Below are 57,671 nucleotides of genomic sequence, written 5' to 3'. Positions count from 1 at the left end.
CTCCTTCACCAGTGGCGCGATGTAACGGGGAGGAAGAGAATTTTCTGCTGCTTTTATCTTGACTGGTTCGGGTAGCAACTCCGAAGACATTGCTGTCCATTCGTCGTTGATTTGACGTACTTCCCGTCTGGTGATGCGATCGCCTTTTTGGGCTGCTTCACCAACCATCTGTTGAACTTCTGGCGCTGCTTTGGCAGTTTCGATAAACGCCCGTTTGCTAAAGTTATTGATGGCTGAGGGTTCTAATCTTCCTTCTTCTAAAAGGGTATCAGCGCTGTTCGCCAGTTGAATCAGAGCATATGCTTGACTTTTGCCAATTTCTCGTTCTTTGAGCCATTTGAGAAAACCAGCACCTCGTCCCTCACCGCCTATTTTCTCCCTGTCGCGAACAGCGCGTAAAATTCGTCCTCGCCAAATGTCGGTTTGCAAATCAAAGCGATCGCACACCTGCCAAGCCACATCTAGCTGCTTTTGAAATTCAGGTTCAGGAATTTCCTCATCTTCGGGATCAGGTAGTTCAAATTCAAAATCAGCCGGCTGTTGCAGAAGTGCAGCCAACTCATCAATAGATTCGTTATATTGCACGATTTTATAGTTTGTTAGTTGTATGACTGTATGCGCGGTTTATTATCACACATTCCGCGTAAGCTAGATTGTATGCCTGAGTGATTTGTTCCTAGCTATGTTTATTCTGGCTTGAGTAGAGCCAAGAGGCTATATTTTGTCACTAACACGCTCCGATCTCGAATTCAACCGCTTATAGGAAACCATATTATGTTAGATGTGATCATCGCGGGGTTAGTAGTAACAGCTTTTACGTTATGAATAATAAAAAGTGAGACAAATCTTACATTTGAAAAAAGCCGGGAAAAGCAAAAATGGCTCGCACGCCCACACTAACTTTTGATCGTGGCACATTAATTTTGCATCCACCACCACGCGGCAGGGCTTGGATGGATTTTGCTACATGGGATGACAGAGTAGAAAAATTCCGCATTCCGGCTATTCAATACCGTGCTTTGGTGGAAGCAATGCAAGCCCAAGAAATTAATTTTATCGATGAAGCTAAGGCGTTTTATCCGATAGAGTTGGTTCCGAGTCTGGAAATGGAACCTTATCCCCACCAAAGTGAGGCGTTAGCTGCTTGGAAACTCGCGGGAAGACAAGGAGTCGTCGTGCTTCCCACCGCAGCGGGAAAGACGTATTTGGCGCAAATGGCGATGCAAGCGACGCCGCGCACGACACTTATTGTCGTGCCAACGCTGGATTTAATGCATCAGTGGTATGCTCATTTGAAGGCGGCGTTTCCTGATGCTGAGGTTGGGTTACTTGGCGGTGGTTCGCGAGATAGAACACCTGTACTTGTGGCCACTTATGATAGTGCGGCTATCCATGCGGAAAGTTTGGGGAATCTGTATGCTTTGTTAATTTTTGATGAATGTCATCATTTGCCAACAGATTTTAGTCGGGTGATTGCGGAATATGCGATCGCACCCTACCGTTTGGGACTATCTGCGACACCCGAACGCACTGATGGTAAACACGCGGACTTGAATTTTTTAATCGGCAGAGAAGTCTATCGCAAAAGGGCTGAGGATTTAGCAGGAAAGGCGTTAGCAGAACATGAAGTTGTGCAAATTAAGGTGAAATTATCACAAAATGAGCGGGAAAAATACACTCAACTGATTCAAGTTCGCAACGACTTTTTGAAGCAATCAAAGATATCTTTAGGGAGTCTTCAAGGCTGGCAAACATTTGTGCAAATGAGTGCGCGATCGCAAGCTGGACGTAGAGCCATGTTAGCGCATCGGGAAGCGAAAGAAATTGCTTTGGGTACTGATGGGAAGATAAGAGTTCTTGCTGATATATTAACAGAACATTATCCAGAAAGAGTTTTGATTTTTACTGCTGATAATGCGACAGTTTACCACATTTCTCAAAATTTTCTAGTTCCAGCAATTACTCATCAAACTCCTGTCAAGGAACGGCATGAAATTTTAACAAAATTTCGAGAGGGAGAGTTTAAAACTCTGGTTGCTTCTCATGTGTTGAACGAGGGTGTTGATGTTCCTGCAGCTTCTGTTGCGATTATTTTATCTGGTACAGGTTCGACACGGGAGTATATTCAAAGATTGGGCAGGGTTTTAAGAAAAGGTAAGGATAATAAGAAGCAGGCGATTTTGTACGAGGTGGTGGCGGAGGATACGAGTGAGGAGGGGACTTCGGCGAGGAGAAGAGGTGTGGAGAAGAAAAACGAACCGCCAAGACGCCAAGAGCACGAAGAAAAGAGGGAGAAGAAAGGGAATTTACAGGTTATTTATGGGAGTGGAAAGGAAAAGAGTCTTAAGGCTGCTGAGCAGTTGGAGATAAATTATAAAGTTCAAAAGAAACCGCCGATAAATACGGATGAAAGCTGATAATTTTTCAATAGTTATCTGTATTTACAGCAGATTGCAGGTAGAAAGAGTACACTAATGTGAGTGGATCAAAGCTTGAAAATAAAACCATTATCAATCGAGTTTTGAGAAAAAATAATTAAACTGAACTTAAAATGTCTCGATATGATTATATTGTGATTGGTGCAGGCTCAGCAGGTTGCGTGGTTGCCAACCGTCTCACAGAAGACCCCCAAACAACTGTGTTGTTGCTTGAAGCAGGCGCTCGGGATACGAAACCAGAGATTCAAATCCCACGGGAAGCTAGGAATTTACCTGGCTCCGAGGTAGACTGGAAATATTTCTCGGAACCCGAACCGTACCTTAACGATCGCAAGATCTTTTGTCCCCGTGGTAAACTCTTGGGGGGCAGTAGTTCGATTAATTACATGGCATATATACGGGGCAATCATCACGACTTTGACCACTGGCAGGAATTGGGCAACCCCGGTTGGTCGTACCAAGATGTCTTGCCCTATTTCAAGAAATCTGAGCATCAGCAACGTGGTGCATCGGAATATCACAGTGTGGATGGGGAGTTGAGCGTCACAGATATCGTGTCTCCTGCTGCGATTTCAAGAGCGTTTGTAGAAGCAGCGGTGGCAATGGGATACAAGTACAATCCTGATTTTAATGCAGAGCAGCAGGAAGGGGTAGGATCGATTCAGTTTACAATCAAAGATGGTAAGCGGCACAGTACTGCTGCTGCATTTCTCACGCCGATTCTGGATCGTCCGAACTTAACGGTGCAAACAGGTGCGTTGGTGACTCGATTGTTGTTTGAGAAGACTCGCACCATCGGGGTGGAATACCTGCAATCTGGAACGCTACACCAGGTTAGAGTCAGTCAGGAAGTGATTTTAAGTGCGGGCGCGTTCGATTCGCCCAAGCTGCTAATGCTTTCTGGCATTGGGAATGCAGAACGCTTGCAAGCAATGGGGATTTCAGTCGTCGTCGATCTGCCGGGTGTGGGTCAAAACCTGCAAGACCACGTTGGCTTTCCCGTGCCCTACAAGGCAACTCAGGAGGTGCACCCTGCTGCCACTGGTAATGGTCTTAGTGAAGCTGCAATGTTTATGCATAGCCAGGGAAATCTGGATGTCGCGCCAGATTTGCTGCTTTTCTTCAATGCCAATCCTTTGTTACCTCCTGGGTATGCCCAGGTTGATTCGGGGTTCACAGGCTATGTTAGTTTGACCCATCCCCAGAACATTGGCAGTGTCGCTTTGCGATCGCTTGACCCCAACGATGCCCCGATCCTTCGGATGAACTATCTGCAAAATCAATCCGATGTGCAAAAGCTAGTAGCAGGGATTCGATTCTTTCGCGACTTGTTTCATTCAACCGCCTTTGATGAGTTTCGAGGTGAGGAAATTGCTCCCGGTGTCGAGGTTCAAAGCGATGAAGCACTCGTTGCTTATGTTCGGGAGGTTTGCGGGACTGTGTTTCATCCTGTCGGCACTTGCAAAATGGGAACTGACCCAATGGCGGTTGTAGATCCTGAACTCCGGGTACATGGGGTGAAGGGATTGCGTGTCGTTGATGCCTCGATCATGCCAACGATCACCACGGGAAATACGAACGCGCCCACCATTATGATTGGTGAGAAAGCAGCCGATCTGATTAAAGCCGCAAAGCACAGTTCTAAACAACACGGTAGTGGTAAAAAGTACAGGATACGAGAGTTGTACTAAATAGCGATTTTTGTTTATGGAAAACGAAGCGCTCGTTTAGTACATTTGCACGCTTATCAGTTCAGTTTAATTATTTTTTCTCGAAAGTCGATTGATAATGGTTTTATTTTCAAGCTTTGATGCACTTACTTTAGTATACTCTATCTACCTGCAATCTGCTGTATCTGCGTTGCTCTGCGGTTCAAAATTTCAATGTTACCAACAGAATTACTAAGTCACAGACAAAATGGGGAAGAGATTATCCCGAAGAGACTGAAGATTGATGATAATCATTTGGCGATCGCCACTGAGTTAACAAGTTGTTTTCAGGAAGCGGTAGGTAAGACTCAGGGTGCGCTTGAGCGTCAATTGTCAGAGTTGGAGGGGGATACTCCAGATTATAGAGTCAAGCGGGGTTTAGCTTATATCCTCAAAAGCAGTTTCTGTACTTTTGAGGTGGTGAGTCCTTTGGAACCTCAAATGTTACGAGAAAGGGTTTTTGCTTTGGCGGCTAAGTCTCCTCCGAGTCGCGAGTTGACAGAAACGACTTTAACTCATATTGCTGATGAATTGAGTCATGAACTTGAACGTGAAGTTTTGCCGAAACAAGTTCGTGAGGGGTTATATGCGGATTTGTCTGAGAATAAAATTTTAACTGCTTTTGATGCACCAGCACCCCATGATTTATTGCATCGCTACAATTTATCTCAGGTGCAGGGGGTGTTTTATAGAGCAAGTCAGTTGGTGATAAATGCTCATCGCAATGTGCCTGGACAATATAAGCTTTTGTTTCGCTACCTCAAGTTGTTTCAATTAATGTCTTATATTGAGGGAGATGCTGACCACGGTTTTACAATTACAATTGATGGTCCGACGAGTTTGTTTACTCCAAGTACACGTTATGGTTTGGCTATAGCGAAGCTGATTCCGGCTTTACTTCATGTCACAAAATGGAGTCTTTCCACAATATTACAAATTCGTGATCCATACACAAATACATGGAAAACGGGACGTTTTACTCTCAATTCTGAATGCGGTTTGGTGTCTCATTATTCCACTGGTAAACCATACGACAGTATGTTGGAAGAGTCTTTTGCTGATAAGTGGGAGTCAACAAAAACGGATTGGGTGTTAGAGCGAGAAGTTGACTTAATTCCTATTCCTGGAAGTGTGATGATTCCTGATTTTAGATTAGTCCATCCTGATGGGCGATCGCTGTTATTAGAAATAGTTGGTTATTGGCGACCAGAATATTTACAAAAGAAGTTTTCACAGGTGCGACGTGCAGGACGTGATGATTTAATTTTGGCGATTTCTGAGCGATTGAATTTGGAAAAAGCTGGAGTTCAATTAAATGATGTGCCTGCTAGGATTGTTTGGTTTAAAGATAAATTGTTGCCGAAAGCGGTGTTAGCGGTGATGGAGTAAAAAGGAGGAATGATATGAAGATTATTGAAACAATTGCTACGGTTACAGAAGATGGAAAAATGACATGACAATACAGTTACGACCAGATATTCCAGTAGGTGAGCATCAAGTGGTGGTAGTGATTGATGAACAGGTTTTACCCAAAAAACCAGAGATAAAGGAAAAGCGTCCGCCTTTAAACTTCCCAGTACACAATTATGGTTCTTGACCTGAAAATCTTTCTTTAAGACGTGAGGATATGTATGATGATTGGGGACGCTAACGTCATATTTTAGGAGAAATGAGATGAAAGCGATTACGACAATTGCTACAGTTACAGAAGATGGGAAAATCACAGTACAGTTACCACCAGATATTCCACCAGGTGAGCATGAATTGGTGGTGGTGATTGATGAAAAACCTTTGGTAGAGAAGCAGATAATTAAGGAAAAACGTCCGCCTCTAAAATTTTCTGCCTATCCTGTAGGATTAGTCTCGCAAAGCGTTACTTTCCGCCGAGAAGATTTATATGCAAACGACTGATAACCCTGTCTTCATCGACATGAATATTTTGGTTTATGCCAATTTAGCTTTGTCACCGTTTCACTTACAAGCTACGGAACGACTTCAAGCTATAGAAGAACAGGGAATTGAACTATGGATCAGTCGCCAAACTCTCAGGGAATATTTAGCAGCTATGACAAGGAAAGGTGACTTAACTGGAGAAATTCCTGTTTCTTCCCTAGTGGAAGACGTGCGGTATTTCTCCAACCGCTTTCGGTTAGCTGAAGATAACTTGCATGTGACTGAAAGGTTGTTGACGTTGATGGAAGAAATTACCATTGGTGGCAAGCAGGTACATGATGCGAATATTGTCGCCACAATGCTAGTTTACGGTATTCCTCAGCTGTTAACTCATAACACTGGAGATTTTGCGAGATTTTCTGAGTTAATTACTGTGCTGCCTTTACAAGAGTAGGTCATCTGAATATATTGTACCTGTCCCAAACTTTGTAATCCTAGGTTTGCAAGATATAAACAGAATAGCTTTATTGAATTGATGGAGAATCTCAAGTTAGCTTATCCTAAAAAAATGATGTCAGCAATTCCTGCTAATCAGAATTGTGGTTATATAGCAGTCCTAAATCATTTTTTTAAAATTAGAAACCCGGTTTCTCCCAGAAACCGGGTTTCTGGACTTCAACAATTTTCACCTATCAAATAGGATTGCTATATTTTGTCTATCAAGTACACATTTAACAGTTATCAGTTCTCAGTTCTCACTGTTCATTGTTCACCGATGAAACATTATGCCTTCACGCGATATTTATCATAACACTGTTAAAAATGCTCTGCTCAAAGATGGATGGACAATAACCCACGATCCTCTAAAACTTGAGATGGGTAAAAAAGATTTATATGTTGACTTGGGAGCAGAACAACTCATCGCTGCTGAGAAAGAAAAGTCTAAAATAGCAGTCGTAATTAAAAGTTTTGTTGGTCGCTCTGATATCGATGATTTAGAAAAGGCGCTGGGGCAGTATATTCTCTACAATGATATTCTTTCAGAAAAAGAACCAGAACGAGTTTTATACCTTGCTATCCGCAATGGAGTTTACATAGACCTGTTTGAAGAACCAATTGGTAAACTGTTATTAAGCAAAGGTCGTGTCAAGCTGATTGTGTTTGATCCTAGCATGGAGGTAATTCTCAAATGGATACCCTAGACAGCTATAGACAGATTACTGAAAAAATTCTCTCTGAATATGCTGCTGTTCCTTACGCTTACGGCGAGATTCAAACCGAAGTCGTCTTTGATCGCAAGAACGACCGATATTTGCTGGTGAATGTGGGATGGGATGGCGATCGCCGAGTTCACGGTTGTATTATTCACATCGACATTATCAACAACAAACTCTGGATTCAGCGGGATGGTACTCAACACGGTATTGCCAAAGATTTGACAGAAGCTGGAATCCCCGAGAACCACATTGTCTTAGGATTTCGAGAGCCTGAACTCAGGCAGTATACAGGATATGCTGTGGCGTAGGGATCTACGTCTTCTACTAAAACTTGAGCCATACTTGACTCTCAATGATTTGAGCAGGTTGTTGAGATTATAGCTTGCACCAGGAGAATGCCTTACGGTGCGCATTCGCGATACGCAAAGCGTCAAGCCTCCGGCTTATCGCCCTTTATGGAGATGGGTAAAGGCAGTTATACCAATTTGAAAAAAGAATGCAACACATGGAAAAAACCCCTCCCCAACCCTAAATCAAATGACTCAAAACTCCCTCTCTACCAGACGCTACGCGAACGCAACCTCACCCTGCCCTATCGGGCATCCCTCTCCTTAGTAAGGAGAGGGAAAGATTTTAGCGCAGCTAAAAGCGAGGGTGAGGTTTTGAGTGGTGGGTTGTAGAGACGTTGCATCCGAGCGTTCGTACAGGGTTTTGATGGTACACAAACCAATCAAAACTAACGCGATAGACTACTTAGTAACTACCCCAACGCCAGCCATATCCAAAATTGGCACAATCAAATCTTCACGCTTCACCGCCATCATGTGCACACCCTGACACAATTGACGTGCGATTTGGACTTGTTCAGCAGCAATTTTCATTCCTTCCTCAAGCGGATCTTTTGCTTGCGCCAATCTATCAATAATGTGGTCAGGAATATTCACACCTGGTACACACCGATTGATAAACTGAGCATTTTTCGCTGATTTCAACAGAAAAATTCCTGCCAAAATTGGTTTATCACAGCCTGCAGCTATTTTGTCCATAAACTTTTCTAGCCGTTCAAAGTCTGTAATCAATTGACTTTGAAAAAACTGCGCCCCCGCCGCTAATTTGCGCTCAAACCGACTTTGTAAACCAGACCAACTTGCACATTGCGGATCGACTGCTGCACCTGGAAATAAATCCAGCGCACCGTCACTCAGAGGTTTTTCGTTGCAGTCAATGCCTTGATTGAGTTTGTGAATCAGTTGCAGCAACCGCACTCCTTCCAAGTCGAACACGCCTTTAGCGTCGGGATGGTCGCCTGCTTTCACAGGATCGCCAGTCAAAGCTAGGATGTTATAAATACCCAGAGCATGAGCGCCCATGAGGTCGGCTTGTATCGCAATACGGTTGCGATCGCGACAAGCAATCTGACAAATCGGCTCGATGCCATTTTGTAACAAAATTGCCGATGCCACTAGTGAACACATCCGTAATACTGCGCGGCTACCATCAGTAATATTGACGGCATGAACCCTCCCCTTAAGAGTCGCCGCCATTTGTATCATGTGTTCTGGATTACCGCCTTTCGGTGGTGTAACCTCGGCGGTAATCAGGAATTTACCTGTTTTCGCAGCTGTACGAAAAGAAGTTAAAGCTGTTGGAGTTATCGTATCCAGCATAAAAAACGACCATTTCTGTCTAATGGTACAGCTATAACACAAGACAACCTGATGAGAAAACCTTATAACGGTATAGAGTAACCCATCGCAGCTTTGACTTCATTAAGAGTTTGGTTGGCGATCGCCTCTGCTTTTTGCTTTCCATCCCGCAACACAGACTCCAGATAACCTTTGTCGTTCATCACCGCCTGATATTTTTCTTGGATGGGTTTGAGGGCTTCAATCGTCGTATCCGTTAACAAAGGTTTAAATTGCCCCCAGCCCATATCCTGACACTCAGCTGCTACCTCTTCCTTCGTTTTTCCAGAAAGCAGCATATACAGAGTTAACAAATTGTTACTTTCAGGACGTTCTGGGTTGTCAAACTCCAAACCGCGTATCGGATCAGTTTTGCAGCGCTTAATTTTTTTTGCAATTTCATCAGGTGAATCTAGCAAGTTGATCCGACTCAACTCAGACGGATCGGACTTCGACATTTTCTTAGTACCATCCGTTAAACTCATCACCCTTGCACCTTCTTTACGAATCAAAGGTTCTGGTAACTTTAGCACTGGCTGATTTGGTTTAGCAAATTGGTGATTAAACCTGTTGACGATATCTCGTGTCAGTTCCAAATGTTGCTTTTGATCTTCACCGACGGGCACTTTATCTGGTTTATAAAGCAAAATATCAGATGCCATCAGCACTGGGTAGTCCAACAAGCCAACATTCACATTTTCTCCTTGTTTGACTGCTTTTTCCTTAAACTGGATCATGTCTTGCAGCCAATTGAGGGGCGTGATGCAGTTAAACAACCAAGTTAGTTCACTGTGGGCAGAAACATGAGATTGCACAAAAATAGTAGAGTGGTTGAGATCAAGTCCGCAAGCCAGATATAAAGTAGCTAGAGTATAGGTATTAGCTGCCAGCGTTGCTGGTTCATGGGGCACAGTAATCGCGTGTAAATCAGCTATAAAGAGAAAATTGTCATACTGGCTTTGGATTTCTACCCAGTTGCGAATTGCACCCAAGTAGTTGCCTAAATGTAAATTGCCAGTTGGTTGAACTCCGGAAAGAACTCGTTGCCTACCCATAAACTCCAATATAGTATTTTTAAATCCGACAATGCGGCTTTACAGCATGATTTCCATTGTTGCAGAAAATTTTTGACATTTCTTTATATTTCACGCAAATATAGCCCGGATGTTGTAGATGTTTGATATGTTGCCTTATTAACCCCACAAATAATTTATCAATAAACAAAACAGGATCATATAGCAGCTATCTTCCCTGTTCCCTGTTCCCTGCACTGAGCGGCTTGTGCTGACTGGCACTGAGCGTAGTCGAAGTGTTCCCTGTAAATTTAAAACCATAACTTCTCTATAATTCATATATTAAGAAGAGATTGCCAACAAGATGCTAATCAGGGGAAAAATTCTTTGGCTCAGGCTTTATCGGCAACTTTTGCAACCTAAACGCTTTGCTATTTTTCAAGCTTGTCTGATTGGTTTAGTGTCAGCGTTAGCAGCAGTTTTGTTAAAGCAAGGCGTGGGTTATTTAGGTGGCTGGCGAGTCCATATGACTCATGTACTACCAGCTTGGTTAGTACTACCAGCAATTGGCTTAGGCGGCGGATTGCTGTCTGGTTGGTTGGTGGAACGAATGGCTCCTGAGGCTTCTGGTAGTGGGATTTCACAAGTTAAGGCAGTACTTGCCAAGGTGCCAGTGTCGCTGAATTTGCGAGTAGCAATAGTTAAGCTATTTAGCGCAATGATAGCATTAGCTTCGGGTTTGCCTTTAGGTCGGGAAGGTCCAACGCTACAGGTGGGAGCTGCGATCGCCAATCAAGTCAATCGCTTATTTCCAAGTTCCCCTGATTACCGTCGCCAAATTATTGCAGCAGGTGCAGGAGCTGGTTTAGCTGCAGCTTTCGATGCCCCTATCTCCGGTTTTCTGTTTGTTGTCGAAGAACTGCTTCAAGATGTCTCTGGCTTTACTCTAGGTACAGCAATACTCGCTTCTTTCATTGGTGCGGTGATTTCCCGATGGCTCGGAGGACATAGCTTAGTTTTAGAGTTAACTGCACTACAAACCAATTTTTCACTTCCAGAAATTCCTTTCTACCTGGCTTTAGGAGTATTAGCAGGGTTGCTGGGTGGACTGTTTAATCGAGGAATTATCGCTTCTATAAAATTTAACAACCGTTGGTTACCCTTTGGATTACCTCTGCGAGTGGGGTTAGCTGGGTTAATTTGTGGTATAGTAGTCGCTCTTTTGCCAGCGCCTTTTCGGGATACAGCAGGATTACGGGAAACTTTGACTGCGGGTGATCTCAGCGCTGGTGTGACTATTATTGCTTTTGTTTCTCAGTTTGTCCTGATATTAATAGCATACGGTTCGGGGGCACCAGGAGGGTTATTAGTTCCCCCAATGCTTTTGGGAGCTGCTCTTGGTTATTTAGTGGGAATTGCAGAACATAGTATGTTGGGAATCACTTCTCCCACAACCTATGCTTTAGCAGGGATGGGGACGTTTTTGAGTGCTGTAGCTAGAGTCCCAATCACCAGCATCATCATCGTCTTTGAGATGACGACAGATTTTAATTTGGTATTACCGCTGATGATTGGTGCGGTTGTTGCTTATTTGGTGGCGGAAAAGGTGGCGGCTGGTTCGCTTTACGATCATTTGTTAGAGCTTAGTGGTATTCACATAGAACAAGAGCCAAAAAAAGAGGGATTATTATCGCGGCTCAATGCAGTAGATGTGATGCAGCACCGTGTGGAAACATTATCTAGCCAGATGAGCGTTGACGAAGCATTACAGGCTTTTTCTAACTCACAGCATCGCAACTTTCCTGTTATTGATGGTCGCAAAGTTGTTGGTATGCTAACTCAGAAAGATGTCGCAAATATTGCCTCACTTCCATCAGGTGGGAATACACCAATCAGCGAAGTCATGACACCCGAACCTGTAACAGTGAGTCCACAAGATACGTTGGCTTATGTTCTACATCTACTCAACCGTCATAACCTCAACTGTCTACCAGTAACAGAAGTCAGCAAACTAGTTGGAATTATTACACGTAGCGATATCATTCGTGTAGAAGCAGAACAATTGAGTGGCAAAACCTCTAAGGTGGCATCGAAAGCGAAACCTTCGTACGTCGTTTACCAAACCCGTTCTCCAGAAACAGGCAAAGGACGATTATTAGTACCGCTTTCGCATCCGGGCACCGCACAAACTCTGCTTGAGATGGCGCTGGCAATAGCTAAAGAGCGTAATTATGAATTAGAATGCCTGCAAGTGATTCTCGTGCCGCGCGGTTGCAACCCGGCTCAAACACCAGTGCAAACCACTGATAGTCATCATCTTTTGAATCAAGCGCTACAACTTGGGCAAGAAAAGCAGATTCCCGTTCATACACAGATACGAGTTGCTGATAATATCGCCAGAGCAATTTTAGAAACTGTCAGAGAACGACACATTGACTTAGTTTTGATGGGTTGGAAAGGCAAGACTTCTACACCAGGACGAGTTTTTAGCCGAGTGGTAGATACTGTCATTCGTCAGGCTACTTGTGATCTTGTCTTAGTGAAGTTGAATGGCACAATAGCTTTTAACCGTTGGTTATTGTCAGTAGCAGGAGGTCCTAACTCTCGTCAAGCCCTTCAACTTTTACCTGCGCTTGCTTCTTTAAGTTCAACGCCGGAAATTAAAGTCTGTCAAGTCTTCCAGCCGAATGGCTCTACTCCTGATACAAAGCCATTAGAAACATCTGTCCGCTTTCTCAAGCGTAAAGTCGGTGCTCATGTCATGGCAACTCCAGTTCGCGCCGATTCTGTGTGTGAAGCTGTGATTGAGTGTGCCGAAAAAGACCAAAGTGATGTTATTGTTCTAGGCGCTAGCCGTGAAAAGCTTTTGCAAAAGGCAATCAAAGGAAATATACCAGAGACGATTTCTCGTAAGAGTCATTGCACTGTGATTTTGGTACGTAGTGCTCTTGGATGAAGCTAACTTGTTAAGATGATGTTGAGTGCACAGTGACTCAAAGCAAACCATCACTGACCACCATAGAAGCATGAAGCATCTGTCGGACTACAACTTCTTTGACCCTGAACTGCTTGTGTGCCCTTATGAATTCTACAAGCTAGCACAGGAGCAAGCACCAATTATGGAGCTACCTAGTCCCAATACTGACGCTAAGCTCTTCCTCGTTACGCGCTATGACTTGGTGATAGAAATTCTTAAGGATACAAAAGTATTCTCTAGCAATTTCTCTACTTTACTGGTTGGAAAAGAAGAACAGGATCCGGAGTTGCAAAAAATCTTTGCTCAAGGCTGGCCTCAGATGAACACCCTGCTGACGGCAGATCCGCCAGAACACGAGCGATTCCGATCACTGGTGAATAAGGCATTCACCTCGTCGCGTGTCAATAAAATGCATAACTTGATTCAGCAGACTGTTGATGAACTCATTGACAGTTTCATCGATAAGAGTAAGTGTGAATTCGTCAGTGAGTTTGCTGTACCCTTACCGCTCAAGGTTATTGCTCAGCAGTTAGGTGTGCCGCAGGCAGATCTGCCGAAGTTCAAACAATGGTCTGATTCTTTTATTGCGCGCCTAAGCCATATGCTTTCTAGAGAGCAGGAGATCGAGTGTGCTAAAGATGTGCTTGCTTTCCAGCATTATTTTCATGATGTCATAGAGTCACGCCAAAAACAGCCTCAAGATGATTTGATCACGGACTTGGTACAGGCAAAGGTGGCTCAAGAGCGATCGCTCGACACTGCTGAACTGCTGAGTATAATTCAGCAAATACTAGTGGCAGGCAATGAGACAGTCACCAGTGCGATCGCGGGTGGAATGTTGTTGCTGACAAAGAATCCCCAGCAGATGAAGTTGCTACAAACAGATCTTTCCCTGGTACAGAACTTTGTTGAAGAAGTTCTACGGATGGAAACTCCGACAGCGGGAATGTGGCGAGTTGTAACACAAGATACAAAACTAGGAGACGTTGATCTAAAAGCTGGGTCTTTGGTCATGATCCGCTTCGATGCTGCTAACCGCGATCCCATAAAATTTCCAGACGATGAGCGTTTCGACGTACGTCGCCATAATGCCAGCAACCACCTATCTTTTGGTTATGGCATTCATTATTGTTTGGGCGCTATGCTTGCTCGCAAGGAAATGCAGATCGCCTATGAACGGTTGCTGCTACGGATTAAGAACATCCGCTTGGCACAAGATGATTACCAGTACTTGCCGAACATACTCATGCGGGGACTCAAGCATCTCTATATTGAGTTCGACAAGGTAGCAGTTGAACAAAGTGAAACGTAATATTAAAATGAGTTTTGTAATGAGTCTATTTTTTCATCTGTCTACAGAATGAAAAACAAAAATATTGTTTCTTTCTTCTACTTTTGTTGCAGCCATTCAATCAAAGGTCTTAACGTTCCTGGTAGCGCAGTTTCACTCACAGTGATTGTGTGTTCTCTGTTTTCATCTTCTACCGTGAGTTTGTACTGAAAGCGGTCAGGTTGTGTCGTAGAAGCTGTGATCTTTTCAGGTAAATTAAAGAAATCTGCGGCTTGTATTAATGAAGGTAATTGATCAGCTTCATTTGCCGGAATGCTTGCCGTATCTACAGTTTTTTTTCTACTTATCCCTGCAAAACCACCCGTGCGTTCAAATGATATCCGCATTTTGTTGTTCTCCGTCTTGCTACATCTTGCAAGAATGAATAAAAACTGGGAAGATAACAATATATTTCCCAGTTTATCAAGAAAAACAACAATAACAAGAAGTCAAAAGTCAGAAGTTTTTGAGGCTATAGCCCACTTACAGACAACACACCTGTGTGTTTACTAATTTGGTGGGTACGTTTCTGTGTAGCCCGTTGCGAGTGGATGCGTTGCAATCTGCGGATGACTCCAAATTGTTTTGTCTGTTGAATATTTCTCTAGAGAACTCCTACCTTTTGCCAACCATTCTTCACTGCTTTTTGTTCTTTACTTCCTTGACCGTAAAGTTCTTCAGCAACTTTGATAGTGATATTAGCAGCCTGTTTAAAATTGGCTTTGGATTTGAGGCGATCGCGTAAACTAATGTACCAGATTTTCCCAGCTTTTTCCCAAGCATAGCCGCCAATTTCCATAGCCGCTAAATAAAAGGCGAGATTAGGAATACTTGAGTTGATATGTACTCCCCCATTATCATCTGTACCAGTGTATTTGTTTTTCATATGCGCTGGTTGGGGGTCTTTGCCCATTACTGGATCATCATACGCTGTTCCAGGTGCTTTCATTGAACGAATGCCTACACCTTTTGTCTTCAGTGTCAATAGACCTTCCCCAATAATCCAGTCTGCCTGATCTGCGGTCTGATTTTTGACTCGCTGTTTCACCAGAGAGCCAAAAACATCAGAAAATGACTCATTGAGTGCTCCAGATTCTCCAAAATAGATGAGACCAGCTTCATGCTGAGTAACCCCATGAGTTAACTCATGCCCAATAACATCTATACATTTGGTGAAGCTCTGAAACATTTCTCCGTCACCATCACCGTAAACCATTTGGTCGCCATTCCAAAAGGCGTTGTCATATTTAACGTTGTAATGGACGGTAGAATCTAAACGCAGTCCTTTGTCATCAACAGAATTGCGCTCAAAAATCTCTTTGAACAAGTCATAAGTTGCACCGGCTGCATCGTAGGCTTCGTTGACTGCTGGATCTTGGCTTGGGGGATCGCCTTCTGAACGGACGAGTACGCCAGGAAGTTGTTCAGTATTTTTAGCATCATAGATAGTACGACGCTTCTGACCTGGGGAAACCCCAAAATTCACAGCACCTACTACGTTCCGCCGTCCACGAAATTGTGCCGAAACATTTAATGTGCGAAATGCCCACTTACGCTGCTCTTCGTTACCATTGACTGCAACGTGTTCCAGCATATGAGGTGGAATAATACAACAAATGGGGCATCTAGTGTGAAGTTGATGCTCTAATTGAGACGCAACAGATTTTTTCTTTTTTTGAGCCATCTTTTAAGATATTCTCCTTTTTCAGATAAGTAATAGTAAACAGTATCTCTTACTGTATACAACAAGCTGTAGAGTCATTATTCCAAACAGGAGGGTCAAACAAAGCGATGGGGCAAAGCCCCCGCAATCATCCGATGCTCCGTTCGCCGTTCGCCCAAGCCGCGTGCGCTCTGCGCTCAGGCGTGGCGTAGCCATAGGAGCCTTCATGGGCGATCGCCAAGACTTTAGGACTTACGCATTGACATAAAGCTCGCCCGGGAAAGTTTTATCCGGCAGACTTTACAAAAATCTGATTATACGCATCAGACGATTTGCTTTCCGTTCTTCTTTTATTAAATGCAAGCAAAATCAACTTATGCACTTTTGAGATAGAAATGGGAAATTTTTGCGCTCATCTGACTATTGTAAAACTGCACAAAACTAGACACGCTAATTTTTTACACATAATGGTTGATTTGTAAAGTACGCAAATCCTAAATTTTATGAGCGCGTTTTTCAATCTTGACCTACTCATCTAAGTAACTCCGGGCAAATATCAGTGTCAAAATTAGTATTCCTGGTGAATCTTTGTCCCCTGAATAGCTGTTCTATAAGAATTGGCACTGATGGTTCCACTTAATAATAATGCTTAATTTCAGACTTTACGCTTATTTATAAAAATATTTTTAAACATAGAAAATTGTAGACAGGAGATATCACCAGTAAAAATCTAGACCAAAATCATAAGATTGTTTAACATAATAAAAGACCCCACTAAATTGTGTGTGGTTGTGTGTTGTAAAACTTGGTTGATACATGGTCAGGGGGTTAGTTCCCTCGTGACCATTTTATTTTTGATTGCACATTCAGGGCCTTAAACTCTCATGCATCATAATTATTTAGAAAAATCATATTCAGAGTCATTAATTATGACTTGATACTGGGTAAAATGTTGCTTGAAATACACTTTTTCGGTATATTAAGTATTTTAAAGATAAAACTTCTATTTAATTTTTGTGAGAGTGCCTGCGCTGTACGCTTAAAAAACTCGCTACACTTTTATTCCTTCTTCGGTATTCCCTGTTTCGTGTTAAGCGTTCCCTACCTCAACTATGTTTCTATATCAGCAATATATTGATATAGATTATCAATTAATAGAAACTATCTTACGGAAAGAATGAAGTATCTTAAAAAACTTATTGAAATCAAAACTTCTGGGATCAATTCTTTGACCGGAACGATCCACACTTCGATGGGTCGTAATCCTCTCATCTGGAACATTACTTTGAGCCAGAAGCCAAGCCAGAGATTGGTATTGAGCCTCTGTATAGCCGGTGTGAGTAGGTTCGTTGTTCATGACGCCAGATGGTGGTGTTTCTAAACTGACGTGATAAGCGAAATTATTCACAGATGGAAAGAGCTGAGAATTTGTCTGAACAGTTTCTGCACCAAGCGCCCCATCAAACACCGAATGAGCCGCACCAAAGGCTCGCTTTTCTGGTGGGACTATGTAAACAACTGTCCCATCTAGGTTAATCATGGCGTGGTAGCTTGCTTGAATATTACTATCATCGTGAGGAGTTTGAAAAAAATTAATTACACTGGAGGCAGGTGCAGCGGTTTCATGAAGTACTATGATTGGTGAATTGTTGACTGGTTGACCATTAACGTCTGTTGCGAAGCGCTCTCCATAGTTAGTTGAGTTTGCCCAAGCAATCTCATATCTAGGTTTGTAAGCCCTAAAAGCTGCGGTAGTTTTGACTGTGGAAATACGAGCCTTCTGCAATTGGCTCTTTTGGCTGCTCTTGTGTTGAGGTTGAGACGTTGAATTTTGACCAGACAAAGGCGTCTTTGGACTTGGCGTTTTCGTTTGAGGTACGGGTTGGCTGTTTTGGTTGATTTTTTGTTGAGGTTGAGATGTTGAATTTTTACCAGACAAAGTCGTTTCCGGAATCAAGGCTGGGGTTTTGACTTGGCTGGGTGATTTTGAGTTTTTACTAGAGAGATCTGTGTTTTGATTTGCTGTTAGTGCTTTAACATGAGGTTGAAAATTAGAATAGTCACTAGAAATAGTGCTTTGTGGATGTGATGTTGTCTTCTCCTGCCAAAACTCGCTTTTTCCAATAAGCAGCCCCAATAACAGACCAACAAACACCATAATAACTAGGTGCCATCTAGTTGTCTTTATCTGAAATTTCATTTTTTTTATGATTCTGATAAATATTATTTATATCAATTGAAAGTTATTTCAATTGCCAAAAATAAGTTTGAATATGGTTTATGAATACACAATGACATACAAAATATTTATCTGTCTAGAGGTTTTTTTCCTAAAAATGCTGGGATCATATCGGTTTTACAAATACAGAGCTTTGCAGGGGGCATCCCAAATGTATAAATTTATTTTTCTTTTGTAGTGCCCAAGACAAAACCGGGGTGCGTTGTGTGGGATTTACAAGCAATTAAGCGAACTTGATATAGCAGTCGTCAGGTAGATTAAGACACGAAGTAATGATAAAACACGCTCACCAAGAGACTTTCAAGTCTGTTAAGCGTTAAGCGTTCCCTGCTATATAACTAAATATACTGAAAGCGAGGACAAATTTACAGGTAGAAAAAAAGAAAAGGAGCCTGTATTTGACGACAGACTCCCAGCAACTGAAAATTACACAAGTGCTAACAACTCTGATTACCGTTATGGAACCATTCGCACGACTCAAAGCATAAAGTTCGTGCTGCATATGAAAATTTGTGTCGATCCCATGATGCGATATTTGAGCTAACAGATGGGGTGACACTCAATACGGTTCGGTTAAAGGGAAAAGGAAAAGGGGAAGAAAAAACCTTTAACCCAAACCCAGTAACCTTTTGCCCAAACCCAATTCGCAAAGTGAAAAATGCTTATCACCAAGCGTATTGCGGTGACACTGACGCGCAAAGCTTACTGCTTGGCGGGGGTACCGTTTCACTTAAGGGTTGATGCAAATATACAGCACCTTCCCCCTCTCAGGGCTACGGTGTACACACAAGTTATCGAATTACCCAAAATTGTGGGAAAACCTCACCCTGCCCTGTTGGGCATCCCTCACGCCAGGTGCTACGGGCGGCACGTTATGTTCCTGTGCTTCCCCCCAAAAGCTGCGAAGTCGAGCCAGCGCCGTGCCAAGAGTTGTCTGAGCGGAGAGCAGCGCTGGATTCACCGCAACGCACTGGCTCTCCTTATAAAGGAGAGGGAAAAATTTTAGGGAAGCGAAAAGCGAACGTGAGGTGAAAAGCCAGATGTGTGTACACGATAGTCTCTCAGGGGGAAAGAATTTAAGACCAATCATTTGTATCACACATTTCAAGCAGTATCAAAACTTACCGAGCCTTACCAAATCTTCGGCGCATATTCGCACCCAATCCCAGTGCTGTCAGAGAACCCAAGATTGTGAGAGGTTCGGGAACTGGCGCTACGTTTGCATTACTGACAATCAATCGTGATGAGAAAGTAGCATCAGGTAGCCCATTAAAAGGACCATCGACAACGCCAATGCCGATGGTGTAGTTGCCCGCAGTTGAGAAGGTATAGTTGAAAGTAGAATTACCAAGCGTTAGAGGGGTGATGACTGAACCCGTTGTTGAGTTAACAATCGACACAAAGGCACGGTCAATACCTGGATCATCAAAGGTTTGAAAGTTTGAGTTAAAACTAAAAACATCTCCAGCTTGGAAGTTTCTCAAAATACTGATAGCAGACCCCTCAGCAATATCAAGACCAAGAGATCCCGGACTTAGACCCAAAAAAGTTTCTAACTGGTACGGAAAAAGTGGCTGATTTCCCGAGACATTATAGTTCGTACCGCCATCATCACCGCCATCTGCGTAAGCGTTAGTGATTGTAGCTTGAGTTGGAGTTACATTACCAACATCACCTCCTCTATTGAAACTCCTTAGGTCAACACTGGCAGCAAAAGATGGTTTTGCAATCGTGATACTACTTAAGCTGAATAAGCCCAAAGCTACAGTTTTCCAAAAAGTTTTAGCTGACATTGAAAACTCCGTTAATTTAGTTGATGAACTTTGTTGGTAGATGCCAGCACAAAAATGGTAATTGCAACCTTAAGCTTTTAAAACACGAAGTTACTAGAACTGTTGAGGTTACGCGTACCCAGAAGATTAACCGTGATAAATGGTCGGAAGATGTCTGCGCCTGTAGAACCATCTGCATCAATTTGTACGCTGAAGTTATTGGAACTAGTGCCTTGGACAACTTTGACATAGTTATCGGCAATAGCGTCAGTACCACCGTAGCCTCCTGAAATCAAACTACTTAGTAGTTGGGTGAAGACAATCTTGTCTTTGCCCACCTCAAAATCATTAATAGTGTCACCTTGGTCGCGTATACTTGTGTATACAAATTTGTCGTTGCCAGCACCACCAGTGAGGGAGTCTGCACCCGAACCACCGATCAGGACATCATTTCCAGAACCTCCAGTCAATGTGCCACGACCTGTTGTTGATGTATCCTTTATAGCTGGCAAATTAAAGCGAGCTACACTTGGGTCATGGTCACTCACTTGATCTGTAAACTCTGAGTTAATGTGAACAACATCGAACTCTGAGTTATTGTTCAAATTGCTACTAGCCAGAATGTGATCCAAAACTTGGGCGTTACCTACAACTTTGAAGGTGTAACGTTCGTTTTCAGGCAGGTTTTCAACGAGATCTGTGAGTCCAGCACTTTTTAGGATATTGAGTGGGTTAGAGAACTGGTAATCGTTCAAGTCACCCGCTACAACCACATTGGCGTTGGAGTCAGCAGCCAGAATGTTCTGAACAAAGTTTTTCACTATTGTCGCTTGCTGGTTGCGCTGTGTCTCGCTAGAGAGGGTTGGGGGTTGATTTGGTCCAAACAGGGGTTGGTCGCCACCTTTAGAGTTGAAGTGGTTAGCAATAACATATACACTTTGACCGTTGAAGGCAAATTCCCCAACTAAAGGCTTACGACTGCTGTTGAAGGCGGAGTTGGTGGGGTCAATAAGACCGGGACTATCAGAGAGTACAGGAACACCATTGACGTTGCTGACTGTAGTGCTGGAGGTAGAAGTCCCACCAGGACGATCTATAAAAGCGACGCGGTTGGGATTGAACAGGAAACCCACCCGGATATTACCACCCGGTTCACCACCATTGGTGTCGTCTACTGGATTAATCTGGCGATATTGGTAAGTGGGACCGCCAGCAGATGCGATCGCATTGATTAAAGTCTGGTAGGTTGTGCTAGCATCCACCACACTATCATTCGTTGGTCCATTGTTGTCCTGAATTTCTTCTACACTAATGATGTCTGGAGTCTTCAGGTTATTGACAATTGCACTAGCCAGACCGTTGAACTTAGCCGCACCATCACCAGGATCGAGGTTTTCGACGTTGAAGGTGGCAACTGTGAGTTTGTTGGGATCGACAGAAGTTAAACCAGTGACTTCTCTTGTGAGGTTGTTGGAAATGACAGTTGGTGCGGTGGTTGGCAATACTTCAAAGTTATTGAAGCTGTAGTCTACAACACCTGTAATTGTGCTCAGTTGAGCACCAACGTTAACAGTAGGCAAGTTGACCAGGGTGTCATCAATCTGAATCCGTTCTGGATTAAAATCATTTTGACTGATGATGCTACCGCCACGCGCAGTTCGTCCTGTGGCATTCACACCATTATCCGCCAGTACCCAGATTTCACCAAAACTGTTGGTAGGGCTAACTGTTACAGGATTGTTAATCTGTACGAGCATCCCTTCCAAGCTTTCGTAAAAGTCGATGCCATCTTGGGCAGGGTCGAAAGTTCCACTCGTTTCTACGTTGCTAGCATCGTTTTCAATCACCATGTTTGGAATTGTCCGTCCGCCATTACCTAGAACAATAGGACTAGGCAAAGGATTACCAGTTGAGACTGTGGTAATCGTTGGATTGGTAATCTCGGTGATAGTGAGGTTGTTTGCGCCAGTAGAACCACCAGGGCGAAACTCGGTTACTGTACCACTAACCAACACAGAGTTTCCGACAGCGACTGTTGGTGCAGAGTTGGTGAAGACAAAGATCCCTTCTGAGGTGGCATCATTTGTATCTGGGTTGGGGTCTTGGTAGTAAAAGCCGTTGGAACGTACAGTTGTGACTATACCAGGAACGTTACTAACCGTTTGACCGTTTAAAGGTGAGATATGTGCTGCACCTTGAATGTCATGGATGCGAGTAGAAGATGTGGGTGGTGGAGGAGGAGGGGCATTGGTTGCAGAGACAGAGAAGTCATCAATTCCCAAGCCGTGATCATTTCCAGTATCGTTTAAGTCTTGCCAGCGCAGCCAGATTTCTTGATTTGGGGCAAGGGTAAAACCACTTAAAGTAGAAGACAAAACAGTGCGACCGCCCGCTGCGTTACCATCTAATGCACCCGCAGTTGCTGTGGCAATGGGGCTGGTAAAGTCTAGTGTATTAAAGTCAGTCCAGCTACCCGAAGTGATATTGGTTGCGCCAATTTGATATTGAAAATCTAGTCTTTGTGGAGTTGTATTGCCGCCATTTCTCCACTCCTCACCCGTGTAGTTAATATTGAGTGCGTTAATTGTGTTACTGGTGTTATTGAGAAGACGAACTCCATAGTAAATCGTATCTGTGCTGCCAGACGCCACCGATCCCAAAGCACGTTCTGTACTGGCAGCATTACCAAAACTATAGAGTGACCCTGTATTGCTTGATCCAGTGCCTGCTGTGTAAGCTATTCTGTTAGAGTACCAGCCAGAAATAGTGGAGTCATCAGTCCATGTATTACTACCTGAGTTGGCTAACGAATCAAAGTTTTGAGAGTAAACACTACTCAAGTTAATTGGCGGCATGAAAAAACCTCGCTCTTAAGAGTGAATAATGGGACTTACGCAAAAACCCTTTTAAACTTTCTTACCTTTGTGCTCTTCGCGTCCTTTGCGGTTTATTTTTTTTATTAAACGAACCGCCAAGACGCCAAGGACGCCAAGAAAAGAGAGAAGAGGAAATTTCACGAATCATTTAGGACTGCGATATTAACCCAAGTTGCTAGTTATCAAAAAGCGCCTTATTTTAAGTACTAAATTCAAAAAAATGGTATTCTAAAGTACTCAAAAAGCTGCTTTATGTATCCTAACAATACGGTTTAGGATCACTAACTAGCAACTTACGTTATTAGTTTGAGTTGTTAGAAAAGGAAGTTTCTTGGATCGTTCAAAGTACCCGTACTTGTGGATGCCAAATTAACTGTAATAAAAGGTCGGAAAATATCTCCGCCTGTAGAACCATCTGCATCAATTTGTAAGCTGAAGTTGTTGGTACTACTGCCTTGGACAACTTTTACATAGTTATCGGCTATGGCGTTGGTGCCGTTGTATCCTCCAGAAACTAAGCTATCAAGCAGTTGAGTCAAAACAATCTTGTCTGTACCAATTTTAAAGTCAGTAATTGTATCGCCACTATCACGAATATTTGTATAGACAAATTTGTCATAACCAGCGCCGCCAGTGAGTGTATCTCCACCTACACCACCAATGATGGTATCGTTTCCTTCTGTACCAATGATGGTATCCCGACCGGAGGTGCCGTTGAAGACTTGACCAACGGTGTCGCCCAAGGTAACAATATCACTACGGAACTTTTTGAAATTGTTCTGCCCTAAATCTTTAGCGGCTGTTCCGTTGTTGTAGAAAACAGTATCACCGTTATCTGTCAACAATTGAAGTTGGCTGGTGCTTGTGAGATTATCGGGAACTGCAACAATAGACTCAAAGCTACCACCAGTATTTAGTGCTGTTAAATTTGCACTACGTAGTTCGGGAGCATCTGTTGGGTTACCTGTCCAAGTGAACAGGCGGAAATCATTGGGAGCAGTTCCTGTGGTAGAACCAGTAGAACCAGCAATAATGACGTACTGGTTACTCGCATTGCGTTGAATCTCGCGAATCCCGCGACCACCCAAGTCAAGTAAAATGGGAGCGCCAAAGGTTGCAGATCCCTGTGTACCGCCACCAGTGGAAGATAATAGGGATGTAAAGTTTGTGACTGGAACAATCAGCGCGTCGCTGCGGTTACTTGCAGGTTCAAGGGGGGCACGAAAAGCTACGTAAGCAGTGGTGTTATCAGGTGCGATTGTCAAACCTTCAATATTGTAACCGTTTATACTTTCAGGAATCACCCCAGGCGTAGCACTGGCAGTCAGTCCCAAGTAATTAGCACCCAATCCGTGACCGTTGTTCCTATCCCATGCGGTCACGTCTTGTTCTAGAAAGTCGTAACGTCCTTGGTAGCTGAGGGTAGTATTTGCACCTGTGCCTGATATCTGCGTTGCAAATAGGCGATCGCGGTTCGGTCTATAGTCACCGCTGGAGGAGTTGCTGTTGGAACCTGTCCAGTATATTGTGTTATTCAGACGGGTTGCAGCTTCGATGTCTACTTCTCTGAGTGCACCGCTACCACTAGTATCTGTGAGTCCCAGAGATGACGTGAAGTCGAAGCCATTGAGTGCTAAACCAGATTGATTGCGATCGTACAGCCGAAGCACTTGACTTTCATCATCGCCCACCAGCATGTAGTTGGAATCAATGGCGATCGCCGTCGATGCATCACTCGCACCCGTGTGAAAACGGGTAGTGTTAGGGGTAACCGAAGCTGCCGAAGCTGCATAATTAACTAAATAAGAATTGGTGTTAGTGCCATCGCTGACAGTAACTGTAACATCGGCAAAGCCTACACCAGTCGGATTAATCTTCAGATTGCGACTTGCACCGGTGCCACCGAGAGTTAAGTTAGCATTGGTGACAACGTTTTGATTGTTGCTAACTGCTGTGACTGTTAAGTTATTGAGTGGGGTATCGGCGTCTGCAATCGTGAAATCAAGTCCCAACGTTTTTGCTGGATCTGTAGGATCTGCGATCACACCGCTTACCGCCCCAGCAATTGTTGCTGGAAGATTCACAAAAGGTGAGGCAGTTGCTTCCTGAATAGTTGGTGCTGCACCACTACCACCACCACTGGTGAGGGTAATGGCAGAGGAGTTATTAGTTGCCGGACTGATGTTCCAGCTACGTGCTGTAGTGAAGGTATTTGTCGTCGTATTAAATGTACCATTAGCTACTATGACCTGGTTTGAACCAGGATCTGGTGCTAAGAAGCTGTTAGACTGAAGCTTTCCACCAGAATAGCGATCGTTTACAGGCAACTGATACCCTGTAGTACCGCCACTGACAACTGCATTACCCCCAGCAGAACCAAAAAAGATAGCGTCGGTAGGAACAGTAGAATTTGTGAGATTGCTGATATTGACATTAAACACTCCAACAGCATCAGCGTTGCTACCGCCATTACCCAGTACACCTCCTGAGTTAGCGTTACCAAAGCGATCGCCATTTGTTGTTCCCGTATTGATCGTGCGTACTTTTCTGCCAGTCGGTGCAAGTGAGGAACCACCAACATAAACAACATCACCCGCATTCACGACACCGCTTGTAATGTCAAAGCCATAAGTAAGATTACCACCTGCGATCCAGCCACTGGAAGTAGCTGTACCGTTGTCGGCAAAAACGACGCTATAGGGATTTGCTGAAAAATCAATCGTCTGAGTTGCTAGTAACTCGACATACTCGAAAGGTGAATCGTTTCCAGACGGGTTAGTAAATATTTCCGAAATTAATAAACCTGGGTTCGACGCCATAAGTGATCCTTGTTTGGTGTGTATAAGCGGGAGCGATCGCCTTAAAAAGCTACGGTGTATACACATCTCGTTCAAAACCTCACCCTCGCTTGAATCGGCGCTAAAATCTTTCCCTCTCCTTAGTAAGGAGAGGGATGCCCGATAGGGCAGGGTGAGGTTTTGCGCGAATGAGTGGGTAATTCAAGAACTTGTGTGTACACCGTAGCCTTCCTTAAAAAGGGGATAAATAGGTAAACGGGTTGATAGCCCCCCTTTTTAAGGGGAGCCACTGCGTTGGGCGGGTTTCCCGACTTGAAGCAAGTGGCGTGGGTTGGGGGGATCTTCTAACAGGAGTTGTAATCTCCCATATCAGGAGATTTCAATCACGAATTTGCTCAGACAATGACAACAGACGCCCAAGTAGCAGCGATAACATCTGCTGCTACAAGGCGATCGCCAATCATCGAAGAATAGTGGAATTTTGGTAGAGGCAGTCAACTGGTAGTTTCCAACTTTGCCTGGTTCTGGAGGTATAGATCCCTGTAGTTACACTAATACTTCCTAGTGTCAACTCATTTAATGTTTCAGTAAGCTACAAAGATTACGTTGTTTAAAATCTTACTGTATATAAAAGTGGGTAAGACTAACAAATAACATCTGTAGAGCTTTGGTAAACGCAATTACGTGTTATCACTTGCACAGTATAAAACTAATAGAAACAATTTAAGATTAACTCTGAGTTAAGTTAGTTTTAACAGTTAGCAGCTAAAAAATCAGTACCAAATTTGTCATAGCTTCACATCAAAAGCTAGTGGCGATACTTACATAGTTCGGGGAGTGTCAATCTTGCCGTTTATCCTTTAATTCTGAGTGCCAATGCCGTTGCAGAGAGTGCGATCGCGATCGCTAACATTAGGATTGGTTCTCAAGTAACCCCGGATTATATCACAATCGCGTCTCATAAGATTATCAAAATCTAAATTAGATAAAATAGAATTTAAATCCCACAAAATCACTGTGTTATCGGCACTCGCAGAAGCCAAGGTTTTGCCATCTGAGCTGAATGCTACGCTATAGACCACATCGCTATGCCCGATAAGGGTGGTCTTTTCTTGACCTGTACCCACATCCCACAGTTTGATGGTTTTGTCAAAACTTGCAGAAGCTAAGGTCTTGCCATCTGGGCTGAAAGCTATGCTCTTGACCTTATCGCTATGCCCGTTGAGGGTGGTCTTTTCTTGACCTGTCGCCACATCCCACAGTTTGATGGTTTTGTCAAAACTTGCAGAAGCTAAGGTCTTGCCATCTGGACTAAAAGCTACGCTATAAACCCAATCGCTATGCCCCTTGAGGTAGTCTTTTCTTGACCTGTCACCACATTCCACAGTTTGATGGTTTTGTCAAAACTTGCAGAAGCTAAGGTCTTGCCATCTGGGCTGTAACTCACGCTCATGACTGTATTGCTATGCCCTTTGAGGGTGGTCTTTTCTTCACCTGTAGCTACATCGCACAGTTTTATAGAGTCAGCACTTGCAGAAGCTAAGGTCTTGCCATCTGGACTAAAAGCTACGCTATTGACCGAATTGCTATGCCCGTTGAGGGTGGTCTTTTGTTCACCAGTAGCCACATCCCACAGTTTTATGGTCTTGTCCCAACTCGCAGAAGCTAAGGTCTTGCCATTTGGGCTAAAACTCACCCCAAGGACTGTACCGCTATGCCCGTTGAGGGTAGTCTGTTTATTTGTAGCGACATTCCACAGTTTTATGGTCAAGTCAGAACTTGTAGAAGCCAAAGTTTTGCCATCTGGGCTGAAACTGACGCTAGTAACCCCATCGCTATGCCCAGTGAGGGTAGTCTGTTTATCTGTAGCCACATTCCACAGTTTTATCGTCTGGTCAAAACTCGCAGAAGCCAAAGTCTTGCCATCTCGGCTAAAACTCACGCTATAGACCGAATTGCTATGCCCGTTGAGGGTGATCTTTTGTTTACCTGTAGTCACATCCCATAGTTTGATGGTAGTGTTCCCTGTTCCCTTATCTCTAACTAATATCGCCTTGAGTGATACTTCCTCCGCTAATGTCGTATGCAGAAACACCTTTGACATCTCCACCAATATTGATGTTTCCACGACTTTGGGATGCTTCGGCTTCAGCCAGAAGCTGAGTGACTTCGCTTTCTAACGTTGGATCTTCCTTGAATAACTTCTTAAGCTGCAGACGCAGTGCGGCTAAAGCATCTTCATCCTCAGGCGCTTGCGCTACATCTTGGACAGCTTCTTGGGCTGATGGTTTAGCTTCCACTTTAGGATGGAGTTTAACCCAAATCGCTTTCGCTTTTTCCCACGTATCTGCACCAAGTTTTTTTGCTGCTTCCTCTGCTGCTTTATCTCCTAGTTTGAGTAGGTAAGGCAGCAAAGGAGATAGAAACTTAGTTAGAACAATAACATCTATCATTAGTAAGAGATTTTACAGAGCATAGATAGTACTATTTAAATCTACACCTGCGTAAGTTGTGCTTTCGGAAAAGTTATAGCAATTTCCCTCAATTTGATGGGCGGTTTTTTCGTCCTTTGCAGCGTCGTGTCCTCTGGACACACCTTAAAATGAAAAGAAGTATCGCCCAATCAGTTCATTCATTGTTTATCTATGTCATTTCTTGCGGGTTTAGCAGCGATCGCAGTCTTGGCTGTTTTGATCCTGGTGCATGAGTTTGGACATTTCATTGCAGCAAGGTCCCAAGGGATTTACGTCAATCGCTTTTCTCTGGGCTTTGGTCCGGTGATTTGGAAGTATCAAGGAGTACAAACGGAATACGCTGTTCGTGCTTTTCCTCTGGGTGGGTTTGTCGGTTTTCCTGACGATGATCCAGATAGTGATATTCCTCCCAATGACCCAAATCTTTTACGTAACCGCCCTGTTTTAGATCGGGCGATTGTGATTAGTGCAGGAGTGATAGCAAATTTAATATTTGCCTACTTCCTGCTTGTAACACAGGTGGGTGTTGTAGGTGTAAACATACCGCAACCGGCTCAAAACGGGATTCTCATCCCAGAATTAATTTCACAACCAGTTTCAGTTGCTGCTAAAGCAGGTCTTCAGGCTGGAGATGTCATTTTAGCTGCTGATAACAAAACTTTTGGGACTTCTGAGCAAGAATTAAAAGCTTTCACAGAAATCGTCAAAAGTCATTTAGGCAAGCCAATTAATTTGACAATCGCCCGTGGCGATCAAAAACTGTCTGTGAATCTGACTCCTGAAGCTAATGCGAACGGAGAAGGTAGCATAGGTGTCCGTCTTTCTCCTAACCAGAAAATCGTGCATCGTCGCGCCACAAACCCCGTGGAAGCATTAAAAATTGGCGCTACACAATTTCAGCAGATTCTCATCAAGACATCTCAAGGTTTTGGACAATTAGTTACTAACTTCGGCGAAACAGCAAGCCAAGTCGCAGGTCCAGTTAAAATTGTCGAGATTGGTGCAACCTGGGCTCAGAATGATATCAGCAATTTGTTGTTCTTTGGTGCTTTGATCAGCATTAACTTGGCTTTCATCAACATTTTGCCTTTACCAGCTTTAGATGGAGGACAACTCGCTTTTCTGTTGATTGAAGGTTTGCGCGGTAAACCCTTACCGAATCGTATTCAAGAAGGTGTCATGCAAACTGGTTTGGTGATACTTTTAGGACTAGGAATTTTTCTCATCGTTAAAGAAACTACCCAATTGGAGTGGGTGCAAAGATTATTCCAGTAATGAGTATCCGCAAAAAGTCATCTCAGAAGCAACGGGCGCTAGAAATCCTAGTTCGCCTGAAGCGTCTTTATCCAGATGCAACTTGCTCTTTAAACTACTCAACCCCAGTACAGTTGCTGGTGGCTACGATTCTCTCAGCTCAGTGTACTGATGAACGAGTTAATCTAGTCACACCAGCTTTGTTTAGTAAATTTCCAGACGCAGCAAGTTTGGCGAATGCTGATTTAACAGAGTTAGAAACAAGCGTACGTTCCACTGGGTTCTATCGCAATAAGGCAAAGAATATTCAAGCTGCTTGTCGGATGATTATCAATGAGTTTGGCGGTCATGTCCCCAAGCAGATGGAACAGATGGTGCGCCTTCCAGGTGTGGCGCGAAAGACAGCAAATGTTGTGCTTGCTCATGCTTATGGAATTAATGCTGGGGTGACAGTGGATACTCATGTCAAACGTCTGAGTGAGCGTTTGGGGTTAACTGAACACACAGACCCCATCCGGATTGAACGAGATTTAATGAGTTTATTGCCTCAAGCAGATTGGGAAAATTGGTCTATTCGGCTGGTTTATCATGGTCGTGCGATTTGTAAAGCGCGATCGCCTGCTTGTGATGCTTGTGAATTAGCTGATCTGTGTCCTTCTGCTTTTAACGTACCACAAGTCACTGTCAAGGCAAAAATTAAGGAATTTTAGGAACATAGCCAAAAGACCTATCTAAAAGAGACTTTGGTCACTAGACGCGGGATTATATAGAATGGAAAATGCTGTCTTTAAAATGAATCACTGACATTATGGCAAAAAAGAGTTTGATTGAGCGCGAGAAAAAACGCGCCAGATTGGTGGCTAAATATGCTGAAAAACGCCAAGCACTGCTCGAAGAATTCAGAGAAACAGAATCTCCTGTTGATAAGCTCGAAATTCACCGTGAAATTCAACAGCTACCCCGCAATAGCGCTCCTACCCGCCACCGTAACCGTTGCTGGTTAACAGGTCGTTCCAGAGGAGTTTACCGCGACTTTGGGCTATCTCGCAACGTTCTGCGCGAATGGGCACACGAAGGTCTTTTACCCGGAGTTGTTAAGTCTAGTTGGTAGTTACTTAGTCATTAGGAGGCAGTGCGTTGCGGAGCCAGTGCGTTGCGGGGGTTCCCCCCGTTATAGCACCTGGCGTCGGGTTAAGCGCGTTGTAGCACCTGCCGTTCATTAGTCATTAGTCATTAGCTTTAGACAAAGAACCAAGGACTAATGACGAAGGACAACAGACATCAATTATTTATTGCCTATTATTGCCCACAACACTTGTCAATCCCCAAACTTTCTAGGAGTAAGTCGCTAACGGCGTTAGCAATAGCAAACTCTCCGTAGAAACTTTTGGAAAAATCAAACGACTGCATCTCTGTAACAATGGCAATAACCAGAGAACCCAAGTCGTTTTCTCCTTCCATACGTTGACGTACAAAAATTTGTCCAGCCCTTTCGGCGATTGTCTGATTAATTGCTTCCGGGATAAATTCTTCATCCAGCCACTGATGCAAGCGTTGCTGTAACCATTTTCCCTCAAGCATCGGATCTTGAGGTGGTGGTAGGGTGATGGGTGGAATGGGTTGCGTCATTTTCTTGTTTTTATATTAAAGATGTTCGTAGTACTCGCTTCAGCGCTGACTACAAACTATGTATTGGAAAACTGAAATCAGATTATAGACAAATAAGATCATATATAAACAATTCTATACGTGAATTGACTCGGTGCGGAAGTCAATGATAGTATTTGCGTACTAAAAAGATTCGTAAGATGCAGCTAGTCGAGCGCCACGTCATTAAGTCTAACCATCCTCACTATCAAGAAATTGATCAGTTATGTTTCGCAGCAAAAAACCTCTACAATTTTGCCAACTATCACATTCGTCAAGCATTTTTGAATGAAAAGAAATATCTCAACTACAATACAATAGATAAACAACTGGATTCGTCCGAACCTTATCGAGCATTACCAGCAAAAGTATCTCAACAGGTTTTATTAAGTTTGCATCGTGCTTGGTTAAGTTTTTTCGCAACAAATAATGCTTACCTGGAAAACAGTCAAGCCTTTTTAGGTAGACCAAAATTACCAAAATACAAACAGAAAGAAAAAGGTCGATATTTTCTTGTTTATACTGCCCAAGCGGTAAGTAAAACCCTCTTAAAAAAAGGTTTTATCAGTCTCTCGAAAACCGGGGTAAAAATTCCAACCTTCGTTGAAAGTGGTACACTGTGTCAAGTGCGGATTGTCCCGAAGTTAAATTATTACGTGATTGAGGTGATTTATGAAAAACAGGAAACTCTTCTAAATTTCGAGCCAAATCTGATTGCTGCGATTGATATTGGAGTTGATAATTTAGCGGCTGTAACTTCAAACAAGGTAGGGTTTGTCCCACTTTTAGTTAACGGCAGACCGTTGAAGTCAATCAACCAATATTACAATCAGCGCTCTTCTAAACTAAAATCTCAATTAAAAGGTTCGCAGCACACAAGTAAACGGATTCAACAGTTATCAAAAAAACGTAGTTTTCAAGTGGATGATTATCTGCACAAAGCCAGTAGATTAATTATCAACCACTTGATTGCGAATCAAATCGGCACTTTGGTAATTGGTCAAAATCCATTTTGGAAACAGCAAGTCCTTATGGGGAAACGAAACAATCAAAATTTTGTTTTTATTCCTCACGCTCGCTTTGTCGAATTGTTGAGTTACAAAGCGCGACTTGTGGGAATTAAAACGATTATTCATGAAGAGTCTTACACTAGTCTTGCTGATTTTCTCAAATTTGACCCAATTCCAGTATATGTCCAAGCTCACTGCAAACTAGTTACATTTAGCGGTAAACGTATTCAAAGAGGAGTTTACCGTTCTGGTACTGGTGTCTTGATTCATGCCGATGTCAATGCTAGTTTCAATATTTTGAGAAAAGTAATCCCGACAGCTTTTAGCCAAGGGATAGAGGGTGTTGTAGTTCGCCCAGTCAGCGTTACACCTGATAAACAAGCGGCATGAGATATTTGTCTATGCTTTTTGGAACTATATTCCTTATTTCTATGAAATATGATGTTGCCACTATTATTCAAGGCTATGCTCAAGGTTATTTTCTCATGGCTGATGAGAATGATGTCTTGGGGTGGTATGGGAGTCGCGATCGCACTCTTATTCCTTTAGATCAAAGATTTCGCTATCCCAAGTCCCTGCAGCGTGTTCTGAATCAAGAGCGTTTTAGCGTTGCGATTAACCGCAATTTCAAAGCCGTCGTAGCTGGATGCGCTAACCGAGAATCAACTTGGATTTCACCAGAGTTAAAACAGATTTATTGGGAACTTTACCAGACGGGGTGGGCGTACAGTTTTGAAACTTGGCAAGGGGATGAACTGGCTGGGGGAATTTTAGGAATTGTGATTGGGGGTGCTTTTATTGGCGAGTCAATGTTTTACCGCATCCCAGAAGGTTCAAAGGTGGCGATGGTGAAGTTGGTGGAACTGTTGCGCAAAAGGCGATTTGTGATGTTTGATGCTCAGACGATGAATCCCCATTTGGAGAGGTTTGGTGCTTATGGGGTGAAAGATGATGAGTACATGGTGTTACTTGATAAAGCTTTGCATCGTTCTTGTTCTCTACTTTAGAATACAGCATGAGTAAAATTTACAAAATTTATCTCGATGTTTGTTGTTTGAATTGAACTCTAGACAATTTCGAACAATTTCGGATGCGTATGGAGGCTGAAGCAGTAACGGAGATTATTCAAAATTGCGAAGATGGCAAGTGGATATTGATGAATAGCGATATTATTGAATTTGAAGTTAGTCAACATTCAGACTCATTTAAACAACAACAGGTCAAATCGATACTAAATTTAGCCAAGATTTATATTCAATCAACTGAAAATCTTGATTTGAGAGCAGAAGAATTAATGAAGTTGAGTTTTAAATTTCACGATGCGTTACATTTGGCTTTTGCAGAAGCTGGAGATCCTGATGTATTTTTGACGACTGATGATCGACTGCTTCGGAAAGCAAAAAAATTTCAAAGTATTTTGAACATAGAAGTCGAAAACCCTACGATTTGGTTAATGAATGTTTTGCAAACAGAGAATGATAATGATGAAACTGACGGAAATTAGGCAACAAGGATATAAAGCTCTTATTGATGCTTTAGGGGTAGCAGGAACGCTGAGATTTTTACAGCAATTAGAAGTGGGTTATGGTGACTATACCAGAGAACGTCATCAATGGCTCAATCAACTCACAATAGATGATTTCCGTAATTATGTTAAACAAAAAAAAGTTGAATAACAAACACTCATGCTGATGAAATTAAATTGGCTATTGAAGATAATTGGCGCTCGCCAGCCAGAAGTAACTGACGTAAAAATGATATATCTTCATCGGTTTGCTGTCCATTCTCAACTCGATACAGAATTTCTTGAATATGTTCAATATGTGTTATTGAATACTTGTGAACAATAGATTAGCAATTTGGTCAAAAGGCAATTAAGCGTAATCAGGTAGCCTAGTTGGTGGGGTATTTCTATTGTTATAATCGAGGGTCATGTTTACCTGTATGCAGCCAATAAATGGGTGCTAATAAACCAAATGGTTTCCATTGTGATGAATTACGAATTACCCCAATAGTTCCTCTTTCATCTGTGCGAATAAATGTAAAATTTGGTCTGGGTGGTTGTCCCATAACACCAAAAGAAGAACAAGCAAAATAAGTAATTTTACATCCCCATAATTGACTCCATTTTTCAAAGACTTTTTGTGTTTCTGGAAATTTTAAATCCATTAATTTCTTTACTTTATGACGATAATTCCATAGCTCATATCTTGCACCTATCCGTAAAAAACCGTACAAGCTAAAAAGATGTGCGATAAAGCCACATAATTTTTCTTGGCTTTTCTCGATTAATAAAGGATTTTTTGTTTAATACTGAGTGACTAAAAAACATCAATTTTTATTGGTGCAAGATGTGAGGATTCAAACGTTCTAGCGATCGCAGTCGAATTGGATACTTAATCCCCAAAGTTATTTCCTCTACTATCGGGTCAGAAATTTTCCAGCGATCTACCTCTGTACTAATTAAATCACTGGGTAAAAATACCTCAATAATTAGCTGATATTGTTTACCTCGAAGATGTCTTAGACTTGTCTTCAGAAATTTGTTGAGTTGTTTTGGTATGTCATTAAATTTACATAATGTTCCCTCCTGCTGTTCATTTTGGTCAAGTAATGATATAAATTTGGATAAGTCGTTTACCGGTACTGAGTCATCAATAATTAACCAAGCATTTAGTAAAAACTGCTCATTGTCATCATCACAACGCTCAATGGTAGCTATTAAATAGGATTCAAGCTGTCCTTCTTTGTTAGAAAAAAAATCTGTTGAGTATTTATCTTTATTCTCTTCTGGATACTTTTTTGATGCTATTCCTTCAGCAAGGATACTCAGTTTATTACGAATTTCTTGAGGAACTTTTTCATCTTGACTTAACCGATTAAAAAATTCAAATAATCTTCTAAATTCCTCAAGTTCCTGTAATATTTGTGTAATATTATTTCCCTTTAAATTCCACACACTAGCATCGGGAGGTAAAGCGTCTTGATATGCTTGCTGAATACTTTCTTGAGGGATATCGGAAAAATCTAAATCTTTTAAGGATTCTTGAGAATGATTGCTAAAATTAGTGTCTTTAGCCAGTAATTGAATAAATGTACAATTTTCGTAAATATTACGTTTATCAATATCTCTTGCAGCTGCATCTCCACCTTGAGTATTTTGATGAATACCGCTTGTTTCTTGAATCGCTTTAACTAGGGCTTCCATCGCTTCCTTATTCCACTGGTTGTAAATGCGATCGCCTATATGTATTTCTTTACCTTCACCAATATTAACGTTATATCTACCTAGTTGTGATACAATTTGCAGATTGTCTGCCGAGAGCGATCGCCGCAGTTGTTCAATATCATCCTGAGTCTGACTTCCGTTAAGGATACGCTCAAGAATTTGATTCAGAATATCTTGATCAGCCAAATTATTCCTTCAAAAATCTAGGCAATAATTAAGTTATATGAACTAATGTCGAAGCATTAGCAGATCACTATTTCCTTCATTCCTTATCGTTTATCCCTTTTACGTTTTCTGGATAAACTGGAATAAATGGGACTCCTTCTTTACTAAACCGAATCGCCAAACGTCTAATCAAGAGAAAGATATCAGGTTGGTACACATTTATTTTTAAGTTTTGAATCAGACGTTCAAGATGATTTACGGTAGCCATCCTTTCTAAGGCTGAAATAGCTTCTTCTCGATAAGAATCAGAGTTATTTTTATTTAGTATCTCGATACACACATCACAGACCTGGGGAGCATTAATACTCACTAAATCCTTAAATGCTTGACTACGAATGCTTTGGTCATTATGGTTTAACTCTGACTTGAGTACGCTAATACATTCAAGACAACCTAACTTGGCTAAGGTATGGGCAGCAAGACTTTTAATAGTTGCATCTTGTTCGTTTAACAAGCTAACTAAAGCTTGAATTACCTGTGGAGTTTTGATCTGTGAAAGCGAACTAATGACTTGCTGTAGAACACGATACCGAAGTTCACCGTTAATTTGCTCGAATGTCTTTTGTAATAGCTGGATTAGTTTATTAGCTAGCGCTACATTATCTAGCTTACCCAATAATTCAAGCGCCCAATCCTGAGTTTCTTGGTGATTTATAGATTCGAGTATTTCATCAACTGCTTGAGAGGGATGAACCTGAAGCAGTCCATAAACTCCTTGTTTCTTAACTTGGGGATTGCTATCTTTAGAAAATCGTGCCATTGCCAGAAGTATTTGGGGATTATTACGAGACTGTGATGACATCATTAAGCATGAAGCTACTGTTTCTCGTACTGCCTGATTATCACTTACCATTGCAGATAGCAGTATTTGCAAGGCTTCTGGTGAGCCTAAATAGCATAGTTTTTGAGAGATAGTTTCGCTTGCCAACTCGTCCTTTTTTCCTAAATGTTCTGCCAAGAGTGCTATTGATTCAGAACTACCAATTTCTATCAGTGTATAAAAGATTTGCCGTCGATATTTTTTATCATTTATGTACTTAGCTAATGATGATAAGACAAGATAGTTAGAAACACCAATTGTCCTCAAGGCTGAAATTGCACCTTCTCGCAATTGTTCATTATCAACACATTGTACAAGGGTAGGGATTGCATGAGGACTCTTAAGATTTCCTAGCGTTTTAATTACTAAAACTTTCTCAGAAAAACTCTCATCTTTTAGAAAGTTAAGCAATGACTTAACTACATTTTCGCCACCAATTTCTTTCAGCGAAGTCATAATAGATTCTATAAGCTGACTATCTCGTGTTGTCCTTAAAGTTGCTATCAGTGCAGATATTGCTCTTTGATTGCCTAATCTACCTAATGCCCAAATAACTTTATTAACAATTTCTTGATTGGGGTCAGACAAAGCATTCATAAGGAACTGAAAGGCTTCTGGCTTGCCTGACCTACCTAGACCAACAGCTGCTTGACCACGTACTCGAACATCCTCTGTTTGATCCATAAGTAAACGTGGTAAAACTTCCAAGGCTTGACTATTACCCATGTCACCAAGAATCCAAGCCCCTTCCATTCTGACAAAACCATCAATATTTCGATCAGTAATGACAGTAATTAAAGCCTCAACACCTATTCCTCTCCAGGCTCTCCTACGCCGTCTACCTACAAACTTGTCACCGTTATACATAAATAGCAAAGTATGTAAAGCGTCAGGAGTACCTAATGTTTCTAGTGCATCTGCAACTGCTCTATCAACGAATCCATCTGTTTTTTCTTCATTAATGCCTGTTTTTTCATACTGACGCGCAGAATAAATGTCGGTAACTACTGTTGAGTTTCCTATTCTACCCATAATAGGTAGTGTTTCTAGTAGTAAACTATAATTTGGATTTATTAACAAAGGCTTTCTTGCTGATATGTCTGCTTTCTTGGTAGGTTTAGGATTGCGAAGGGTCTGACGTAGTTTCTCAAGCATATAGGGTTGTGTTTGTCCCAACGCCACCATAATTGGACGAATAAATTCAGCAGTATCCGCATAACTTTCCCAAAACTGGTGGATGCGATTGATAATCTCGGCAATTAGTGGATGCGAAGTTTCATTACATTCAGCAACACAGCGTCCTGTCAGTAATAGCAAGGTTTGAAAAATATCGTCCTTTTCATTCAGAATTGTTTGCAATAAGGGAATTGGCTTTTTCATCAAGCCTGTCATCAAGCTAATAGTCTCGTGCCACTCGTAGTCCCAAAGATGTTTCTTAATTAATTCAATTCCATTCTTTGCTCGTTCCAAATAACATGCGGTCAGATACTCCTGAAAAGTTCGGTGCAGGAATAAATATTCGTCACTTTCCACATATAACTTTTGCAAAATGCCATTCTGTTCAGAGAGTTCTGTAATTAGCTCACTTGCCGAAACATTCCTAAAATCAGATGGGACTCTTTCTGCTTGCAAGTATTCTTCAATTTGATCGTAAAGATCGTCAAACTCAAATATTTCTTGACTTTCTTCACTAAAGTAGTAAGCTAGATATTCCAACAACCGTAGTTTTGCTCTTATCTTACCCTCAGATTCTTCATTGCGGTTTTGGCTCCATTTCCCTAGCATATACTCAAAAGCTTTCTCATACACCTGAGCGCGTCGAGAGGGCAGTGTTAATCCTTGCTCTTGATACAAACTACAAATCAATGACAATAGAAGCGGATTTTGTACCAATCCTCTAATTTGGGGTTTATTGTGCAACTCTCGAATTAATTTCGTTGCACACACTGACTTGTTCCTTAAATATTCGTCTGCATTAGTAAACCAAATTCTGATATACTCTTCAATCTGCTGATCGCTAAACGGGACAATTTCTACTTCCTTCGCCCCATCTATTAATGCGCCAGCATAGCCCACAATTCGAGAAGTACAAATGATTGGACAAGGATAATTCTGTGCAAAGCGATTCAGCCTTTCTCTAAGTTCAATCCTGTTGCGTTCAACTTTGGGAACTTCATCTAGTGCGTCCAACAACAATAGACACTGCCCCTTTTTTAATTTCTCCTTAAGTAAATAAATTATGGGTGGTGCCGTATTAGGGTAATCCCGCTCAATTAATTCTACAACTGCATCAATTACTTCTTTGGAATGCTTGGCTAACTCGGATAGCCGCAGAAATAGTGGTAGGATTAATTCATTTAGTTCTCTGTTGCCTTCAAACTTCTGCCGTTCTTTTTGGGCGAAGGTTACTGCCTCCATTCCCAACAATGTAGACTTTCCCATCCCTGGATCTGCCAACACCATTATTTTGTAATTTTCTTGTTTAGTTTCTTTTTTTATTTCCTTTTTGGCATATTCCCAGTTAACAACAGTTCCCTTTGATTCTTCATCAGAACCTTTGAGCGCGTAAATGCGTTTGAGGTCTGCTTCCAACTCTACATAACTCCAAGTCGTTTCCACCTCATGTTTGTATTTCCTTTCAAGGGTGACTTGAATCGGAATGTACTGCTCTTTAAGTACAATCTCATACTGAGTGTGAAACAATCGAATTTTGTTGAACTTTTGCTCAACATCTTGCAAAAATCGACAAATTGCTTCCTGTTGTTCTTCTTGACTAAGAGATAGGGGTTGCGGAAATTGAATTTGCAGGACTTCTAACAAAACCTCTTTGATGGTTTCAGCATCAGTGCCTTGGTAGATGCGATCGCCAAAGTGAATATCTCCCCCAGTTATCTGCCCAATGTTGGTGTTGAACTTCCCGTTTTGGGATACTGACTGTACCACACCGTCAACTATTTTGAGCGATCGCCGCAGTTGGGCAATATCCTCCTTAGTGTGACTTCCGTTAAGGATACGCTCAATAATGTTACTCAGATTATTATGGTTAGCCACACTGTTCCTTCCTTGCTAGCCAATATCTTATTTTTTATAATTCTTGTTTTTAGATGATTCTGACTGATAATAATCATCTCCTATCCTAAAATTACTGGCTTGACCAAAGTTATTGCTTTTATCTCCATACTGCTGCACATTTTGGGTAATCTGAGTTCCGCCTTGTGCAGCAGGCTGTTGGCTAGATTCGCTTGAAACCTTATCACCCTGTATCTCATCTTCCGCACTCTGACGTTTAAATAAATACCCATCCTGCACACGCATGAAGATGACAGGGGTAGCAAAATCGCGTTTGCGATACTGTGTATCGAGTGCAACTGTACGTCGTCCATTTTGTGCGGCAATATCTACCGGACTATCTTGGGCTAATCGCTCGTAGAGTTCGTAAGCAAATTGACTTGCCGTTAAATTAGATACTTCGTATTGCATCGCCACGACTACAGGTATATTCTGCTGCACAATTTTCGAAGCTACACTTACAAAAGCTTGTGATGTAGAAGACATTGCACTTTCACAAGCTTGCAACAATACAATACCTGGGCGATGTCGATTTAGTAACTCAGCAAAACCTCCAGCATCTACCCATGATGCTGTGTTAAATACTTTTTTTACTAAAGCAATTTGTCCAACTTCTTCCCCATCCTCATCTTGCAAACGACCATGACCGATAAAGTGGAAAATATGGGGCTGTTTTTCTAACAGAGCATCAATAGCATTAGGAGTGGCTGGATTGACAATTGGCAATAACTCAATACGTTCAGATTGCTCCTTCGCTAAGTCTTCCAGTCCCGATTTTACTGTTTGATACTCAACTGTACCCAAATCCTTCGGTGCGGCGATCGCCAATGCAATCCTTAATTTCTCCCGACGCTCAAGCTGAATTGGTGGTGCTGGGTTCCATTGAGCGCGGCGGCGGGAAAACACTAGGTAAGGATCTGTGCCAATCCAAATCTCACCCAAATTTGCACTTGCAGGTAAACACATAAACTCCCAAGGCAACGCAGCCAATTCAGGCATTCCTTGTTCGTCAATATCTAATTCTACCCGTAGCAATTGCTTTTCCTGTTGCACTACCTGGAAATGAAAATTCACAAAATCCTGACGCAGTGTACTGTCAAAAAGAACTTCAAACAATACTTCCCCAAGGGTACGTGCCTGCTTCGAGTTCTTCAGTTCATTGTTACCAACAATCTGTAAAAGCTGTTTAATCTCTTCCTGCTTCTCCTTATAGCGCAGGTTACCAGAAGGTTCACCCTTAGATTCATGTTGAGCATTCCATTTTTGTACCTGCACACGCGCGTCATTAGCTACACGAATGCGGTAAATATAGTAATTTTTTGCAACCATCATATAGAAAATAATTAATTTTAGGTATGCTCACATCTTGCACCAAGAAATATTGATAGTGTTTTGTCACTCAGTATTCAAGCAAAAATCCTTTGTTGATCGAAAAAAGCCCAGAAAAATCATGTAGATTTATTATACATATTTTTAGATTGTACGGTTTTCTACGGATAGGTGCAAGATATGAGTATGGTTTTGCTTTTTGTGATGCTGATTTAGTTTGGTTTATTTAGGAAGGGTTAGCTTCCATAACTCGGCATCACCACGGGCGAATTGGCTTGCAGCGTCATCACCTTGTCCCAACAATCTCTGAAAACGCTCCGACAAGGCAGCAGCTACATCTTCTAAAGTAGAAGTTAACCAGTTCATCTTCGGTTCAGCCCATACTGTACCCCGCACAGTTATCGAATCAGTTCCCTTGGGCACTTTAAAGACGATTGCAAATTTTGCCGTCCCAATTCGTTGTAAATTGTCATCATTAATACGCCAGTAACACAGAGAGTTACCTTCGCCATTAGTGATAATTTCTGAACAACCAAGTTGATAGTCGTAAGCTGGGACGGCTAGAAAAGCCTTGAAATTATTTTTAGTGGACACGTTTGCTTTCAGGTTATCAGGAATCGATGGTAAAAATTGAGCCAACTGGGAGCTATCGATTCCTATACTCCATTGCAAGTCACCACCCAAGCCCACATCCATCCCTACACCAAAACTCATCACTGAACGCCATTTATCGGCTGGGAAGAGGCTTTGAATAATTGGCTGTTTGCTTCCTTTGGGTCCAAAATCTAGCTCGCAGGTTAACCGCCAAAACTGAGCGCCTCGCTCAGGGCGTAAATCTACTGTATGAGTCATGTAATAAAAATCGAACTGGTCGCGCATCTGTTGCTTGTAAATGTCAATCAATTCGGTGCCACTATTTTTAAATGTCTTCTCTGTGAGGCGAATTAACTTGTCTTGAGGATTGCCAAAACTGACCTTTGTTTTAAACAGACTGTCAACAGCTTCCGCCCCAATGCCTAGTTTTGTACCACCAGCGAGAGTTCCCTCCCATTTTTGAACTTCTTGTAGCAAGTCAGATAATAAAGCATCCGTCTGTTCTGGGTTTGCAGGGGTTAGCTCATCGTTCATCTGCACTATCTCCTTTGTTGAAACTTCCGTTCTGAATAAATAAGCATTTAACGATACCAACAGAATCTACAAAGGTAGATACTGCGATTCCTAAAAATTTTTGGAGTTTAGACTAAATTCTATTTTTAGGCTAGAACTATTGTATAACTGCAAACATTTTAGATTTCGGAATTATAAAGCTGTTATAAATTGGGAAAGCCACTCTGGATAAGGGTTTTGCTGTTTGAGATCAAAAATTAGTCTAAACTCCAATTGTCTGAGAATGACAAAATATACCTTTCATATACTTTTCAGACATCCTCTCAGCTCGACTTTATCCATTTTCAAGCAATGCCCTCGCATACGTTAAAACCCTTACATAGCTTAGACTTTGACTTTTTCAAACTCGGCAAAATGAGTAATGTAGGAAAAAGTTTTTGCCACCAAGCTATAACTTTTGCCAAATAATAAGGTTTACGCTGCTTAATTGGATAAAGTCGAGATCAGGCCCAGTTTGGGGCGCTAGCCCCGAACTGGCAAGGCTGGCTCATTTTTAGAAATCGCAACCTCGTGAGTGCCAATCTGTTATCTAAATCTGCCAAAAACTGATATCCTACAACTAGTAGTTAAAGGTACCCAATTTAATTGTAATTAAACGTGGCTCAAAACTACCGTAATGCTAAGCTAAGAGGCAAATCCTTTAAAGGGCAAGACTTAACAGGCGCAGATTTTTCTTATTGCGATATCCGAGGTGCTGACTTTACAGGTGCGACACTCAGAGGAGCAAACTTCAGCCATGCGCAAGCAGGACTACAACGCCGTTGGGCATTTGCGTTAGTCATATTTGCGTTGCTGCTATCGGCAGTATCAGGATTGCTATCGGCTGTTGGTGGTTCGTTGCTAGGATTTATTCTAGTTGATGGCAACCGTCAAAATGTCTATGTTACTGTCATCAGTTCAATAATATTGTTAATATTTTTTCTCATCTCTATGCGCCAAGGAGTCGCAGCAGGCTGTGGGTTTTTGGCAGCGGCTGTTATAGGATGTGGGCTTGCAGCAGTCGTATGGGCTGGGATAGTGGCTGTAGCATGGATTGGGACAGGCACTCAGACACGGGTGATGGAATTGGCAGCTGTGGTATCGGTAGTCGTCACCGGGGCTGTGGCAGTTATAGTGTCTGCAACAGGGCTAGTGCTCATATCCGGGGCAGCGGTGGTGGCAGGACTTATCGCTGGGTTATTGGCAGTCGCGCTGACAGTCTCAGTCGCAGGGGCTGTAGCGGGAGTAGTAGTTGTAGGCGCTGTAAAGATAGCTGGTGTCGTCGCAGCAATACCAGCCTCTGTAGTAGCAATATTAACCTTAGTTGTGTCTGCTGATGTGAGTAGCCGTGGCTTATATCAAGATGAAAAGCAAAGCTGGATTAGCAATCTTGCTCTTGGTTTGGTGACAAAACACGCTACAAATTTTCAAGAAAGTGATTTGACAGATGCGGACTTTACGCAGGCAAGACTTAAAAACACTACCTTTAAAAAATCTATTTTGGCACGTACCTGTTGGTTTCAAGCGAAAAAGCTGAATCTGGCTGATATTAGGACAACTTATCTTAAGGATGAAAAGATCAGACAACTATTGGTGACAAAACAGTTACAAAACCAAAATTTTGATGGCTGGAATCTGCAAGGTATCAATTTGCAAGGAGCAAATATTGCAGATGCTAGCTTAGTTGCAACTGTGCTGAATGAGTCTAACTTACAAGATGCTGATTTTTCTAGAGCCAACCTGACAAGAGCACAATTAGATAGAACTGATTTTAGAGGTGCAACTCTTACAGGCGCATACATCGGGAACTGGGGCATCACACCGGAAACTAAGCTAGATGGGGTTAAGTGTGAGTATATTTTTCTGTGCGTACCCACAAAAGATAATCCTAATCCCCATCGTTTACCCAGCAACTGGGAAGAAACTTTTGAAGATGGGGAGTTTACTCAATTTACTCGCACATCATCAAAATTCTCAACAATTTAGACAAAAGACTTGACCGAAACTAAGGGTGTAAGGGTGTAAGGGTGTGAGGGGAAATGCATTTATTTTCTGGCGTTGCTGAATTTGGCAATGAATTATGGTTGTAGTACGATGTTCATTTTCCTGTAACCTTGTAGAGACTTGCATGCAACGTCTCTACATCAATGGGAATTTTAAAATTCATATCTTGATTCAGCAACGCCTATTTTCTTGTACCCCTACACACGCCAGATACCTACGGAGGGAAACCCTCCTATGGCACAAAGTGCCACGCTGCGCGAACAGTACTGGCTCCCCTACACCCCTATACCCCTATACCCCTACTTGTTGACTCTATGTTCTGTTACCAAAGTCAGCGTAACCCATTCACCTTTGTCGTCGTAGCTGCGAATCATTCGTTGGCGTAAGTCTGGTTGGATAAGCCAACCGACTTCAAGAAAAAGTGGTTGACGTAATTGCAACTTGAGTAAAGAGGTTGCAGAAGCACCATCAGGTAGAAGTAGGACTTGTATCTGCTTTTGAGGATCTTGGTTGAAGTGGATGATAGAGTCTTTAACAGTCGCGGTTGAAGTGATTGTGCGTTCGCCAAAAGTTAAGCTTTGCGTTAATCGCCCAGCACCATCAAGTTGTAGCTGCATTTTAGTGGAGTTAGTTTGGGGTGAACGCCAATCTGGATATATTGTCACTGCTTCACCCTGCCATTCTCCCAAAAGGTCATCTACTGTTAAAGGTGGACGTTGTACTGGTTGGGTTCCAGCCAGATGTTCTCGAATCAGAGTGAGTTTGTCTAGCTGGAGGTTTTTGTCAAATAACTGAACCAGACGTAAGCGACGATTTTGCCAAATTAAACCTAGTTCTGCCCCAAATTCTGAAAATGGACCAAGCTGTGTTGAACCTTGAGAAAACGCCCCATTTTCAAAAAACAGCACACTACGTCCTAAGGACGAGTATTCAAAAGCTTTTTCATTTTCCTGAGCGAGGCGAATTGTTTGGCGGATTGTTTGGTTGTTGTTTAACCCTTCCAAGGAAACTACGCTGGGAGTATCTTCTAGAATTTCACCTTGAGGCGAGATACGGGTAAATGAACCTTGCCATTCACCGAGGTTTTTCAGCAAAGATTCCCATTGCGATCGCATAATTATAAATTTTTAGTTATGAATCAGACATTATACCTTATAAAAAGTACATTTTCTTATTAGATAATTGAGTGCGATACGCTTAGCGTCAAGCTTCTGGCTTATCGCTTATGTCGCAAGGGAACTATTTGAAGCAATTGAACTAAGCGATCGCAGTATTCGGCTACTGGGCATTTCACTATCAAATCTTGATAATGTCCAAACATCCCAAGCTATTCAACTGGCATTATTTGAACTATCCTAATCATTCTACTTTTTCATCTTGAGACTCATCAGAAATAGGTTCTAATTCGGTTTCCGGCTCAGTTTTGATATTAGCTTTCGGCTTAACGGGTTTGGGGCCACGCGCCAAAGCCGGATTAACCGGTTGCCTTGATTCATCCCCAAAGGATGCTTTTTTGCCCCTACCCTCAGAGCGGTCATCACTCCGTTTTGAGTTTTTGCGACTGGGTAGGGGAGTGGGCATAGAATCCAAATTTTCTGACTTGGTGTCAGTGCTTTCAGAAGACTGACGCTCAGATTTCTTGATTGGGCGTTCCACTTTTGTTAACTTTTTTTGATTGACTTATCTTATATAATATATCGCTGTCAGGTAACAAATAATTTGTTACTTAAGATAAGTAAAAGTCACTCAATGGATTAAACTCATACACCCTGATGTATGTCTTTACATAGGAGTAAATAGTTTTTGTACCGGTGGGAGACAGCCCGAGCGTGCAATCGCCCAGCTTATACCAAAATAAACTTGAGAGCAGATATGGGCATTACATCCGTTAATGGTGGGTTTTACCCAATTCAGGAAAGGGACTGGAATTGTTAAGATCAAAAAACTGACAATATATTAAAACCTAGTTAGCACAACTGAGTTACAAGACCATGCCTATAGAAATCGCTGTTGAAAAGAAAAAGTTACAAAATCCGCCATTAGAACTTCATTATTTAGGCGATCGCGTTCTACGTCAAGCAACTAAGCGCGTATCTAAAGTTGATGAGGAAATTCGTCAAGTAGTACGCGAAATGCTACAAACTATGTACAGCAAGGATGGCATTGGTTTAGCTGCGCCTCAAGTAGGAGTTAACAAACAACTCATTGTCATCGACTGCGAACCAGATAACCCAGCTAACCCACCACTGGTTTTAATCAATCCCACGATCACAAAGGTTAGCCGTGAAATTTGTATGGCGCAAGAGGGATGTTTGAGTATTCCAGGGGTTTACATGGATGTAAAGCGTCCGCAAGTTGTAGAAATTTCTTATAAAGATGAACACGGGCGTCCCCGGACATTAAAAGCTGGAGATTTACTTGGACGATGCATCCAGCATGAAATGGATCACCTCAACGGCGTGGTATTTGTAGATCGTGTAGAAAACTCTTTAGCTTTGACGCAAGAGCTATCTAAGCATGGATTTTCACATCAGGCTGTAAAACCAATAGATAGGGTGGTCCGCTAATGAATATAATGACTCCAAAAAGCGGTTTATTTCTCGCTGGTTCTTGTATTACGGCTATAGCCGCAGTCGGTTCAATGTTTGAACTCGGTTCTGGACAACCAGACTTGGGTACTGAGATAACTGCAATTATCCTGGCAATAAGTATTCCACTGACAGGATTATTTTTTGTTGCTGCAGTTAGGGATGCTAGAGCTAATATTAAGTAAGCATCAGGTGTAAAGCAAGGAAAAGGAAAAAGAAAAAAGGAAATATAAATCTTTTGACTTTTAGCCTTTTCCCTTTTACTTAAAGCTGATTATTTCATTGTGATTTGAGAGAAAAATTCCTAACAATTGAAAGAATTATTGCTGTGAGGATAAGCCTCTACGTCTTGAATTGCTCATCCAGTGGAATTTGGTAGCCATTGGCAAGGCGATTGGTTGTATTTGCTGTAGCAATAATCCCCATAAGTTCGGCGAACATAACATCGCTCATGCCTTTTGCATATGCCCCTGCTGTATGCGAGGCGATGCAGTACTCACAACCATTTGTCACACTCACCGCAATATAAATCAGTTCGCGCATCAACGGATCGAGTTCGCCGGGACTAGTCATCACTTCTTTGAGTGTCTCCCACGTTCGCCGTAGAGTGGGGGGATGATTGGCGATCGCTTTCCAAAAATTGTTAATGTAATCAGTCTTACGAGTGGCGCGGATGTCGTCATATACGACACGCACTTCGTCACTGGCTTGTTCGTATTCAATGAGTTTGGTCATCTGAATGGAGAAGTATAAAGGACAAAGACTTTCAGATCATAGTGGTATTAGCGAGTTGAAAATCCCTTATCTTCTGTTAGTCTGCGTAGCCTCCGTAGGTATCTAGCGTTGGAAACCTTCCCGCAGCGCTGGACTCACCAAATCAAACCAGGTTCCTATATCAAACATTTCGTGAAATAGTATAACAGTCCGTTTTTTCCTTTTGTTATAACAATTAATAATAACTTTTCTGTTTTCGTTGTTTTCGTCATTAAGTTTTGTAAATATTGGCGTAATTGATCAAAATCACAGTGACTAAATATATAGGTAAAAGTATTTGATTTTCGGAGGAAAAGCGTATTTAATATTGAAGGCTAACCAAAAAGTAAGACCCTTAAAGATTATTCGTTAATAACTGTATAAAAATATAACAAGTACTTAAACTCAGTCATCTGGGCTGGGCAAAGGTTGTGGATGTTATGACGCTCAAGTGCCTTAGTTAGCAAAGGAGTGGAAAATCAATTTTCCTTTGAGTGCTTTAACGCAATCAATTTGCTAGATTAGACGAAAGTAAAACAATTTGCTGAAGTGAAAAACTCAAGTTCATAAGGATTTACTCAACAGACTTATAGAAAATTATCGTAGTTCTTTTTAGGATTAAGTAGTAATTATGTGCCCCCTCGGTATTAGTTCTAGTGGTTCTAGTGACTCAACTACTATATTGAAAACAGGAGAAGCCAAGCTTTGGATTCTCTTGGTAGGCGTTAACGAATACCAAGATCAAACCTTGCCTTCTTTGCGCTACCCAGCGTTAGATTGCCAAGGGTTAGGAGAAGCGCTTAGCAAAGCCACCCAGGGATTTCCTAATAAAGAAGTGATTGTTCATCACGATTTTGCAGCACAAGCTCCTACCTTGCAAAAGATTCGTGGGAGCCTGCAAAAAATTGTTTCACAATCGAAATCCCAGGATACCATCCTGTTATATTTCTCAGGGCATGGAATGTTAGAGCCTAATACTCAGCAGTCTGTCCTGTGTTTGGCAGATACCCATAAAGATAACTTGCTGGGTACAGGCTTAGGTATGCAAAATCTGTTGCAGATGTTAGGGACTAGTTCCGCTAATCAACAGTTACTTTGTTTAGATACCTGTCATAGCGGTGACTTGAAGTTGTTGGGGGGAAACCGTGGTACCGCCAGAGATGGAGATGTCCCTAATACTTCACTCACTCCTACAACGCAAGTAATGATGAATGCCTTGAGACAACGTGCTGCTCAAAGTAAGGGATTTTGTGCCTTGCTATCTTGTGATCAAGGACAAAAGTCTTGGGAGTTTCCGGAATTAGGACATGGAGTATTCACTTACTATTTAATGCGGGGAATTTTGGGTGAGGCTGCTGATTCATCTGGAATGATTGAAGCAGACGGACTTTACAAATATGTTTACCGCAAGACCCAGCAATATATAGATAAATTAAATCAGCAACTGCGTTTGATTAATCAACAAAAACTCAACCGTGGAGAGCGTCAATTATATCCAGAATATCCTCAGCAAACACCTAAACGAATTGTAGAAGGAGTAGGAGAATTAATTGTTGGATTCAAGCCAACAAAAGTTGAATCTTACAAGCAGCGACGTGCGGTTGTACTCGATGGACTTTCTAACAGCAAAACAACTATTGAGTTGAGTCGATTATTTGCTGGTGCTGGCGGTTTTGAAGTTGAGTATCTTCCAGGACAAGGTAAAAGTTTGTCAGAGATACGGAGAACTATTCAAGAATTGACTCGTTGGCATAATCATTCAGAAATAAAACCTTTTTTACTGTCTAAAATCGTCAATATACCAACATGCTTATTATATTTGCGCGGGCGCATCGAAGAAATTGAACACGAAGAAGCCTGGTTAGTTTTGAGTGATGGAACACGCTTGAGTCGTTCTTCCTTAAGACAAGAATTGCGCCGTGCTCAAAAAACTCAACAAATCATTATCTTAGATTTCATTATTTCAGATTCTTCTGAAGCTACTTCTGTGGAGAATTGGATAGAAGATTTGCAATGTGACACAGAGTATGGACAATGTTTAATAGCTGCTGCAACACTGGCTAAGCAACCAGAGTTATTTTCTCAAACGCTTCTAGAAACCCTTGTTGCAGCAAATTCGCAAGCTGGCTTATCAATTGTTAAATGGATTGCTCAATTACAAACCTTTTTCCAAAGTCAAGGTATTAATCTGCATGTTTGGCTATCAGGTACACAAGCAGTTATAGATATTTTACCTGGTAATATTGCCACGATTTTTCAAGATTTGCAGAAGCCAAAAGAAACTGAAAATGAGAAAAACAAACAGGAAGATGATGCTTGCGTGTTGCTGAACAAGCCTGACTTCAAATGGCAACACAACGAAAATTTATTCTCCAATCCACCTTCTCGAATTCCTTCCTTATCTTCACCAGAGCATTCACAAACGCAGAAGTCTTTTTCTCGTTCTAATTCTGATGTTCGTGTTTCAGCAACCAAACAATCCCAGCTAAATTTCCTTCCCGGTATTGATGCCAACTTTATTACCAAATGCGAGCGTGAGTTGGCTTATTCAATTGGTCCAATTGCTAAATTTGTCGTGAAAGATATTCTACAATCTCACCCGCAGATTTCCTTAACGGAGTTTATCAGTAAATTAGCGAAGAACATTCCCGAAACCAAACAAGCTTTAGAGTTTGAGCGGCGTATGCTCAGTCAATAGACTTCTGTAGAAAATAGCAGAAGCTACTCAGCTAAAAAGGTTTTTGATGTCTGCGGCTGAGCGCAATTTCAGACGGCTAATTACGATTTTTATTTAACATATTCATAGCCATTTCTAAACTGTACTTCATTCGATTGAACGCTTCTGCTAAATCTCCGACTTCATCTTTAGATTGTTTTTCAAAATTGGCATTCATATCACCAACGCTAACTTGTTCTGCCACATTAGCAATTTTTTTAATACGCAGTAGTACAGTCTTTTTCAACAACTGATTTACGACAATAAGGATAACTGTAAAAATAATCGCTACAACTCCCATCATCTGAACCCATGAGCTACGAGCTTTGCTCAAAATACTTGAAGCTGGAACATAAACTATTTGTGCTGCAACAATTTGATTGAGCTTCCATCCAAAACCATGCTCTTGTCCGTAGGTTGCTATTTGACTTTTTGGAGCTTCTTCAGGAGTGTTATGACAGCGCAAACAAGTCTGTTGTTCTATTTTAAAAGGTCGGGCGATATAAAATCGTTTTTCTCCAGAGAAGGTTCGGAAATCATGTCGGGGTTTTGAATCCGGCTTTTGAATAAAATCTTCAACGATTTTAGTTTCAAATTCGTCAGCTTTATCTCGCAAATTTGTTGGATTCAGTGTAGCGTCTTTGTAGACAAATTTTTCGTATTCTTTATTTTTACGGAAAAGTTCAAACACCTCTCTAACGGAATAAGATGGTATGGATTCTGCAATGAACTGCTGTTGAGTATCTAACTGCGGTAATAGTAAAGGTTGTACACGGTCGTTAGTATACTTTCTAACTGAGTTGACAATTTGCATGAGAATCTCGGCTTGAGAACTTACCTCATTCTCTGCATTTTTTTTAAATACATTTTCTAAAATTATTCCACTACCAAAAATACCAATAATAAAAACTATTATTAAGATGAGATTAACCTTATTTTGTATTTTCATGGTTTTTATTGCTGAATCAAAAATTATTATTTTTTATATCATTATAACATTTTTGTAGAAAAATGATTTAATGCTTAATATTATTAGATAATAACAAAGTATCCCAAAAATCTTTGCTAAAAACCTTTGATGTCATCTCAACTTTCCCGACGTTTATTTCTTTTACAGACATTGCTTCTGTTCACCGCTTGTGCAGCAGAAGAAACATCAAATCAAGAACTTGAGTTAGTAATTGGCATGATTAGCTATGGAGATGGAAAACAAACGCTAGAACGATTTGTTCGCTTCCGTGAATATTTGGGTGCTAAGACGAAAGCAATTATTCAATTAGAGCCAACTTTGAATGAAAACATAGCCCTTGAGCGCATTCAGCGTGGTGCTTGGTCATTAGTTTTTGCTCCTCCAGGTTTGGCTGCAATTGCAAGTGCTAACTATCAATATTCACCAATTTTCAGTCTTGAAAACCAGGACTATCCACAAGCAATATTTGTTGTACGCGAAGACAGTCTTCTACGAAAATTAAAAGATTTACAGGGTAAGACAATTGCCTTAGGTCAACCAGGTTCCGCCACTGGATATTATTTCCCATTGCGTAATCTTTCCGGTTTCACATTGACAGAGATTTTATCTGCTCCTACACCAAAAACAGTGCTTGAATTGGTGGCACAAGGAAAGGCTGCGGCTGGCGCCATTTCGTCAACAGAATACAATTTTTATAAAACGAAATTAGGTGCAGCAAAATTTCGTATATTATTCACTGATTCTCAAAATGTTCCATCTGGTTCTGTTTTGATTGGGCCGAATGTCGAAATAAATCGTCAACAGTTGATTCGTAATTATATGAAAGATGCTCCTCCTAATATAGTTCAAGACGTTGGATATGTACCAAATGCAGAACCCCCTGACTATAAAAATATGATTTCTTTAATTAAGCAGCTAAAACCTATTGCTGAGCGTCTTAATTCCAAACCTGTTCGTCTATTTTGATGAACTAACCCAAACTAAAACGAATGCCTGATTTCCATCGGCAAACACGAATACTATTTGATAAATACAAATCAAAGTCTTGTGAGCACCGATAATAGCTACTCATCAAGCGCAAACATGAATGTTATCGTGTCTCGCCGCCCAATATCAATGCGAATACCTGGTTTTAACTTGTACCAAACACCTGGTATGACTGGATAATTGTTAATGTAAGTGCCGTTTGAACTGTTCAGATCTTGGATATAGTATTCGTTTCCGTCAAAACGAATCTGGGCATGAACACGTGAGACAAGTTCAGAACTAGGTAAATCTGAAAGATCCACTTCGGGAATAATGCGATTGCTGGACTTGCCGATATTAATGACCTGAAAATTATCCGGCAATTCAAAGACTCTGTTAGTTTGGACATGTAATAGCTGTGCAATAGATGTTTGTATATTTGTTGGAGATGCAGGTTGTGGTGGAATTAAAGTTGTTTCATCGGTGTTTACAGGAAGCTCGACCTGTACGGTTTTTGCAGTGAAATTGAATATTTTAGTTGTTAGGAAATAATTGAAAACTGCAAATGAAATAACGGCAAAAACGGCGCTGGAGTAAAAGACTGCTGGTAGTCCCCAAAATGTGATGGCTAAACTTCCAAGAAACGGACCAAGTGTTTGTCCCCATGACATAATAGAGGTATTTACCGCCATAAATCCAGCCCGAGAATCTTGTGCAGAAAGTCCTCCTAACAGTGCTTGGGAAGATGGAAGAGCGATACCTTGAGCAGCACCCAATAAAATCATTGGGATGAATATCAACCAAAAGTTAGGAATAATAGGAAGAATCAACAGCGCAACTGCAAAGAGAATAAAAGAAAGTTTGATGAGTTTAATTTCCGAAAGACTTTGAGTCAAGCGTCCCAATTGAGCAGCGAAAAACGCCAGCGCAATTGACATACTCGTCAGGATAATCCCATTTTGCAAATCTGTTGTTTGGAAGTTCTTTGTCGCCAAGAATGGAATATAAGTTAAACATAAAGTTTGCAGCAAGAACAGAGACATGACTGCGAACAACAGCCCTAGTACGTGACGATTGTTTATGCTGTTCCAAGTGCTTTGTAGATAAGATTTGAGTTGAAATTTCTCTGTGTTCTGTGGTCTTCTTGGTAATCTTAGTGTCACCAGTACCAAAAATGCTATTGGAATGGCAACCAATCCTGGTAAAAACGTATATTGCCAGTTAATCTGGCCTAATATCCCACCAATAAGCGGAAAAAGTGCCCCACTCATACCAATCAAAGCGGCATTAAATGCCATTGCAGCGCCTAGTTTTCTGCCTTGGTAAAGATCGCTAAGAACGGTAAGTTGTAGCGGTTCTAAGCTAGCAGCACCAACACCCTGTACAAATCGCCCTCCTAAATGGATTCTAAATTGCTGTGTTACATTGGTCGTGAAATTAGATGCCCAGCCGCTTAACCCAGCACCAAGGGCAAACACCAGCAGCGAAGGAATCAGGACTTGCTTTCTGCCTAAAACGTCAGCTAAAATTCCAAATATTGGAGTAATAACCGCACCGGGCAACTGGAAAAGTGTCGAGATCCATGAAGCTTCCTCTGGTGTAACATGAAAAATTTTGTCTTGTATGGTTGGTAGTGCGGGGTTATAGAGGGTTCCCCCTAAAATTCCCACCACTGTCACAAGATTTATGATGTAAAAATTTTTATCTTGGAAGATGTTTGTTGAACTTTTCGGTTGGTTTCTTGTGCTTGACTGATTCATGGTTTGTGTTTACCCTCTCCTGACTAATACTTCGCTTGACAATTCTGGTAATTTAACTTTCTATCATAGGAGTGAGTGTCGCTATACATTCCATTTCCACTCGTGCATTTAAAGCTAAACCGGTTGCGGCTAAGGCACTTCTTGCAGGCAATCGTGACGGTGAGAAATAACTAAGATAAACCTCGTTCATAGGGCCCCACTCTTGTATATCCGCAAGCATTACCTTGCATTGAATAATTCGGTCAATTGATGAACCATGTCTCTCAATAATACGTTTAATATTGTCCATAGTTTGCTTTGTCTCAGCTTTTATTCCACCAGTGACAAGCTGCTTTTTCCCAGGGATGTTTCCGATAACCCCTGAGAGGTAAAGCATGTTACCAACACGTACGGCTTCCGAAAAGGGAAGATTCATAGATGTCGTCTCAGGAGAGGTTAGATATTCGACCGAATCTGGGGAATATGACATTTTGGCTGATTTTGGCTAAGTTTTGATTGTCTGGCTTCAATACTATAAGTTAAAGTAGTACCCAATCAGGTCATAGTAATTAACGAAGATAAAAACTTCATTTAATTCTCCCTAAACCAGTGTCTAAAAATAATAGATATCTTTGAAAATAAGACGTAACTCCTTATTTTGCTTGAGTTCAAATCTAATTTTCGCAGAAGTCTATTATTGTGCTATGACATGGCAATGACTAAATAGATTCTTCTGGTGAAGCGGAACCACTTTTAGTTTGCCTTAAGCCATAGAGAATAACAAAACAGGCTAAAAGGAGAAAAGTGGTCATGACTTTGGTAGGTATTTCGACAGCGGTCTCCAACCACGCAGGACCTTCGGGAAGTCCCTGTCCTGTCATCGGAAAAATCCTCACTAAAGCAAATGCTGCTGCCAGAATCTGACCAATCACACCAATATAAGCACTGATGAGAAACGACCAAAAACTTGCTCTAGCAATCCACAATGGTAACTTGAGGTATGGATAAGATAAACCGATGATTGCTAAGAACATTCCCTGTGTGATTGAAAGTGCATGGGCTGCTAGCCCCGCACGTGGATTGGCATACAAAGGGATCAACAAGCCAAGGATAAATCCTAAGGTACAGAACAAAATACCATGCCACAGAAGACTGCGTTTAAAAGCCTCACTCTGAATGCTATTCATTCCAGAAGATGGTGGTTTTTCTAACAAATTAGATTCAGAAGTTTTCTCAAGGGTACTCATTATTTAACTCTCCATCTCTTTAAAGTAAAACACTATACAACACGGGTTGAGTCGTCAACCCGCGTTGTTATCATAATTTAAGTTATACGAGTTTAGGTTAAACAGGAGGACCACCTAATTTTTGACCTGTTTGCGGTCCAACCACTCCATCTGGTGTTAAGCCATTGTCCTGTTGAAATGCTTTAACTGCTTCTTCAGTGGCTTGATCAAATGTGCCACTAACTGCACTGGTGTCAAGATATCCCTTTGCAGAAAGGTCACGTTGCAGTCCTTGTACAAAATCACCTGTGGAACCACGACTTAAGGTTGGAGGCATACCCATTGTTCTATTTCTCCTAAATAAACGACAAAATCAATTGCTGTGTGAAATTGAGATTTTCAAAACCAGTAGGAAGGATGAAGTCAGAAAATAAATATAGATTTGTGATTATTCAACTTTCATCCTTCTTACTTGTCTATAGGGTCTTGTTTTAAGTTTTATGCAGGAGGACCACCTAATTTTTGACCAGTTTGAGGTCCGACAACTCCATCCACTGTTAAGCCATTTTCCTGTTGAAATTTTTTGACTGCTTCTTCAGTTGCTTCATCAAATGTGCCGCTAACTGCACTAGCATCAAGATATCCTTTTGCAGAAAGGTCACGTTGCAGTCCTTGTACAAAATCACCTGTGGAACCACGACTTAAGGTTGGAGGCATACCCATTGTTCTATTTCTCCTAAATAAACGACAAAATCAATTGCTGTGTGAAATTGAGATTTTCAAAACCAGTAGGAAGGATGAAGTCAGAAAATAAATATAGATTTGTGATTATTCAACTTTCATCCTTCTTACTTGTCTATAGGGTCTTGTTTTAAGTTTTATGCAGGAGGACCACCTAATTTTTGACCAGTTTGAGGTCCGACAACTCCATCCACTGTTAAGCCATTTTCCTGTTGAAATTTTTTGACTGCTTCTTCAGTTGCTTCATCAAATGTGCCGCTAACTGCACTAGCATCAAGATATCCTTTTGCAGAAAGGTCACGTTGCAGTCCTTGTACAAAATCACCTGTGGAACCACGACTTAAGGTTGGAGGCATACCCATTGTTCTATTTCTCCTGAATGAGTGACAAAATCAACTATTGTGTGAAATTGAGATTTCAAAAATAAGTAAGAAGTATGAAGTCCAAAAAGAAATATAGATTTGTGATTCTTTAACTTTCATCCTTCCTACTTTTCTATAGGGGAGACTTGTGAGTTTTATGCAGGAGGACCACCACCTAATTTTTGACCAGTTTGAGGTCCAACAACACCATCCACTGTTAGGTCGTTGTCCTGTTGAAATTTTTTGACTGCTTCTTCGGTTGCTTGATCAAATATGCCGTTAACTGCAGTCGCGTCGAGATATCCCTTTGCAGACAAATCATTTTGCAGTTGTGAGACAGATGCATCGACAGAACCAAGTTTTAAAATTGGAGGTGTACTCATTGTTGTGTTTCTCCTTGAAACTACATATGAATGAACATTTTGAAGCTCAGTTTTTACTGAATGGCTTCGATTCAGTGGCACATAGATACTGTAAGCAGGCTACGTTACCAAAGCTTTTTATGGACGGGTTGACTCAACCTGTCACGCGACATCCCACTCCACCTCTAGGTGTGAGTAACCACGGAATATCATATTTGGAGAGTGGGTTAGTTCTTGATTGGGACGCAGTCGCAGATTTGGCAATCTCTTAGATAAGATCTCCAGCCCAATCCTTGCTTCCCGACGGGCAAAGTGCGAACCAATGCAACGATGGGTTCCATGACCAAACGCTAGATGGTTGGGGGTAACCTGTTTGAAGCGTTCTAAATCAACACTATCAGCATTGCTGTATTTAGTTTCATCCCGATTGGCAGAGCCATATATCAAATAGATTCGAGTACCCTTGGGCAGCATGACTCCCGCTAGCTCAACTTCTTGGGTAGTTGTGCGAGTCATTGATGTGACAGGAGCATCATACCTTAGTATCTCTTCAAGAGCAACAGGAATGAGTGCAGGATTATCACAAATAGTTTGCCATAAATGAGGCTGCTCTAGCAAGTGTTTTAAAGCATTCCCAATTAGATGAGAACTCGTCTTATGTCCTGCTTGTACTAACCCACATAAAATACTGACTAACTCTACCATGTTCAGGTCAGAGGACAGCACATTGCTAATGAGATCGTCTTGAGGTGATTTCCGTCGCTCCTCAATGAGACTAACAACGTAGTGCTGCATTGACACAAAACTTTGAGCACATTCTAACTGACGTTCTGGCGTCATTGGCGTTGACAGCAGCTCATCCATGTCATAGCACCACTTCTTAAGATCTTTCATCCTGTCTGAAGGAATACCATACATGGTGAGGATGGCTTCAAGCGGTAGTGGATAGGAAAATTGCCGTATGATGTCGGCGTGACCATCATTAACAAAATTGTCTACCAATCTGTTAGCAATAGTGTGAATTGGTCCTTCCATTGCCTCAATCCGCTCTGGTGCAAATACTCTCATGAAAGGAGCACGCAAGCGTTTGTGATCTTCGCCGTCACTATTCACCAAATCACGAACTTTGGGGACACCTTGCTTGAGGGCTTCAACTGTTTGAGGCGTGAATTTGATCACCGGAGCAAGAGTATCCATTGAAGAAAATCTTGCTGGGTCTTTAAGTACCTTTAAGATTTCATCATAGCTAGTCAGAACATAGCCGTTTAACAATGGGCTATGAAATAGCGGCTCTTCTTGTCTTGCAACTTTATAAAACGAATATGGATCGTCCAGTTGTGGGTTGACAAATGGTTGGTATTTTTCCCCAAGATGGGGGCAAGTTTTCTTTTCCGGTTGTGTTGAATGTTGTCCCATCATAGTTTCTATGTT

At 41.8% G+C, this 57,671-nt stretch carries 52 protein-coding genes and 1 pseudogene (1 of these 53 running past the window's edge); 23 read left to right on the top strand and 30 right to left on the bottom strand.

All coding sequences use genetic code 11. The annotated features are described in order from the left end of the window. Nucleotides 1-585, bottom strand: partial view of a hypothetical protein gene (locus tag DP114_RS13385; protein ID WP_171976318.1) — the 5' portion only. It extends 447 nt beyond the left edge of the window; only the first 585 of its 1,032 coding nucleotides appear in the window; the start codon lies at nt 583-585; its stop codon lies beyond the left edge, outside the window. A gap of 293 nt (nt 586-878) precedes the next feature. Between DP114_RS13385 and DP114_RS13380 the strand changes: the two genes are divergently transcribed. The 8 genes from DP114_RS13380 (at nt 879) to DP114_RS13345 (ending at nt 7,565) form a co-directional block, all read left to right on the top strand. Beyond that, nucleotides 879-2,417, top strand: coding sequence for a DEAD/DEAH box helicase family protein (locus DP114_RS13380; protein WP_171976317.1), 1,539 nt, complete (start codon nt 879-881; stop codon nt 2,415-2,417). A gap of 134 nt (nt 2,418-2,551) precedes the next feature. Further along, nucleotides 2,552-4,129: a GMC family oxidoreductase gene (locus DP114_RS13375; protein WP_171976316.1), complete on the top strand. Its 1,578-nt coding sequence runs from the start codon at nt 2,552-2,554 to the stop codon at nt 4,127-4,129. A 192-nt stretch (nt 4,130-4,321) separates the two neighbouring features. Continuing rightward, entirely contained in the window at nt 4,322-5,536 is a 1,215-nt protein-coding gene (locus DP114_RS13370) for a DUF790 family protein (protein ID WP_169263753.1), read from the top strand. Nucleotides 5,537-5,600: 64 nt separating this feature from the next. Continuing rightward, nucleotides 5,601-5,744, top strand: coding sequence for a hypothetical protein (locus DP114_RS13365; RefSeq protein ID WP_211178317.1), 144 nt, complete (start codon nt 5,601-5,603; stop codon nt 5,742-5,744). Between the two features lie 77 nt (nt 5,745-5,821). After that, nucleotides 5,822-6,058, top strand: a complete 237-nt coding sequence (locus DP114_RS13360; RefSeq protein WP_169263752.1) for a hypothetical protein — start codon at nt 5,822-5,824, stop codon at nt 6,056-6,058. Then, nucleotides 6,045-6,494: a type II toxin-antitoxin system VapC family toxin gene (locus tag DP114_RS13355; RefSeq protein WP_169263751.1), complete on the top strand. Its 450-nt coding sequence runs from the start codon at nt 6,045-6,047 to the stop codon at nt 6,492-6,494. Before DP114_RS13360 ends, DP114_RS13355 begins: the two co-directional genes overlap by 14 nt. 331 nt (nt 6,495-6,825) lie before the next feature. After that, nucleotides 6,826-7,242, top strand: coding sequence for an element excision factor XisH family protein (locus tag DP114_RS13350; RefSeq protein ID WP_169263750.1), 417 nt, complete (start codon nt 6,826-6,828; stop codon nt 7,240-7,242). After that, on the top strand, nt 7,230-7,565 hold the full coding sequence (locus tag DP114_RS13345) for a XisI protein (protein ID WP_171976315.1): 336 nt from the start codon (nt 7,230-7,232) through the stop codon (nt 7,563-7,565). Before DP114_RS13350 ends, DP114_RS13345 begins: the two co-directional genes overlap by 13 nt. Nucleotides 7,566-8,006: 441 nt before the next feature. Here DP114_RS13345 and DP114_RS13335 read toward each other — a convergent pair whose 3' ends face one another. Together DP114_RS13335 and trpS are read right to left on the bottom strand one after the other, a co-directional pair. Next, complete coding sequence (locus tag DP114_RS13335; protein ID WP_171976314.1) at nt 8,007-8,924, bottom strand: methylenetetrahydrofolate reductase; 918 nt, start codon at nt 8,922-8,924, stop codon at nt 8,007-8,009. 62 nt (nt 8,925-8,986) lie between these two features. After that, nucleotides 8,987-9,997, bottom strand: coding sequence for a tryptophan--tRNA ligase (gene trpS, locus DP114_RS13330; protein ID WP_171976313.1), 1,011 nt, complete (start codon nt 9,995-9,997; stop codon nt 8,987-8,989). A gap of 322 nt (nt 9,998-10,319) precedes the next feature. Here trpS and DP114_RS13325 point away from each other — a divergent pair, with 322 nt between their 5' ends. Both DP114_RS13325 and DP114_RS13320 read left to right on the top strand, forming a co-directional pair. Continuing rightward, complete coding sequence (locus DP114_RS13325; protein WP_171976312.1) at nt 10,320-12,911, top strand: chloride channel protein; 2,592 nt, start codon at nt 10,320-10,322, stop codon at nt 12,909-12,911. 70 nt (nt 12,912-12,981) lie between these two features. Beyond that, nucleotides 12,982-14,244: a cytochrome P450 gene (locus DP114_RS13320; protein ID WP_171976311.1), complete on the top strand. Its 1,263-nt coding sequence runs from the start codon at nt 12,982-12,984 to the stop codon at nt 14,242-14,244. A 77-nt stretch (nt 14,245-14,321) separates the two neighbouring features. On the opposite strand, the gene DP114_RS13315 is transcribed toward DP114_RS13320, so the two are convergent. The 8 genes and pseudogenes from DP114_RS13315 to DP114_RS13280 form a co-directional block, all read right to left on the bottom strand. Next, entirely contained in the window at nt 14,322-14,609 is a 288-nt protein-coding gene (locus DP114_RS13315; protein ID WP_169263744.1) for a protealysin inhibitor emfourin, read from the bottom strand. Between the two features lie 257 nt (nt 14,610-14,866). Further along, nucleotides 14,867-15,946 (bottom strand): M4 family metallopeptidase, encoded by a 1,080-nt coding sequence (locus DP114_RS13310; RefSeq protein ID WP_171976310.1) that lies wholly within the window; start codon nt 15,944-15,946, stop codon nt 14,867-14,869. Between the two features lie 1,126 nt (nt 15,947-17,072). Continuing rightward, on the bottom strand, nt 17,073-18,125 hold the full coding sequence (locus tag DP114_RS13305; protein ID WP_246163163.1) for an N-acetylmuramoyl-L-alanine amidase: 1,053 nt from the start codon (nt 18,123-18,125) through the stop codon (nt 17,073-17,075). 1,160 nt (nt 18,126-19,285) lie between these two features. Next, on the bottom strand, nt 19,286-19,957 hold the full coding sequence (locus tag DP114_RS13300) for a PEP-CTERM sorting domain-containing protein (protein ID WP_169263742.1): 672 nt from the start codon (nt 19,955-19,957) through the stop codon (nt 19,286-19,288). A gap of 77 nt (nt 19,958-20,034) precedes the next feature. Next, entirely contained in the window at nt 20,035-22,791 is a 2,757-nt protein-coding gene (locus tag DP114_RS35950) for an endonuclease/exonuclease/phosphatase family protein (RefSeq protein WP_171976309.1), read from the bottom strand. 335 nt (nt 22,792-23,126) lie between these two features. Continuing rightward, nucleotides 23,127-25,631, bottom strand: coding sequence for a type I secretion C-terminal target domain-containing protein (locus tag DP114_RS13290; RefSeq protein ID WP_171976308.1), 2,505 nt, complete (start codon nt 25,629-25,631; stop codon nt 23,127-23,129). An 839-nt stretch (nt 25,632-26,470) separates the two neighbouring features. After that, nucleotides 26,471-27,627: pseudogene (locus tag DP114_RS36295) on the bottom strand (WD40 repeat domain-containing protein); the annotation flags it as partial. 22 nt (nt 27,628-27,649) lie between these two features. Then, nucleotides 27,650-28,063 (bottom strand): hypothetical protein, encoded by a 414-nt coding sequence (locus DP114_RS13280; RefSeq protein ID WP_169263738.1) that lies wholly within the window; start codon nt 28,061-28,063, stop codon nt 27,650-27,652. Between the two features lie 192 nt (nt 28,064-28,255). Between DP114_RS13280 and rseP the strand changes: the two genes are divergently transcribed. From rseP to rpsN, 3 genes are all read left to right on the top strand, one after another. Beyond that, entirely contained in the window at nt 28,256-29,359 is a 1,104-nt protein-coding gene (rseP, locus tag DP114_RS13275) for an RIP metalloprotease RseP (protein WP_169263737.1), read from the top strand. After that, the gene (nth, locus tag DP114_RS13270; protein WP_171976307.1) at nt 29,359-30,048 is read left to right on the top strand and encodes an endonuclease III; all 690 of its coding nucleotides are present in this window, start codon (nt 29,359-29,361) and stop codon (nt 30,046-30,048) included. Before rseP ends, nth begins: the two co-directional genes overlap by 1 nt. Nucleotides 30,049-30,146: 98 nt before the next feature. Beyond that, nucleotides 30,147-30,449: a 30S ribosomal protein S14 gene (rpsN, locus tag DP114_RS13265; protein ID WP_169263735.1), complete on the top strand. Its 303-nt coding sequence runs from the start codon at nt 30,147-30,149 to the stop codon at nt 30,447-30,449. Nucleotides 30,450-30,637: 188 nt separating this feature from the next. On the opposite strand, the gene DP114_RS13260 is transcribed toward rpsN, so the two are convergent. Further along, on the bottom strand, nt 30,638-30,967 hold the full coding sequence (locus DP114_RS13260) for a hypothetical protein (RefSeq protein WP_169263734.1): 330 nt from the start codon (nt 30,965-30,967) through the stop codon (nt 30,638-30,640). A gap of 179 nt (nt 30,968-31,146) precedes the next feature. On the opposite strand from DP114_RS13260, the gene DP114_RS13255 reads away from it, so the two are divergent. From DP114_RS13255 to DP114_RS13240, 4 genes are all read left to right on the top strand, one after another. Then, complete coding sequence (locus DP114_RS13255) at nt 31,147-32,385, top strand: RNA-guided endonuclease InsQ/TnpB family protein (protein WP_171976306.1); 1,239 nt, start codon at nt 31,147-31,149, stop codon at nt 32,383-32,385. A gap of 41 nt (nt 32,386-32,426) precedes the next feature. Then, a complete protein-coding gene (aat, locus tag DP114_RS13250; RefSeq protein ID WP_171976305.1) occupies nt 32,427-33,002 on the top strand; it encodes a leucyl/phenylalanyl-tRNA--protein transferase in 576 nt (191 codons plus the stop codon). Nucleotides 33,003-33,085: 83 nt separating this feature from the next. Beyond that, nucleotides 33,086-33,499: a PIN domain-containing protein gene (locus DP114_RS13245; RefSeq protein ID WP_246163161.1), complete on the top strand. Its 414-nt coding sequence runs from the start codon at nt 33,086-33,088 to the stop codon at nt 33,497-33,499. Further along, nucleotides 33,477-33,671: a hypothetical protein gene (locus DP114_RS13240; RefSeq protein WP_370460848.1), complete on the top strand. Its 195-nt coding sequence runs from the start codon at nt 33,477-33,479 to the stop codon at nt 33,669-33,671. Before DP114_RS13245 ends, DP114_RS13240 begins: the two co-directional genes overlap by 23 nt. Before the next feature lie 7 nt (nt 33,672-33,678). Here the strand turns inward: DP114_RS13240 and DP114_RS36290 are convergent, their stop codons facing one another. The 6 genes from DP114_RS36290 to DP114_RS13215 all read right to left on the bottom strand — a co-directional run bounded on the left by DP114_RS36290 (nt 33,679) and on the right by DP114_RS13215 (nt 41,795). Next, nucleotides 33,679-33,816 carry a hypothetical protein gene (locus DP114_RS36290; protein WP_370469283.1) on the bottom strand — a complete coding sequence of 46 codons (138 nt, stop codon included), beginning with the start codon at nt 33,814-33,816 and terminating at the stop codon, nt 33,679-33,681. Nucleotides 33,817-33,912: 96 nt separating this feature from the next. After that, on the bottom strand, nt 33,913-34,164 hold the full coding sequence (locus DP114_RS13235; RefSeq protein WP_169268407.1) for a hypothetical protein: 252 nt from the start codon (nt 34,162-34,164) through the stop codon (nt 33,913-33,915). A 169-nt stretch (nt 34,165-34,333) separates the two neighbouring features. Beyond that, nucleotides 34,334-35,410: a VMAP-C domain-containing protein gene (locus DP114_RS13230; RefSeq protein ID WP_246163159.1), complete on the bottom strand. Its 1,077-nt coding sequence runs from the start codon at nt 35,408-35,410 to the stop codon at nt 34,334-34,336. Nucleotides 35,411-35,486: 76 nt separating this feature from the next. Beyond that, nucleotides 35,487-39,320 carry a HEAT repeat domain-containing protein gene (locus DP114_RS13225; RefSeq protein ID WP_169268408.1) on the bottom strand — a complete coding sequence of 1,278 codons (3,834 nt, stop codon included), beginning with the start codon at nt 39,318-39,320 and terminating at the stop codon, nt 35,487-35,489. Nucleotides 39,321-39,347: 27 nt separating this feature from the next. Next, complete coding sequence (locus tag DP114_RS13220; protein WP_246163158.1) at nt 39,348-40,670, bottom strand: CHAT domain-containing protein; 1,323 nt, start codon at nt 40,668-40,670, stop codon at nt 39,348-39,350. Nucleotides 40,671-40,889: 219 nt separating this feature from the next. Then, entirely contained in the window at nt 40,890-41,795 is a 906-nt protein-coding gene (locus tag DP114_RS13215; protein ID WP_169268409.1) for a hypothetical protein, read from the bottom strand. Between the two features lie 636 nt (nt 41,796-42,431). On the opposite strand from DP114_RS13215, the gene DP114_RS13210 reads away from it, so the two are divergent. Then, the gene (locus tag DP114_RS13210; RefSeq protein WP_171976304.1) at nt 42,432-43,799 is read left to right on the top strand and encodes a pentapeptide repeat-containing protein; all 1,368 of its coding nucleotides are present in this window, start codon (nt 42,432-42,434) and stop codon (nt 43,797-43,799) included. A gap of 317 nt (nt 43,800-44,116) precedes the next feature. On the opposite strand, the gene DP114_RS13205 is transcribed toward DP114_RS13210, so the two are convergent. Continuing rightward, entirely contained in the window at nt 44,117-44,932 is an 816-nt protein-coding gene (locus DP114_RS13205; protein ID WP_171976303.1) for a DUF3598 family protein, read from the bottom strand. A 67-nt stretch (nt 44,933-44,999) separates the two neighbouring features. Between DP114_RS13205 and DP114_RS13200 the strand changes: the two genes are divergently transcribed. Beyond that, nucleotides 45,000-45,176, top strand: a complete 177-nt coding sequence (locus DP114_RS13200) for a DinB/UmuC family translesion DNA polymerase (RefSeq protein ID WP_169264457.1) — start codon at nt 45,000-45,002, stop codon at nt 45,174-45,176. On the opposite strand, the gene DP114_RS13195 is transcribed toward DP114_RS13200, so the two are convergent. Continuing rightward, nucleotides 45,177-45,473 carry a hypothetical protein gene (locus DP114_RS13195; protein WP_171976302.1) on the bottom strand — a complete coding sequence of 99 codons (297 nt, stop codon included), beginning with the start codon at nt 45,471-45,473 and terminating at the stop codon, nt 45,177-45,179. Between the two features lie 335 nt (nt 45,474-45,808). Between DP114_RS13195 and def the strand changes: the two genes are divergently transcribed. Then, entirely contained in the window at nt 45,809-46,384 is a 576-nt protein-coding gene (gene def / locus DP114_RS13190) for a peptide deformylase (RefSeq protein ID WP_169264459.1), read from the top strand. 8 nt (nt 46,385-46,392) lie between these two features. Beyond that, the gene (locus tag DP114_RS13185; RefSeq protein WP_169264503.1) at nt 46,393-46,590 is read left to right on the top strand and encodes a hypothetical protein; all 198 of its coding nucleotides are present in this window, start codon (nt 46,393-46,395) and stop codon (nt 46,588-46,590) included. A 157-nt stretch (nt 46,591-46,747) separates the two neighbouring features. Here the strand turns inward: DP114_RS13185 and DP114_RS13180 are convergent, their stop codons facing one another. Beyond that, nucleotides 46,748-47,140, bottom strand: a complete 393-nt coding sequence (locus DP114_RS13180) for a carboxymuconolactone decarboxylase family protein (RefSeq protein ID WP_171976301.1) — start codon at nt 47,138-47,140, stop codon at nt 46,748-46,750. Nucleotides 47,141-47,789: 649 nt separating this feature from the next. On the opposite strand from DP114_RS13180, the gene DP114_RS13175 reads away from it, so the two are divergent. Continuing rightward, the gene (locus DP114_RS13175; protein WP_171976300.1) at nt 47,790-49,856 is read left to right on the top strand and encodes a caspase family protein; all 2,067 of its coding nucleotides are present in this window, start codon (nt 47,790-47,792) and stop codon (nt 49,854-49,856) included. Nucleotides 49,857-49,932: 76 nt separating this feature from the next. On the opposite strand, the gene DP114_RS13170 is transcribed toward DP114_RS13175, so the two are convergent. After that, a complete protein-coding gene (locus DP114_RS13170; protein WP_169264462.1) occupies nt 49,933-50,823 on the bottom strand; it encodes a c-type heme family protein in 891 nt (296 codons plus the stop codon). Nucleotides 50,824-50,952: 129 nt separating this feature from the next. On the opposite strand from DP114_RS13170, the gene DP114_RS13165 reads away from it, so the two are divergent. Further along, the gene (locus DP114_RS13165; protein WP_171976299.1) at nt 50,953-51,810 is read left to right on the top strand and encodes a phosphate/phosphite/phosphonate ABC transporter substrate-binding protein; all 858 of its coding nucleotides are present in this window, start codon (nt 50,953-50,955) and stop codon (nt 51,808-51,810) included. A gap of 98 nt (nt 51,811-51,908) precedes the next feature. Here DP114_RS13165 and DP114_RS13160 read toward each other — a convergent pair whose 3' ends face one another. The 8 genes from DP114_RS13160 to DP114_RS13125 form a co-directional block, all read right to left on the bottom strand. Continuing rightward, entirely contained in the window at nt 51,909-53,570 is a 1,662-nt protein-coding gene (locus DP114_RS13160; RefSeq protein ID WP_171976298.1) for an MFS transporter, read from the bottom strand. A gap of 52 nt (nt 53,571-53,622) precedes the next feature. Further along, nucleotides 53,623-53,985: a RidA family protein gene (locus tag DP114_RS13155; RefSeq protein ID WP_246163156.1), complete on the bottom strand. Its 363-nt coding sequence runs from the start codon at nt 53,983-53,985 to the stop codon at nt 53,623-53,625. A gap of 283 nt (nt 53,986-54,268) precedes the next feature. Continuing rightward, complete coding sequence (locus DP114_RS13150; RefSeq protein WP_171976296.1) at nt 54,269-54,796, bottom strand: hypothetical protein; 528 nt, start codon at nt 54,794-54,796, stop codon at nt 54,269-54,271. A 97-nt stretch (nt 54,797-54,893) separates the two neighbouring features. Further along, on the bottom strand, nt 54,894-55,118 hold the full coding sequence (locus DP114_RS13145; protein ID WP_169264467.1) for a peptidoglycan-binding domain-containing protein: 225 nt from the start codon (nt 55,116-55,118) through the stop codon (nt 54,894-54,896). A 155-nt stretch (nt 55,119-55,273) separates the two neighbouring features. Beyond that, nucleotides 55,274-55,498: a peptidoglycan-binding domain-containing protein gene (locus DP114_RS13140; protein WP_171976295.1), complete on the bottom strand. Its 225-nt coding sequence runs from the start codon at nt 55,496-55,498 to the stop codon at nt 55,274-55,276. Between the two features lie 155 nt (nt 55,499-55,653). After that, complete coding sequence (locus DP114_RS13135) at nt 55,654-55,878, bottom strand: peptidoglycan-binding domain-containing protein (RefSeq protein ID WP_171976295.1); 225 nt, start codon at nt 55,876-55,878, stop codon at nt 55,654-55,656. 155 nt (nt 55,879-56,033) lie between these two features. Then, on the bottom strand, nt 56,034-56,261 hold the full coding sequence (locus DP114_RS13130; RefSeq protein ID WP_169264468.1) for a peptidoglycan-binding domain-containing protein: 228 nt from the start codon (nt 56,259-56,261) through the stop codon (nt 56,034-56,036). A 141-nt stretch (nt 56,262-56,402) separates the two neighbouring features. Then, complete coding sequence (locus tag DP114_RS13125; RefSeq protein WP_171976294.1) at nt 56,403-57,659, bottom strand: cytochrome P450; 1,257 nt, start codon at nt 57,657-57,659, stop codon at nt 56,403-56,405. Nucleotides 57,660-57,671 lie beyond the last annotated feature (12 nt).

The sequence above is a fragment of the Brasilonema sennae CENA114 genome, from assembly GCF_006968745.1.
In the GTDB taxonomy this organism is placed as follows: Bacteria; Cyanobacteriota; Cyanobacteriia; order Cyanobacteriales; family Nostocaceae; genus Brasilonema; species Brasilonema sennae.
This window is presented reverse-complemented; position numbering and strand designations above follow the sequence as displayed.

Bases quoted from the DNA above. Each gene is read 5' to 3' on its own strand.
- DP114_RS13355 (WP_169263751.1), top strand. From the start codon at position 6,045: ATGCAAACGACTGATAACCCTGTCTTCATCGACATGAATATTTTGGTT.
- DP114_RS13325 (WP_171976312.1), top strand. From the start codon at position 10,320: ATGCTAATCAGGGGAAAAATTCTTTGGCTCAGGCTTTATCGGCAACTT.
- DP114_RS13305 (WP_246163163.1), bottom strand. From the start codon at position 18,125: ATGAAATTTCAGATAAAGACAACTAGATGGCACCTAGTTATTATGGTG.
- def (WP_169264459.1), top strand. From the start codon at position 45,809: ATGCCTATAGAAATCGCTGTTGAAAAGAAAAAGTTACAAAATCCGCCA.
- DP114_RS13175 (WP_171976300.1), top strand. From the start codon at position 47,790: ATGTGCCCCCTCGGTATTAGTTCTAGTGGTTCTAGTGACTCAACTACT.
- DP114_RS13260 (WP_169263734.1), bottom strand. From the start codon at position 30,967: ATGACGCAACCCATTCCACCCATCACCCTACCACCACCTCAAGATCCG.
- DP114_RS13245 (WP_246163161.1), top strand. From the start codon at position 33,086: ATGCGTATGGAGGCTGAAGCAGTAACGGAGATTATTCAAAATTGCGAA.
- DP114_RS13150 (WP_171976296.1), bottom strand. From the start codon at position 54,796: ATGAGTACCCTTGAGAAAACTTCTGAATCTAATTTGTTAGAAAAACCA.
- DP114_RS13215 (WP_169268409.1), bottom strand. From the start codon at position 41,795: ATGAACGATGAGCTAACCCCTGCAAACCCAGAACAGACGGATGCTTTA.
- DP114_RS13235 (WP_169268407.1), bottom strand. From the start codon at position 34,164: ATGGATTTAAAATTTCCAGAAACACAAAAAGTCTTTGAAAAATGGAGT.
- DP114_RS13315 (WP_169263744.1), bottom strand. From the start codon at position 14,609: ATGCGGATATCATTTGAACGCACGGGTGGTTTTGCAGGGATAAGTAGA.
- DP114_RS13185 (WP_169264503.1), top strand. From the start codon at position 46,393: ATGACTCCAAAAAGCGGTTTATTTCTCGCTGGTTCTTGTATTACGGCT.
- trpS (WP_171976313.1), bottom strand. From the start codon at position 9,997: ATGGGTAGGCAACGAGTTCTTTCCGGAGTTCAACCAACTGGCAATTTA.
- DP114_RS13135 (WP_171976295.1), bottom strand. From the start codon at position 55,878: ATGGGTATGCCTCCAACCTTAAGTCGTGGTTCCACAGGTGATTTTGTA.
- DP114_RS13155 (WP_246163156.1), bottom strand. From the start codon at position 53,985: ATGAATCTTCCCTTTTCGGAAGCCGTACGTGTTGGTAACATGCTTTAC.
- DP114_RS13380 (WP_171976317.1), top strand. From the start codon at position 879: ATGGCTCGCACGCCCACACTAACTTTTGATCGTGGCACATTAATTTTG.
- rpsN (WP_169263735.1), top strand. From the start codon at position 30,147: ATGGCAAAAAAGAGTTTGATTGAGCGCGAGAAAAAACGCGCCAGATTG.
- DP114_RS13255 (WP_171976306.1), top strand. From the start codon at position 31,147: ATGCAGCTAGTCGAGCGCCACGTCATTAAGTCTAACCATCCTCACTAT.
- DP114_RS13360 (WP_169263752.1), top strand. From the start codon at position 5,822: ATGAAAGCGATTACGACAATTGCTACAGTTACAGAAGATGGGAAAATC.
- DP114_RS13205 (WP_171976303.1), bottom strand. From the start codon at position 44,932: ATGCGATCGCAATGGGAATCTTTGCTGAAAAACCTCGGTGAATGGCAA.
- DP114_RS13335 (WP_171976314.1), bottom strand. From the start codon at position 8,924: ATGCTGGATACGATAACTCCAACAGCTTTAACTTCTTTTCGTACAGCT.
- DP114_RS13220 (WP_246163158.1), bottom strand. From the start codon at position 40,670: ATGATGGTTGCAAAAAATTACTATATTTACCGCATTCGTGTAGCTAAT.
- DP114_RS13180 (WP_171976301.1), bottom strand. From the start codon at position 47,140: ATGACCAAACTCATTGAATACGAACAAGCCAGTGACGAAGTGCGTGTC.
- nth (WP_171976307.1), top strand. From the start codon at position 29,359: ATGAGTATCCGCAAAAAGTCATCTCAGAAGCAACGGGCGCTAGAAATC.
- DP114_RS13280 (WP_169263738.1), bottom strand. From the start codon at position 28,063: ATGATAGATGTTATTGTTCTAACTAAGTTTCTATCTCCTTTGCTGCCT.
- rseP (WP_169263737.1), top strand. From the start codon at position 28,256: ATGTCATTTCTTGCGGGTTTAGCAGCGATCGCAGTCTTGGCTGTTTTG.
- DP114_RS13350 (WP_169263750.1), top strand. From the start codon at position 6,826: ATGCCTTCACGCGATATTTATCATAACACTGTTAAAAATGCTCTGCTC.
- DP114_RS13370 (WP_169263753.1), top strand. From the start codon at position 4,322: ATGTTACCAACAGAATTACTAAGTCACAGACAAAATGGGGAAGAGATT.
- DP114_RS13165 (WP_171976299.1), top strand. From the start codon at position 50,953: ATGTCATCTCAACTTTCCCGACGTTTATTTCTTTTACAGACATTGCTT.
- DP114_RS13125 (WP_171976294.1), bottom strand. From the start codon at position 57,659: ATGATGGGACAACATTCAACACAACCGGAAAAGAAAACTTGCCCCCAT.
- DP114_RS13365 (WP_211178317.1), top strand. From the start codon at position 5,601: ATGACAATACAGTTACGACCAGATATTCCAGTAGGTGAGCATCAAGTG.
- DP114_RS13145 (WP_169264467.1), bottom strand. From the start codon at position 55,118: ATGGGTATGCCTCCAACCTTAAGTCGTGGTTCCACAGGTGATTTTGTA.
- DP114_RS35950 (WP_171976309.1), bottom strand. From the start codon at position 22,791: ATGCCGCCAATTAACTTGAGTAGTGTTTACTCTCAAAACTTTGATTCG.
- DP114_RS13160 (WP_171976298.1), bottom strand. From the start codon at position 53,570: ATGAATCAGTCAAGCACAAGAAACCAACCGAAAAGTTCAACAAACATC.
- DP114_RS13130 (WP_169264468.1), bottom strand. From the start codon at position 56,261: ATGAGTACACCTCCAATTTTAAAACTTGGTTCTGTCGATGCATCTGTC.
- DP114_RS13140 (WP_171976295.1), bottom strand. From the start codon at position 55,498: ATGGGTATGCCTCCAACCTTAAGTCGTGGTTCCACAGGTGATTTTGTA.
- DP114_RS13320 (WP_171976311.1), top strand. From the start codon at position 12,982: ATGAAGCATCTGTCGGACTACAACTTCTTTGACCCTGAACTGCTTGTG.
- DP114_RS13345 (WP_171976315.1), top strand. From the start codon at position 7,230: ATGGATACCCTAGACAGCTATAGACAGATTACTGAAAAAATTCTCTCT.
- DP114_RS13290 (WP_171976308.1), bottom strand. From the start codon at position 25,631: ATGGCGTCGAACCCAGGTTTATTAATTTCGGAAATATTTACTAACCCG.
- DP114_RS13310 (WP_171976310.1), bottom strand. From the start codon at position 15,946: ATGGCTCAAAAAAAGAAAAAATCTGTTGCGTCTCAATTAGAGCATCAA.
- DP114_RS13375 (WP_171976316.1), top strand. From the start codon at position 2,552: ATGTCTCGATATGATTATATTGTGATTGGTGCAGGCTCAGCAGGTTGC.
- aat (WP_171976305.1), top strand. From the start codon at position 32,427: ATGAAATATGATGTTGCCACTATTATTCAAGGCTATGCTCAAGGTTAT.
- DP114_RS13240 (WP_370460848.1), top strand. From the start codon at position 33,477: ATGATGAAACTGACGGAAATTAGGCAACAAGGATATAAAGCTCTTATT.
- DP114_RS13170 (WP_169264462.1), bottom strand. From the start codon at position 50,823: ATGAAAATACAAAATAAGGTTAATCTCATCTTAATAATAGTTTTTATT.
- DP114_RS13300 (WP_169263742.1), bottom strand. From the start codon at position 19,957: ATGTCAGCTAAAACTTTTTGGAAAACTGTAGCTTTGGGCTTATTCAGC.